Genomic DNA, 56497 nt, shown 5'->3' with positions numbered 1-56497 from the left:
CGTCATCATGGCGGCGATCGAATCGGCCGGCTACAAGCCGGGCGAGGATGTCGCCCTGGCGCTGGATGTCGCCTCGACGGAATTCTTCAAGGACGGCAAATACGTGCTGGCCGGATCGGGCAAGACCCATGATAGCGACGCCTTCGCCGCCTATCTGGAAAGCCTGGTCAACAGCTATCCGATCATCTCGATCGAGGATGGCATGGCCGAGGATGACTGGGAGGGCTGGAAAGCCCTGACCACGCGCCTCGATGGCCGGTGTCAGCTGGTCGGCGATGATCTCTTCGTCACCAATCCGGAACGCCTGGCCCACGGCATTGAAGTCGGCGCCGCCAATTCCATCCTGATCAAGGTCAACCAGATCGGCACGCTGTCGGAAACCCTCGACGCCGTCGATATGGCGCTGCGCTCGGGCTATTCCGCCGTCATGTCGCACCGCTCCGGCGAGACCGAGGATTCGATCATTGCCGATCTCGCCGTCGCCACCAATTGCGGACAGATCAAGACCGGCTCGCTGGCCCGCTCCGACCGCACCGCCAAGTACAACCAGCTGCTGCGCATCGAATCCGAGCTCGGCGATATGGGCGTCTTCGCCGGCGCCAGCGCCATCAGCTAGGCCGTCAGGTCCCGGGGGCATGCATGGATATCCATCGCCATAATGCGAGCGCCTGGAATGCCGAATCCGATAGCGGCGACAGTCCCTGGTGCCAGCCGGTCGGCCCTGATGTGATCGCTGCGGCCCGCCGCGGCGACTGGTCGGTGATCCTGACGCCCAACAAGGCGGTGCCGCGCGACTGGTTCGGCGAACTGGCCGGCGCGCGCGTGCTGTGTCTGGCCGGCTCGGGCGGGCAGCAGGCGCCGGTGCTGGCCGCGGCCGGGGCCGATGTCACCGTTCTGGATATCGCCTCGGCGCAATTGGCCAAGGACAGGCTGGTGGCCGATCGCGACGGGCTGGAGATGACCCTGGTTGAAGCCGACATGACCCGCCTGGGTGAGCATGTCAGCGGCCCGTTCGACCTGATCTTCCACCCGGTCTCGAATCTCTTCATTGCCGATCTCGCGCCGGTCTGGCGCCAATGCGCCGCGGTGCTCAAGCCGGGCGGGCGCATGCTCTCCGGTTTCGTCAATCCCGACTTCTGGCTGTTCGACCATGATGCGATTGACGCCGGCGCGCCGCTGCAGGTGCAATACCGTGTGCCTTTCGATGCGGCGCGCGATCTGCCGGAGGCGTTGGTGCGGGCGCGCATCGAGCAGCGTGAAGCGCTCGAATTCAGCCATAGCCTGCAGGCCCAGATTGGCGGGCAGATCGAGGCCGGGCTGATGATTGCCGGCTTCTACGAGGATGACTGGTCCGACGAGGCGACGCCGCTCAATGCTTTCATGCCGACCAGTTTTGCCACCCTGGCGCTCAAGCCAGCGGCGGAACCGAGTTAGGCATTTCGCCCGTCCGTCCGATCGGCTAGTCTGTTGGCCGGGATTGGCATCGGGGGCGATGATGGGGTTTTTCGGCAAGCTGTTTGTGATGGCGTCGGCGGCGCTGGGCCTGTTCGTGTCCGGGCTGGATCTGCTGGAACGCTTCGATGTCGATGTGAACGGCTGGCTGCGCGGCATCCCGCCGGTCATCTCCACCATGCCGGAGACCTATGGCGACTGGATTGACCGCTTCGCCAGCGAGCGCCTGGCCGAATCGGACCGGGCTCAGCTGCAGGCGACCCCGCGGCTGCCGGCGAGCGATGGCGTCACCCGTGAAGCCCCGGCGGCGATGGCCCCGCGCAGCATGGCCGTCGAGGGCAGTTCGACGGCGACCCTGATCTCCGCCGGGTTTGCGGTGGTGATGGCGCTGATCCTCGGCTTGATGTCGCGCGGGCTGTTCCGGCGCGACTGAGTACCGGGCAGGGGGTGTGGCCCGGTTTGGGGCCGGCCGCTCGGCGCCCTGATTGCCGCAAATGCGACGCGGTTATTACCGGTCCCTGAATCCCCGATTCATGCTTCCTAAAGTCTGACCGTGTTCAATCATCACCAGTGAGACAGGCCGCAAAGGCCGACATTCAGGGTGTGTGGCATTGGACGCGATCAAGCGTATTCTTCCCAGCTTCTTTCTTGCCGTCGCGATTGCCTATTTTGGCTATCACGCACTGACGGGCGAGCAGGGCGTGCTCAACTGGATCGTGGTCAAGAACGACCTCCACGCCGCCGAGATCGAACTCGCTGAAACCCGCCTCGAACGCGAAGCGCTGGAGACCACCGCGGCCCGCCTGCGCTCTGACAGTCTCGACCTCGATTATGTCGAGGAACGCGCCCGCACGATCCTGAACGTCGCCCATCCGCGCGACTTCATCGTCGAGATCACCACCGACGACGGGCGCTGACTGGATTTTATCCGGCTAGCTTTCTCTATTCCCAAACAATTCCGTCATCCTGACGCAAGTCAGGACCCCGATAGACCGGGCTCCGCGCTTGTGGTCTCGAGGTCCCGACCTTCGTCGGGATGACGCAATGCTTGCGGGAGGCTTGTGGCCCACCGCATCGGGCGTTTTCGCCGCAATGGCGAAGGCTACGGCCACCGCTTGCCCCTGATGGCCGGTTTCTGTTACACGGCGGTAGCGAAACAGGGGAACGCGACGGATATAGTTCGCGTGTGAACAAATGGCTGCGAAGCGCAAATCCACCACTGCTACCGTCAAGGCCGCCGGCAAGGACCAGCTGCTGCAATACTATTCCGAAATGCTGATGATGCGGCGTTTCGAGGAGAAGGCCGGCCAGCTCTACGGCATGGGTCTGATTGCCGGCTTCTGCCATTTGTATATCGGCCAGGAAGCGGTCGTGGTCGGTGTCCAGGCCGCGCTCGAAGAGGGCGACCAGGTCATCACCGGCTATCGCGACCATGCCCACATGCTCGCCAAGGGCATGGACCCCAATGGCGTCATGGCCGAGCTCACAGGGCGCGCCGGCGGCTATTCGCGCGGCAAGGGCGGCTCGATGCACATGTTCTCGCGCGAGAAGGATTTTTACGGCGGCCACGGCATTGTCGGCGCCCAGGTCTCGCTCGGCACCGGCCTGGCCTTCGCCGACCGCTACAAGGATAATGGCAAGATCTCCGTCGCCTATTTCGGCGATGGCGCCGCCAATCAGGGCCAGGTCTATGAGAGCTTCAACATGGCCCAGCTCTGGCATCTGCCAGTGGTCTATGTGATCGAGAATAATCAATACGCCATGGGCACCTCCGTTGGCCGGGCCTCCTCGGAAACCCATCTGCACAAGCGCGGCGCCTCTTTCGGCATTCCCGGGATTGAAGTCGACGGCATGGATGTCGAGGCCGTACGCGCGGCCGCGACCATGGCCGCCAAGCATGCGCGCTCGGGCGAGGGCCCCTTCATTCTGGAAATGAAGACCTATCGCTATCGCGGCCACTCGATGTCGGACCCGGCCAAATACCGCTCGCGCGAGGAAGTCGACGATATCCGCTCGCACCATGACCCGATCGATCTGATCAAGAAGCGTCTGATCGAGGGCGGCCATGCATCCGAGGACGACCTCAAGGCGATCGACAAGGAGGTGAAGGCCGTGGTCAACGCCGCCGCCGAATTCGCCAAGACCTCGCCGGAACCCGATCCGGCCGAGCTTTACACCGACGTTCTGCTGGAGGCATGAGCATGACCCCGCAAGTCAAGCATTTCCTCGAAAACTGGCACACCGCCGTGCGCAATCGCGACCGCGACCTGCTGGCCTCGATCATTGCCGAGGGCTGCGAATTGCACTCGCCGGTGGTCTGGAAGCCGTCGGCCGACAAGCACTACCTGCTGCATATCCTGATGGGCGTGATTTCGATCGTCGAGGATTTCGACTACCGCAAGCAATGGGTCGACGGCAATATGCTGATCCTCGAATTCACCGGCACGGTCGATGGCAAGGGCCTGCTCGGCATCGACCGCATCACGGTGGATGATGAGGGCCGGATGTGCCGCATCGAGGTGTTGATCCGTCCGCTCAACACGCTGATCGAATTTGCCACGCGCATGCGTGAACACGCGCTGCGCTACCAGCCGGAAGCCGCCAATAGCTGAGCGGCCTGCCCGCCGTGACCACTGACAGGAATTGACCGATGTCGATTGAAATCCTCATGCCCGCCCTTTCGCCGACCATGGAAGAGGGCACGCTGGCCAAGTGGAATATCAAGGAGGGTGACAGCGTCACCTCCGGCATGGTGATTGCCGAAATCGAGACTGACAAGGCGACGATGGAAGTCGAAGCCGTCGAGGAGGGTGTGGTCGCCAAGCTGCTCGTTGCCGAAGGCACCGAGAATGTGAAGGTCAATGCCGTCATCGCGATACTGGCCGAAGAGGGCGAGGATGCGAGCGCTGTCGAGGCGGCGCCTGCGGCCCCCTCCGACAGCTCCGCTGACACCTCCCCGGCAAGCCAGGGAGAAAGTGCTGCCGAGAAGCCAGCTTCTGCCCCCACGAGTGGGGGAAGTGGCCGCGAAGCGGGCGATGGGGGCGCGTCCGCGCAGCTCCACGACCCGGAGATTCCTGAAGGCACCAAGATGATCTCCACCACCGTGCGCGACGCCCTGCGTGACGCCATGGCCGAGGAAATGCGCCGCGATGACACCGTCTTCGTGATGGGTGAGGAAGTCGCCGAATACCAGGGCGCCTACAAGGTCACGCGCGGCCTGCTCGACGAATTCGGCGCCCGCCGCGTCGTCGACACGCCGATCACCGAGCACGGCTTTGCCGGCCTGGGCGTCGGCGCCGCCTTCAACGGACTTCGCCCCGTGGTTGAATTCATGACCTTCAATTTCGCCATGCAGGCGATTGACCACATCATCAATTCCGCCGCCAAGACGCTCTACATGTCCGGCGGCCAGATGGGTTGCCCGATCGTCTTCCGCGGCCCCAATGGCGCCGCCAGCCGCGTCGGCGCCCAGCACAGCCATGATTATTCGTCCTGGTATGCCAATGTACCCGGCCTGAAAGTCGTCGCGCCCTATGATGCCGCCGATGCCAAGGGCCTGCTGAAGGCCGCGATCCGCGATCCCAACCCGGTCGTCTTCCTCGAGCATGAGCTGGTCTATGGCGAAAGCTTCGATGTGCCGGACGTCGAGGACTGGATCGTCCCCATCGGCAAGGCCAAGGTCCGCCGCGAGGGCACGGACGTGACGATTACCGCTCACAGCCGGATGGTCGGCTACGCGCTGCAGGCGGCCGAGATCCTGGCCGGCGAGGGTATCTCCGCCGAAGTGATCGATCTGCGCACCTTGCGTCCGCTCGACACCGATACCGTGGTCGCCAGCGTCAAGAAGACCAATCGCATCGTCTGCGCCGAAGAGGGCTGGGGCAGGATGGGCGTCGGCGCGGAGATCGCCGCCGTCGTCACCGCCGAAGCCTTCGACTATCTCGATGCCCCGCCCGCGCGCGTCTACCAGAAAGACGTGCCGCTGCCCTATGCCGGCAATCTCGAAAAGCTCTCCCTGCCGGGTGTCGAGGATATCCTGCAGGCGGTGAGGGCCGTCTGCTACACGGAGTAGGGATGATGTCCGAAGCTCAATCCAAACGCCCCCGCCACGGCGGCTGCCATTGCGGTGCGGTGCGCTTTGCGGCCATCCTGCCGGACAATGTCGTGGCGCTGTCGTGCAATTGCTCGATCTGCGCCAAGACGGGCTTTATCCATGTCATCACGCCGGGCGCGGATTTCCGCATCATGCACGGCGAGGACATGCTGACCGAATACCGTTTCAACACCGGCACGGCGAAGCATTATTTCTGCCGCCAGTGCGGGGTGGAAGCCTTCAATGTGCCGCGTTCGCATCCCGATGACTGGTCGGTCAATCTGCGCTGTTTTGACAAGGATGCCGGGATTCTGCCCCGCTTCCAGGAATTCGACGGCGCCAATTGGGAAGCCAGTATCGCGAATATCAATCCGGAACGGGCCCCTGACGGGGCCAATGACGCCTGAGGCGAGGACTTATCATGTCGATCGAAATCACCATGCCCGCCCTGTCCCCGACGATGGAAGAGGGCATTCTCGCCAAATGGCATGTCAAAGAGGGCGACAAGATCGAGAGCGGCATGGTCTTGGCCGAGATCGAGACCGACAAGGCGACGATGGAAGTCGAGGCCGTCGATGAGGGCGTGATCGGCAAGATCCTGGTCGATGAGGGCACGGAAGGGGTCAAGGTCAATGCCGTGATCGCGATCCTGCTCGAGGAGGGCGAGGACAAGAGCGCGCTGGACAAGGCGCCCGCTGCTGCGCCTGCCGCCAAAGCCCCCTCCGCCAGCTCCGCTGACACCTCCCCGGCAAGCCAGGGAGGAAAGCCTGCCGAGAAGCCGATTTCTTCCCCCAATTCCGGGGGAAGTGGCGGCAAAGCCGCCGATGGGGGCGAGCGCCTCAAGGCCTCCCCGCTCGCCAAACGAATCGCCGCCGACAAAGGCCTCGACCTCTCGGCCATCAAGGGCTCCGGCCCGCATGGCCGCATCGTCAAGCGCGATGTCGAAAATGCCCAGCCCGGCGCCGCCAAACCCGCCGCTGCACCCGCTGCCGCACCGGTCGAGATCGATCATGACGCACCGCTCGCCCGCTATGGCATCGCCGCCGACCGCTATGACGTCATCAAGGCCGATGGCATCACCAAGATCGCTGCCAAGCGCCTGTCCGAGAGCTTCCGCGACATTCCGCACTTCCCGCTCAATGTCGATTGCCGCATCGACGCGCTGCTTGATTTCCGCAAGCGCATCAATGAGGCGGCCGGCGAGGGCGTGAAGGTCTCGGTCAATGATATCCTGATCAAGGCCGCCGGTCTGGCGCTCAAGAAAGTGCCCGCGGCGAACGCCTCCTGGATCGAGGACGGCCGCATCGCCTTGCACAAGCACGCCGATGTCTCGATGGCCGTGGCGATCGAGGGCGGGCTGATCACGCCGATCATTTTCGACGCCGACACCAAGGGCCTGGTCCAGATTTCCACCGAGAGCAAGGATCTCGCGGCGCGCGCCCGGACCCGCAAGCTCAAGCCGGAGGAGTTCCAGGGCGGCACTTTCTCGCTGTCCAATCTGGGCATGTTCGGCATCCAGTCCTTCTCCTCCATCATCAACCCGCCCCAGGGCATGATCCTCTCGGTCGGCGCCGGCGAACAGCGCCCGGTGGTGAAGGATGGCGCGCTGGCGATTGCCACCGTGATGACCGTGACGCTGACCTGCGATCACCGCGTTGTCGACGGCGCAACCGGCGCGAAATGGATTGCGGCGTTCAGGACCTTTGTCGAAGATCCGATGACGATGTTGATGTAATTTGGGGGAACTTCCCCAATAAAACTAATGCGTTGTCATCCCTGACGGATGCCCCGCGAAGGCGGGGCGCAGATCAGGGACCTACCCGCGACGCCAGCTGGAATTGCGGGTAGGTCCCCGCTCTGCGTCCGGCTCAAGGCCGGACATTCGGCGGGGATGACAAGGTTTTTGGGAGGTAAGGAAGAAACGATGACCCAATCCGCCCAACTCGGCGAAATCCGCCATGTCGATCTGGTCCAGCCCAACCAGGCCAATCATCTGGGCAGTTATTTCGGCGGCGCCGCCATGGCGCAGATGGACAAGATCGCCTCGCTCGTCGCGGCGCGGCATGCGCGGCGGCCCTTCGTCACCGCCTCGTGTGACCGGATCGATTTTCGCGCGCCGGTCTTTGTCGGCAATCTGATCGAGCTCACGGGCCGCGTAAATCTCGTCGGGCGCACCTCGCTAGTCGTTGATGTCGAGCTGTCCGCCGAGGATATGGTGACCGGTGAGCGGCATATTTGCACGCAAGGCGGCTTCACCATGGTCGCCCAGGATCGCAAGACCAATCCGGCGCGCCTGCCGCCAGCCCCCGACCGGCTGATCGATTTCACACCCTCACCGGCCGGTTCGGCACGGGTGCTCGAACTGGTTTTCCCCGGTGATACCAATACGCTGGGCCAATTGCTCGGCGGCAATGCGATGTCGCTGATGGGCAAGGCAGCGCAGATCGCCGCGTCGCGCCATACCCGCAGCCAGGTCGGCATGGCGGCGTCGAACAAGATCGACTTCATCGCCTCGACGCTCGAGGGCGAATTGCTTGATGTCACAGGTCAGGTGATTTCGGTCGGACGCACCTCGATGCGCGTCGCCGTGCGCGCCGATGCGGAAAACCTGATGACTGGCGAGCGCCGCCTCGTCGGCGAAGCGGAATACGTCATGGTGGCGCTGGACGAAACGGGCCGCCCAACGCCGGCGAAACCGCTCGGCTAGACCGGTGCGATCGGCAGGACCTTCGCCTGCAGCGCCGGCGCGAGGCCGAGATCATTGCAGCGGTGCCAGCCGGCGATTGAAAGGCGCGGGGCCAAGGCCGGCGTGACCTCGTGCGGGACCTCTTCGCTCAGGAAGACGGCAAAGGTGCCGAATTCCGGCGCGATATCGGTGATCACGCTGTCGTCCGCCTCGTCATAGAGGCGCAACAGCCCGCCATCGGCACTCTGCCAGCCCGGATTGAGGTAGAGCACCGAGGACAGGATGCGATTGCGCGCGCCGCGAAAACTGTCGAGATGCTTGCGATAGAAGCCGCCCGGCTCGTAGACCGCGTAGTGCGCTTCAAAGGCAAACAGGCCCAGCGCCAGGCGCTGGTTGAGGTCAAGCCGCAGGGTTTCCGCGAAATCGAGCCAGCCGCGCTGGGCCGGGCTGTTGCCGTCGAGCCAGCGTGTCTTGTCACGCCGGATTTCGCGCACCAGTTCGTGATCGGCGGCGCGGCCGATCCCGGCGCCGCTGAGCTCGTCCTCCTGCCACAGGGTCAGGGCTTCATCGCGCAGGGCCGTGAGCAGATCGGTGTCTGCGATGGCCTGTTGCGACCAGCCCTGACGGGTCAGGTCGTCGCACAGGCGCTCCGGGTCGAAGGCCGGGATGCCGGGCGGTGGCGCAATCTGCAGGGTCAAGTTTGAGGTGTCCGATCGAGTGAGCGCGGCGATTAGGCCCAGGTCGGGCGGTGGTCAATCGAAATCGCACGCAGCGCCCGGCTTGCCTGACCCGGCCCGAGGCGGGATTGTAACGCAAGCTGACAAGAATCGGAGTGGCAGATGCCGGTAGAATCGATTTCCCTGGTGGCCAAACACGCCCAGTTCGATGATATCTGGGCGCCCAAACGCGTGGCGAAACTGGACAATTACGATGTCAAACTCGCCAAGGGGAATGGCAGTTTCGACTGGCACGCCCATCTCGATGCCGATGAGCTTTTTCTGGTCACGCGCGGCAATCTGCGGATCGAGATCGATGGCCAGGACCCGGTCATTCTCGGCCCTGGAGAACTGTGTGTCATCCCGAAGGGCGTGCGTCACCATCCGGTCTGCCTCACCGACGAGGTTCATATCATGCTGCTGGAACAGGCCGGGATCGTGAATACCGGTGACAATACCGACAGCGACCTGACCCAGACGATCGAGGATATCTAGCGCCGTCCGGGCTTGATCGGGTGAGGGCGCGCGCGCAAACTGCGGGCCGATCACGGGAGATATCAGCATGGACGACGCTTCGGGGCCGCAGGCCAAATTCCGCGCCATGGAAGAGGGCACCGCCGAGGACTGGGCCGCGATTGCCGGCGCCTTCGGGCCTTTTGCCGCCGCACTGCCCGACCGGGTACTGGCCCATCTGCGCCTGCTCGACGGCGATTATGGCGGCTTCCCGATCGATCGTTTGCAGCACTCGCTCCAGACCGCGACCCGCGCCCATCGCGATGGGCGCGACGAGGAATATGTTGTCATGGCGCTGTTGCACGATATCGGCGATACGCTCGGCAGCTATAATCACCCCGATATCGCGGCGGCCATCCTGGCGCCCTTCCTGTCGGAAGAAAACCACTGGATCGTCGCCAAGCACGGGATATTCCAGGGCTATTATTTCTTCCACCATCTCGGGCTCGACCGGGACATGCGCGAGCAATTCCGCGATCACAAATATTTCGCGGCCTGCCAGGAATTTTGCGAGAAGTACGACCAGGCCGCCTTCGATCCGGACTATGCCAGCGAACCGCTCGACTTCTTCGAGCCGATGCTGCGCCGGGTGATGGCGGCGCCGAAACGCTCCATCTACGCCGAAGCGCTGGAATAGTCAGCCGAGATTGATCGCCGCGCGGTCAAATGATACGTCGCACACTTGGAAACACCCGGTGTTTCGCAAGCGAATAAAAGAGGCCCGCGCATGACCACCAACAGTTTCGACCTCATCGTGATCGGCAGCGGCCCTGGCGGCTATGTCGCGGCCATTCGCGCGGCCCAGCTGGGGCTGCAAACCGCGATCGTCGAGCGCTCCGAACTTGGCGGGATCTGTCTCAACTGGGGCTGTATCCCGACCAAGGCGCTGTTGCGGACCTCGGAAGTCTATCACCTGATGCACAATGCCGAGGCCTTCGGCCTGAAGGCGGAGAAGATCAGCTTCGATATCGAGGCCATCGTCAAGCGTTCGCGCGGTGTTGCCGGTCGGCTCTCCGGCGGTATCGCGATGTTGATGAAGAAGAACAAGATCACCGTCATCAAGGGCGAGGCGAAGCTCGACAAGGGCAAGGACGCCCCGACCGTGGTTGTCGGTTCGGATCGCTACAGTGCCAAACACGTTATCCTCGCCACCGGTGCCCGCGCCCGCACGGTTCCCGCCGCCGGTCTCGAGCCCGATGGCGACCAGATCTGGACCTATCGCGAGGCGATGGTGCCGACCGCGATGCCGAAATCCCTGCTGGTCATCGGCTCCGGCGCCATCGGGATCGAATTCGCCAGCTTTTATCGCACCATGGGTGCCGAGGTGACCGTGGTCGAGATGATGGACCGTGTCGTCCCTGTCGAGGACGCCGAAATTTCCGCCTTCGCCGCCAAGGCCTTCAAGAAACAGGGCATGAATCTGATGCTCTCTTCCCAGGTCGAAAAGCTCGAGAAGGCCGCGAAAAGCGTCAAGGTCTCGGTCAAGGATGCCAAGGGCGCGATCACCGTGGTTGAGGTCGAGAAGGTGATTCTCGCCATCGGCATCGCCGCGAATATTGAAAATCTTGGCCTGGAGACGCTGGGCGTGAAGATCGATCGTGGCCATGTCGTCAATGACGGTTTTGGCCGCACCAATGTCAAAGGCCTCTACGCCATCGGCGATGTCGCCGGACCGCCCTGGCTGGCGCACAAGGCCAGCCATGAAGGCGTTGTCTGTGTCGAGAAGATCGCGGGCAATGATGTCCACGCTTTCGACACCTCAAACATTCCCGGCTGCACCTATTGCCATCCCCAGATTGCCTCTGTCGGCCTGACCGAGGCGAAGGCGAAAGAGGCAGGCCATGAGGTCAAGATCGGCCGCTTCCCCTTTGTCGGCAATGGCAAGGCGATCGCGCTCGGCGACGACCAGGGCCTGGTCAAGACCGTGTTCGACGCCAGGACCGGCGAATTGCTCGGCGCCCACATGATCGGATCGGAAGTCACCGAGCTGATCCAGGGCTATGTCGTGGCACGCCAGCTCGAGACCACCGAGGCCGAGCTGATGCACACCGTCTTCCCGCACCCGACCCTGTCGGAAATGATGCACGAGAGCGTGCTCGACGCCTATGGCAGGGCGCTGCACATCTAGCGGGACGCGGCGCAGGACAGTCCCTGCATCCAATCGCCCGTTTGCAGGCATCATGGTGTCAGAGATGACGCGACCGGTGTCGCACGGGAGAGATGACCATGACCAAACTGATCCTGCTGGCCAGTTGTGCCGTGGCCGTGACGGCCTGCACCAATTCCACCTATGGACCGGCCGAGAGCCGTTCGACGGAAAGTGCCGGGCTGGTGGCGTCGCGAACTGTCGACGTGACCGGCGATGCCGAATTTTCCGGCATGCTGGTGCGCGCCAACGGCCATGTCGGGCGCGACCTGGAACTGGCCGGTGCCTCGGTGAGGTCGAATGCCGTGGTCGGAGGCGACCTTGCTGCGGCCGGCGCTTCGGTACGCTTCACCGGTTCCGTTGAAGGCAATACCGAGATCGCCGCCGCGCGGGCCTGGATTGATGCCGAGCTCAATGGCGATGTCGAGATTGCCGGAGCCCGTGTCACCCTTGATGGCCGTGTCGGCGGCCGCCTCGACCTTCACGGCGCGCGCATGCACCTGAAGGGGGATTATGTTGGCCCGGTTGAAGTGATCGGCGAGGGCCGCGAGGATGAAGATCGTATCCGTAATGGTCGCGCCATTCTGGCCGGAAATTTTGACGGCGGGGGCGTAGTCTGCGCGACCCATGTCGAAGTGCGGCCCGGCGCCCGCTTTGGCGGCGAAATGCGCATTATCGCCAGCGAGCGCCCCGAGGGTGCGGTTACCGGATACAGCTATGAGCCGCTCGACGGCCGCGATTGCGACAGGGTGACGATCTGAGCCCGGGGAATATCTGAGCCCCGGCACTATCCGGGATCGGGCAGGGCGGGAGGCCTGTGGCGCTCCCGCCCGCCATTCATTCTGCGGTTTCGGGGACAGGCGTGGCTTCCCCTTCGCCCATCAATTCGGCCGCCATGCGCTGGACCCGGCCATAATCCGTCTTGCCGGTGCCCAGCACCGGGACCTCGGCGACATGGATGATCTTGCGCGGAATCGACAGCTCGTTGATGCCGTGATTGCGCGCAAAGGCGATCAGGTCGGCGCGATCAGCCTTGGCGTATTCGGTCAGCAGGATGATCTGCTCGCCCTTGCGCTTGTCAGGCAGGGCGGCGGCGGCGTGCATGCTGTCGGGCCAGAGCGAGGTGGCGCAGTTCTCCACCACGGCCAGTGAGACCATTTCCCCGCCGAGCTTGGCGAAGCGCTTGATCCGGCCGCGAATGCGCAGGAAACCGCCATCATCGACCGAGACGATGTCACCGGTGTCGTGCCAGCCATCGACCGGTGCCTCGAGCACCAGCGGCGCGGACGGCCGGATATAGCCCTTCATGATGTTCGGGCCGCGAATATGCAATTGCCCGCCATCATTGATGCCCTCGACCGGAATCAGCCTGGCTTCGCAGCCGCCCATCAACTGGCCGACCGTGCCGGGGCGGTTATTGTCGGGCTGGTTGACCGCCAGAACCGGGGCCGCCTCGGTCAGGCCATAGCCTTCGACGATCTCGACATTGAATTTCCGCCGCAGCGTGGATCGTGTCTCGTCCTTGACCCGTTCGGCGCCGCAAACGGCGAAGCGCAGGGAGTTCAATTCGCCATTTGCCGCAGCGCGCGCATACTGATTGATGAAGGTGTCGGTCGCGAACAGAATGGTGGAGCCGGTTTCCGCAATCCGCTTGACGATGGTTTTCGCCTGGAGCGGCGTCGGGTGGCAGATTGTCGGCACGCCCAGACCCAGCGGAACCAGCACGCCACCGGTCAGCCCGAAGCAGTGGAAGGTCGGCAGCGGATTGAACACCTTGTCGGTGGGCAGGATCCGGACATGGTCACGGACCTGTTCGACATTGGCGAGCAGATTGGCATGGCTCAGGACCACGCCCTTGGGGTCGCCTTCGGTGCCGGAGGTGAAGAGGTAGACGCCGGCAGCATCGGGTGAGGGGCGGGCCCGCACCGCCCAGGGGGCCACCATGCCGATGGCGGCGGCGATCTTGTCGCCCAGGGTCAGGTTTTCGCGAACATCCTCAAGATGGATGATCTCATGGTCCTCAGCAAGCATCGCCTCGAGTTCATGCAACTCGCCCAGCTCGATGAAACGCTTCGCCGTCACGATGCGCTTGCACTTGCACGCCTTGCAGGCGGCCTTCAGGGCGCGATCGCCAGCGGTGAAGTTGAGCATCGCCGGGATGCGGCCATAGGCCGAGATGGCGTAGAAGGAGATAATCGAACCGACCCCGGTCGGCAGCAATATGCCGACGGCCTCGCCGGGCTCGGTGCCCTTTTTGAGCGCATGCCCGAGGGCGAAGGCGGCCTTGATGATGTCGTCATAGCTCAATTCGCGGCCATCGGCGTCGATGGCAGCGATTCGCTTGCCGCCAAACCGGCCACGCGCCTGCAAAAGAGCGGAAAAGACCGATCTGCGGATACGGCGCAGGTCGAATTCAGCTCCGCGATAATGGGTGTTCGCCGAAAATTCCGCCGGCTCAAGCTCGGCGGCATCGGCGGCTGTTGTATCAGCCATGCAAGTCCTCCCGGGCGCGTCCCTTATTGGTGACGCTGATTATTACGGGCGATCTTACTACCGCGAGCGCGAGAGGGAAACGGTTTGGCCATGAAGGGCCTGGAGCGGGCCGCGCCATTTGTTGAAAGACGGAAATAATTTATCGATAAACAAAAAATGTTCTTGATATCGTTTTTCGATAATGTATGGTCGACATCAACGTTGGGGAGCGTGAATTTCACCGCTGTCGCATGACAGGGTAGCAGTTTTGGAGGCGGAAATGCGCAAGGCATTGGCAATAACGGTGGCGATGGCCGCAGCACTGGCGACCGCGGGTTGCGTCATCGTCGTGGACGGGAGCGAGGGCGAGGTCAAGCTGCGACATGGCGACCGGACACAGGATGGCTATGTCGTTCTTGACCGCGATGGCGACTACAGCCGTATCGGCGGCAATATCAATCTGCGTGGGCGGCTCGGTGGCGATCTCAGCCTGGTCGCCGGCGATGTCGAGGCCGACCGGTTGATGGTTGGCGGCGATGTCTCGGTTGCCGGCGGCGATATCGATTTCAGCGGCCAGGTGGGCGGCGAAGCCTCGATCGCCGGCGGTGATATTGACTGGATGGCCGATGTCGACGGCGAACTGAGCCTTGCCGCCGGTTCGCTTGATGTCAGCGGTCGCATCGCGGGCCCGGCTTCGATTGCTGCTGCAAGCCTGACGAGCGCAGCGCAGTTCAATGACGGGCTCACCGCCAATGGCAATGCCATCCATCTCGGCGGCAGCGTTTCCGGCCCCCTGCGTATCGTATCGGTCGGAGAGATTCGCTCCCGGCGCAATTATGATGACAATGACGGCCGCGTCGAACTCACCGGCACGATCCATGATGGCGGCGATATCTGCAGCCGCTCGGTCGTCGTGACATCGACGGCCCGAATCAGCGGCACCCTGAGAGTCTGGGCCGAAACATCGCCTGACGTCGCACCTGGCGCCGGGGCGGGTAATCTTGTCTTCGTGCCCCGCAATGGCCGCGATTGCGAGGATGTCGATCCCGTTTTTGACCGGTCCTGATCCGGTATGGAACACGCGTGCATGAAACCATCAACCATCCAACTGACCGCCGGGGGGCGCTGGGAGAGTCGTGATGAATATGTTTAAACGGATAATGGCCGCGGGGCTGGCCTTTCTCGCAATGACTGCGGCGGGTTACGCTCAGGTCATTGGCGGTGAGGTCACCATCAATGGCAGCAGCGATGACATTCATTTTCTTGGCGGCGAACTGAATATTCGCGGCGAAGTCGATGGCGATATCTTTGCCGTCTCCGGCGATGGCCAGATCGATGCGACGGTCCATGGCGATGTCGAATTCTTCGGTGGTGATATTGACCTGAACGGGGTTGTCGATGGCAGCGTCGAGATCGCCGGCGGTGACGTCAATATCGCGGCGATGGTCGGTGGCGATCTCAACGCGGCTGGCGGTGATGTCAGCATTGAGGGCGAGACCGGCGGCGAGCTGAATGCAGCCGGCGGCAGTGTTCACATCGCGGCGATTGTCGGCGGCGACCTGCGCGCGGCCGGCGGCGAGGTGGTTATCGAGGCATCGACCGTGGTCTCCGGCGAAAGCCGTGTGGCCGCCGGCTCGGTCGAGATATTGGGCACGCTGAACGGCGATGCCGATATTGAAGGCGGCCATGTGGTCCTGAACGGCGCATTCGGAGGCGATGTTGAAGTGACCGCCGAGGAAGTCACTGTCCTGTCCTCGGCCCGGATTGTCGGCCTGCTCACCGTTCGCAGTCCGGTCGAGCCGGATATTGCGGAAGGCGCCAGCATCGGCGCTGTCGATTACCAATACGAGATGTTCAATTTCGGCGCCAAGCACTGGGACGATATCGATATTGATTTCGACGGCCCCTGGGGTGTCATCGGTGCACCATTCCGCTTCATGGGCGGCATCTTCTCCGGCAGCGCCTTCCTGCTTGGATTGCTGGCGGTCCTGGTTGCGCCGCGGGGCGTTTCGGGTGTGGCTGCGGCCTTCCGTCGCCGGCCGCTGAGCTCCGGCGTCATCGGCTTCATCAGCCTGGCGATGTCCCCGATCGTGTTCGTCATGGTGACGATCCTGCTGGCGCTGACCATCGTTGGAGCCTTGCTGATCCCGCTCCTGTGGTTGCTTTACTTCCCGATCCTGTTCCTGGCCTTCGCCTTTGGTGGCATCGCCGTGGGCGATATGATCTTCAACCGCAAGGACGGCGGGCTGGGACTGGGCATGCGCGCACTCTCCCTCCTGCTGGTGATGGCGGTCGTGTTCGCGCTCGGCGTTATCCCGGGACTGGGCGCAACGGTTGGCGTCCTGCTGCTCTGCATCGGTCTTGGCGCGTGGATCCTCGCACTCGGTCATAACCGCGGCGGCAACGGTCCCGTGACCGCCGATCCCGCGGCCAATCATCACAACACCGCAAGCGAGGGGTGACCTAGGGCCGGGCTCGCGGTAATTCTGTCCTCAACAAGTCAGGCCCGTTGGCCGAGGATAGATGATGCGCACCTTCCAACTAATCGCCCTGGCTGCGGCGGCCGCGACTCTCAATGTCGCGGCCGCCCAGCCTGTTCAGCAAACCGTCAGTGACTGGCACGATGCCTTCCGCCAGTTCGAAGGCGAGGATTGGCCGAGCCCCAATGGCGAACGCCGCGCCACCGGAGCCCCCGGGCCGGATTACTGGCAGCAACAGGTCGATTACGACATCCGCATCCATCTCGACGAGCGCGAGAAAACGCTGAGCGGGTCGGCCAGCATCAGCTACACCAATAATGCGCCGGATACGCTCGACTTCCTCTGGTTCCAGCTCGACCAGAATCGCTTCCGCCCCGATTCCATCTCAGTGATGACCGAGACGGTGGACGGCGGCGGGCGCGCGTCGGGCCGCGTCGGTGCCACGCAGCCAGACGGCATCAGTGCCTATGCGGTGCGCCGCCGCCACCAGATCGCCGAGGATGGTTACGGCTATAATATCCAGTCCGTGACCGACACCGCCGGCAATGCGCTGGCTTTCACCATTGTCGATACGCTGATGCGGATCGATCTCGACGATGCGCTGGAGACCGGGGATGCGGTGATCCTGAACATCGAATGGGATTACCGCCTGATAGAAGCCAGCACGGTCGGTGGCCGCTCCGGCTGGGAGTGTTTCGAGGAAACCGAAACCACGGGCGGCGACTGCATCTTCCAGGTGGCGCAATTCTTCCCGCGCGCCGCCGCTTTCAGCGATTATGAGGGCTGGCACAACAAGGCCTTCCTCGGTCGCGGCGAGTTCACGCTTGAATTCGGCGATTATGATGTCGCCATCACCGTGCCGCAGGACTTCCTGGTCGCTGCCACGGGCGAATTGCAGAATCCCGAGGATGTGCTCACCCAGGCCCAGCGCGACCGTCTTGAAGAAGCCCGCACGGCCAGCGATCCGGTCTTCATCCAGACCCCGGCTGAAGCGCGCGCCAATGAACGCCGCGGCACACGCTCCGAAGCGACCTGGCATTTCCGGGCCGAGAATGTCCGCGACTTTGCCTGGGCCGGCTCGCGCAAATTCATCTGGGACGCGATGGGCGTGCAGCAGGACGGTGAGGGCGATTCACCCGACAGCGTGATGGCGATGTCCTTCTATCCCAATGAATCGGAACCGCTCTGGTCGACCTATTCGACCCGGGTGATTGCGCATACACTGGACGTCTATTCATCCTTCTCCTTCCCCTATCCCTATCCGGTGGCGCAATCGATTGCCGGGCCGCAGGGCGGGATGGAATATCCGATGATCACCTTCAATGGCGGCCGTTTCACCGGTCGCCCGGTGGTCGATGAGGACGGCAATCTGACCTATTCGCGCTACCAGAAGCGCGGCCTGATCGATGTCATCATTCACGAAATCGGCCACATCTACTTCCCGATGACCGTCAACTCCGATGAACGCCAATGGACCTGGATGGATGAGGGGATCAATACCTTCCTGCAATACCAGGCCGAACAGCAATGGGAGGCGGGCTTTGAGTCCCGTCGCGGCGATCCACGCCTGATCGCCGACTATATGGCGTCATCGGTGCAGATGCCGATCATGACCCAGGCCGATTCCATCATGGCTGTGGGTGACAATGCCTATGGCAAGCCGGCCACGGCGCTGGTGGTGTTGCGCGAGACGATTCTTGGCCGTGATCTGTTCGATGAGGCCTTCCGCACCTATGCCCGTCGCTGGCGCTTCAAGCGTCCAACGCCCTATGATTTCTTCCGCACCATGGAAGAGGTTTCAGGCATCGATCTCGACTGGTTCTGGCGCGGATGGTTCTACTCGACCGAGCATGTCGACATCTCGCTCGACCGCGTAACAGAGGGCACGTTCGATACCCAGGATCCCGTCGTCGAGAATGCACGCGAGCGCGCCGAGCTTGCGGCGCAGCCAGAGGCCCTGACGCCGCTGCGTGATCGTGAGGCCGGGATCACCACCTATGCCAGCCGCAATCCGGAGGTGGTCGAATTCTACTCCGCCAATGATGCCCAGACCGTCACCGCGCGCCAGCGTGAGGCCTATGCCAGCTATCGCGGTGACCTCGAGGCCTGGGAAGCTGAAATCCTCGCCAGCGGGGAGCGTGTCTATTATCTCGACTTCACCAACCAGGGCGGCGTCGTGATGCCGATCATCCTGGAATTCACCTTCGCCGACGGGGCCACCGAGATTGTGCGCATCCCGGCCGAGGTCTGGCGTTACGACCCGCGCCATGTCACCTGGACCTATCTGACGTCGCGTGAAGTCGTCTCCGTTGAGCTCGACCCGCTTCAGGAAACAGCTGACTCCGACCGGTCGGACAATTATTTCCCGTCGCGCATCGAGCCAACCCGGCTTGAGCTCTACCGCACCGGCGCGCGCGAATCGAACATGATGGCTGACCAGGATCAGCGCGTGACCCGCGATTCGATCCGGGCGCGTCCGGAGTAGGGATGCGCGTCTTGGTCCGCACGATCGCCACCGCCTTGGCGGCGGTCGGTCTGATTGCAGCTCCGGCAGCGGCTCACCGGGTGCATGCCGGTGTCACGGAAGTGGTGATTTCGGCCGCAACCGGAGAGCTGCAGATCACGCACCGTGTCTATGGTCATGATTTGATTGAGGCGCTGGGCATCGAACCGGTCGATGAGGAGGCCTGGCTGACCTCCGCTGAAGGTCTTGCGGCCGTGGGGAATTATGCGCAAACCCATTTCCGTATCGGGGAGGGCGATGGCCGTCTGATGGAGCCGGTCTATGTCGGCGCCGAGCTGGATGGCGAAATCATCTGGATCTATTTCACGGCAGCTGTACCGCAGGACCGATCAGCCTTCCTGGTCGATAATGATCTGCTGGCCAATAGTTTCGAAGACCAGGTCATGATGACGAATATCACCATCGACAGCCTCGTGAGGACTGCGATGCAGGGACCGGGGCGCCGCGAGCCCGTCCGGGTACGCTTCCCGTCTGCAGACCAGCCAGACTAGGCCGCCAGGTCGAAGCCGTCGACCTCGCCGACCACGACGCGATTCCGTCCCGTGGCCTTGGCCTGGTATAATGATTGGTCGGCGGCCCGGTAGAGGGCGCCAAAGTCCAGTTCAGGACTGGACGCGGCCATTGCGGCACCGACAGACACGGTGATCGGCAGGCGGAGTTCGCCAACCAGGGGGCGATCAATCTCGATCGCGAGCCGGAGGCGGTTGGCCGCTGTCACGAGCTCGGCGGCATCGTCGACATCGAATAGGACCGCGAACTCCTCACCACCGACGCGGGCAACGAAATCCTTCGGCCGCACGGCACGCGCGGCGACCCAGCCGAGATGGCGCAACACGTCATCACCGCCATCATGGCCATGTTTATCGTTGACCAGCTTGAAGTGGTCGATGTCGAAGATCGCCAGCGCCATCAGCCGATCGTGCTTGCGCGTCGAACGCAGGCGCTGGCTGACCTCACGCTCGAAAGCCCGGCGGTTGGGGAGGTCTGTCAAAGTGTCGTTCAGCGCCATCCGCTCGAGCTGCGCCTGGGAATAGGCCGTGCTCAAGAGCAGATAGCCGAAAATCATCGTCGACTTGCAGGCAATCAGCGTCAGCATCACCGCCGGCAGGACCGGGCTCTCGCTGTAGAGGCCGGTCAGCATCGGCTGGGTCAGAAACTGCCAGAGACCGAGGCCGCCCAGAAGCAGGATCATGCTGATGACCGCCGCTGCGAGCACGACAACGCCCATCGGACCGTCACGCTTGGCGATGGGGCCAAGCCGGGTCAGGATCAGGGCATTGCAGGTCAGTTGAACCAGACCCACCAGGATTAATCGCAGGGAAATTGACGGTCCGATCAGCGTGAACCAGGCCAGGCCGAGCACGATCGCTCCGGCAAGCCCGGCATATATCACCGGTGGCAGAGGCCGCTCAGCGAAGCTCGCCGTGCCGTAGACCAGCAATACCGTGCCGCCCAATGCGAGGTAATTGACCAGCAGGATGAGGGGCATCGATATGTCCGGCTGTGAGTTCGCGACCGCCGCCAGCACAATGGCGAGCGTCTGCGAGCAAAGACCGATCGTCCACCATTTCGCCCCGGGGCTGGCGCGGTGCATCCGCCAGTTCACCAGGTGCATGACGCATCCGATGATCAGGATCAGGATCAGGGCAATTGAGAGCGACTTGGTATCGAGCATTCTTTACCATCGCACGCAAACCTGAATCCCGCGTAACCAGCGGACACTTTCTCCGGGGCAAGTTATTGAGAGACATGATACATCCATAAGTTACCTGTCGCGTGCGCCCTGGTCTTGTAGGCAGCGGTGGCGCGGAATTACCGCCGGGAGACGGTGCCGGGAACCGCACGCCGCGGTCAATGATCCCGACCGGCGAGTCCCTGACGGTATGCCACCGCCATCAAACCGCTGCCCCGGCTTGATCCACCACGCGCTCCGGCATACATCCCGTTCATGGCCAATCTGATCGACAACACAGCCTCGTCTGCCGCCGCTGCTACAGCCTCCGAGACCCGCGCCGCCCGGCACCCGGAAAAGCAGAAGCGCGCCGATACACCCGTCCTGCGCAAACCGGACTGGATCCGGGTGCGTGCGCCGCTCGGCAAGGTGTTTGCCGAGACCCAGAAAATCGTCACCGAAGGCGCACTCGTCACCGTGTGCCAGGAGGCGGGCTGCCCCAATATCGGTGAGTGCTGGGAGCAGAAGCACGCCACCTTCATGATCCTGGGCGATACCTGCACCCGCGCCTGTTCCTTCTGCAATGTGAAAACCGGCCTGCCGGGCCCGGTTGATACGGACGAGCCGCGCCGTGTTGCCGAGGCTGTGGCCCAGATGGGTCTGAAGCATGTCGTCATCACCTCGGTTGATCGCGATGATCTCGCCGATGGTGGCGCGCAGCATTTCGTCGAAGTGATCGAGGCGATCCGCGAGGCGGCACCGGGCACGACGATCGAGATCCTCACCCCCGATTTCCTGCGCAAGACGGGCGCCGCAGAAACCGTGATCGATGCGCGTCCCGACGTGTTCAACCACAATCTGGAAACCGTGCCGCGCCTCTATCTGTCGATCCGTCCCGGCGCGCGCTATTTCCATTCGCTGCGGCTGCTGGAACGCGTCAAGGATCGCGATCCGGAGCAATTCACCAAGTCCGGCATCATGGTCGGTCTCGGTGAGAGCAAGGAGGAGGTCATGCAGGTGATGGACGACATGCGTTCCGCCGGCATCGATTTTCTCACCATCGGCCAGTATCTGCAGCCGACCCGCAAGCACGCCGCCGTCCAGCGTTTCGTGACGCCGGAAGAGTTCAAGGCCTATGAGACGATTGCCCGCGCCAAGGGCTTCCTGATGGTCTCGGCGACACCGCTGACGCGCTCGAGCCACCATGCCGGCGAGGATTTTGCCCGGCTGCGCGCCGCGCGGGAAGCCTCTCTGGGCCGCGTGTGACCGTCAATCTGACCGAGACCTTGCGGCTGTTTCACGCCGCCGATGATCTGTTCGATCTTGTCTCGGATGTTCGCCGCTATCCCGATTTCATCCATCAGATCACCGCCATGCGCGTGCTGAAGGAAAGCAAGACCGGTTCCGTCACCGAGCTGACGGCCGAGGCGCGCATCCGCTACAAATTCGTCACCGAGCGCTTCACCAGCGCGGTGAAGGCGGACGCGGCCGCGCGCACGATCGATGTCGGCTTCGTCGCCGGCCCGTTCCGGGTGCTGGAGAATAACTGGCGCTTTTATCCATTGTCCGACGGCTCGACCTTGGTGCGGTTTCACATCAAGGCCGCGTTCCGCAATATGGTGTTGCAGATGCTGCTCGACAGCCAGCGCGAACGCGCCGCCCACATTCTGGTCAAGCGCTTCTCCGACGAGGCGGCACGGCGCTATGCCTCAGTCGGCGATCCCGATCTCGATCTGGGCGATGAGATCGACGCCCTCACTCAATAGATCCAGCGCGGTTTCAACCGAGGCCAGACGCACCTGCGTACGGCCACGATCCCCAAAGCGCTGGCACAACACGCGGGTGGGGTGATCGCGCACTGCCAGACCAAAATAGACCAGGCCGGCCGGCTTGTGCGGCGTGCCACCGGGGCCGGCGACGCCTGTTATGGATACGGTGATATCGGCGTTGGACTTGAACAGACATTGCTGCGCCATGCGTCGGGCCACCTCGGCGGAGACGGCGCCATTGGCCGCGATGACGGCCGTAGGGATGCCGAGCAGTTCGCATTTGGCCTCGTTGGAATAGGTCACAAAGCCGCGCTCGAACACATCCGAGGCGCCGGCGATGTCGGTGATCAGCCCGGACAACAGGCCGCCGGTACAGCTCTCGGCCGTCGCCGCCAGCACGCCGGCGGTGCGGGCGTCGTCGAGGAATTGCGTCGCCTTTTGAACAAGTTGGTTGGGGAACATCATGTCATCCTTGCTGTAATGATGGCCTGGGCGGCGAGGCCTTCGCCGCGGCCGGTGAAGCCGAGCTTTTCTGTCGTCGTCGCCTTGATATTGACGCGCCGGAGCTCGAGCCCGAGCAATTCGGCGACCCGCGCCCGCATGGCGTCGCGGTGTGGACCAACCTTCGGGCGCTCGCCGATCAGGGTGATGTCGGCGTGGAGAACACTGCCGCCGGCCTGCTGCAGCAGATCAAGCGCATGAAGCACGAAACGGTCCGAGGCCGCGCCTTTCCAGCGCTGATCACTGGGACTGAAATGCTGGCCGATATCGCCTGCGCCGGCCGCGCCGAGAATGGCATCGGTCAGGGCGTGCAGGCCGACATCGGCGTCGGAATGCCCGACCAGACCCAGCCCGTCGCGGATCTCGATGCCGCACAGCATCATGGCCTCCGCCGCCTCCAGCCGGTGAACATCAAAGCCCTGGCCGGTCACGGTGATCGCGGTCGGGGCGTTCAGCATCGCTTCGGCGCGGGCGAAATCATCAGGTGTGGTCAATTTGAAATTCCCTGCTTCACCGCGAACGGTATGGACATCCATGCCGGCGCGCACGGCGACGGCCGCGTCATCGGGCAGGGCGGTCTCGCCCAGCGCCCGATAGGCCTGCATCAGTTCCGCCATGCGAAAAGCCTGCGGTGTCTGGGCCGCAGCGACCTCGTCTCGATTGATGACCCTGACGAGGCGTCCCGTGGCGTCGAGCTGCATCAAGGCATCGACGCTGGCCAGAGCCGGCAGCACAGCCGCGTGGTCCTTCAATGCATCGGCGAGGGCGGTGATCAGAGCGGCACTGAGAAAGGGCCGTGCGGCGTCATGGATCATCACCGCATCGACGCCGGCGTGTTCGAGGGCCTGCAGCCCGGCCCGTACCGAGGCGGTGCGGGTTGCCCCGCCGGTCACGGTCTCAACGCCTCCCGCAAGAAGCGGTGCAAGGGCTTCAAATCGCTCCGAATCCTCCGCGCCGATCACTACGATGACCGATCCGATCAGCGGATGCGCCAGGAAGACGTCCAGCGTCCGGGCCAGCACCGGCCGGCCCCCGATTTCGCGATATTGCTTGGGCACATCGCCACCGGCGCGTGTCCCGCGGCCGCCCGCAACAATAATGGCACCGATTTTCATATGCAGGCCTCGTCCATTGCCGCAGCGCAGCAAGATCGCTAGCTTGCCCGGCTTACGCTGCAACCGGTTGAATTGTCCAGACGCATGAGTTTCTCCATCGGCCCCCATGAGATCGTGATTCCGGCGGTGCTGGCACCCATGTCAGGCGTCACCGATTTGCCGTTCCGCCGCCAGGCCCAGCGTTTTGGCGCCGGCATGGTGGTGTCGGAAATGGTCGCCAGCGATGCGCTGGCACGCGGCCGGGTGGATATGGTGCGCAAGGCTGCCGCCGATGCCAGCCTCGCCCCGCGCGTGATCCAGCTCGCCGGCCGCCAGGCGGAATGGATGGCCGAAGGCGCGCGGATCGCCGAAGCCGCCGGTGCCGATATCGTCGACATCAATATGGGCTGTCCGGCGCGCCAGGTGACGAAGGGCCTGTCAGGCTCGGCCCTGATGCGCGATCTCGACCATGCGATGACGCTGATCGAGGCGACGCTGGCCGCGGTAAGCATTCCGGTAACGCTGAAAATGCGCCTCGGCTGGGATCATGACTGCCTCAACGCCCCGGAACTGGCACGGCGCGCGGTCGATGCCGGTATCGCCATGATCACCGTTCATGGCCGCACGCGGCAGCAATTCTATACCGGCAGTGCCGACTGGGCCGCCGTTCGCGCCGTGCGTGAGGCAGTCGATGTGCCACTGCTGGTCAATGGCGATATCGCAACGCTGGACCAGGCGCGCGAGGCCCTGGCGCTGTCGGGTGCCGATGGCGTGATGATCGGCCGTGCGGCCCAGGGACGGCCCTGGCTGGTGGGTGAAATCGGTGCCGGCCTGCTGACGGGCACGATGCCGGTCACGCCCTGGAATGAGCGGATCGCCGCCTTGATCGAACAGGCCGGGGCCGCCAATGCCTTTTATGGTGAAGCGCTGGGTATCCGCATGATGCGCAAGCATTTCGCGTCCTTCCTGGAGCTGGACGGCGCGCACCTGCCGCCCGCAACCCTGCTGGGCGTCCGCGATGTGTTGTGCCGGTCGAAAGATCCGGTCGCGATCTGTGCGGCGCTGGAACGCCTGCTCGATTACCAGCCGGGCCGGCGGATCGCAGCATGACAGGGACGGGCCGCAGCGAGGCCGATTGGGCCCTGGGTGCCGCAGAACAGTCGGCAATCCCGATTCTCGTTTTCACTGCCGATTGCCGGCTGGCCTGGGCCAATCTGCAGGCACAGGAATGGTTCGGCCTGTCGCTGCGCACCTTGCAGCGCACCGATCTGCGCCAGGCTTTCCCGCGCGGCGCCCGCCTGCTGGACTTCATTGAACAAGCCGCGAACAACCGGCGGACCGTCGTTGCGCTCGGTGAAGCGGTCGGTGCCGGTGAGATCAGCGACCTTCACGCGCGCTGGTCCGAAGAGCTTGAAACGGTGACGCTCTCCATCCTGCCGCATTGCGACACGGGTCCGCAGGCCTCGCAGGCGGCGGCGCTCGGCTTTGGTCGCATGCTGGCGCACGAGCTGAAGAACCCGCTCGCCAGTGTGCGCGGTGCCGCGCAGCTGATCGCCCGTGAAACCGATCTGGAAACCGCCGGCGAGCTGGCGCGCGTGATTGTCCAGGATGTCGACCGTATCACCCGTCTGGCGGACCACTGGAGCGGCGTCGGCGATATCCAGCTCGGCACCCGGTCGGCCGTCAACCTCAACCGGCTGGCGATCAGTGCGATTGAAAGCATCACCCGCGCCAATCCGGCCGCGGCCGACATTATACAGGAACGCTTTGACCCGTCGCTTCCGGACTCTTTCGGGGATCCCGACCTGTTGCACCAGACCGTGGTCAACCTGTTGCAGAATGCCCTCGATGCCATGCCCGACCGGGAGGGAGCCAAAATCACGGTTTCAACCCGCTTTGATGCCGGTCCGCGCAGCCGCACCGGCGATGTCGCGACACCGCTTTTGCTATCGGTGATGGATAATGGCGAGGGGATTCCCGCCACTCTGGGCAGCGGGATATTCACGCCCTTCGTGACGACCAAGCCGGCGGGCGAGGGCCTGGGCCTCGCATTTTCCGCGCGGATCATGGCCCTGCATGACGGGCAGCTTGATTATGAGAGCGTGCCCGGACGAACCGTTTTCAATCTGAGACTGCCCATCCTCAAGGGAGAGGTGAAATGAGTGCGCGCATCCTGTTGCTGGAAGACGATGAAAGCCTGAAGCTGATTCTGTCGCGGGCCCTCAGTTCGGCAGGTTATCAGGTGCGCGCCACCGCCTCGATCGATGCCGTGCTCAACTGGGTCAAGGCCGGCGAGGGTGACCTCCTGCTGGCCGACGTCCTGCTCGACGGCACCAGCTTTCTTGAAAGCCTTGGCCTGGTCAAACGCCTGCGCGCGGACATGCCGGTGATCGTCATGAGCGCTCAGACCACCGCGAGCACCGCAATCGGGGCCGAGAAGGGCGGTGTATTTGAATACCTGCCCAAACCCTTCGATCTCGATGTCATGCTGGCGGCCGTCAGCGCTGCACTGGCCGAGACGCGCCTGCGCCACAATGAGGGTGGCTCGCGTGAACCGACTGGCTTTATCGGCCAGTCCGCGGCGATGCAGACGACATTCAAGGCGATCGCCCGCGCGGCGACCAGCCGGGCGCACGTGACGATCCGCGGCGAGGCCGGGACCGGCAAGCGCCAGGCGGCGAGCGCGCTGCTACGGGCGCGCGGGATCCGGACCGAGGATGTGGTCCTGATCACCCCGTCGCACCGCACCGAGGATATCTTCGCATCGACGAGCGCCGCATCGGAACTGCTGTGGCTGCGCCTCGATGAGTGGAGTCCGCACCAACAGCGCGCGGCGCGCGATGCGCTCGATACCGGCCGCGGACGCGTGATTGCCACCGTCTCCACACCCGGCAGCCGGGCACCCGACACCCGCCTGCTGGAGCGCCTGTCCGAATGCGTCGTGACCGTGCCGCCGCTCCGTGACCGCCGCAGCGACATTCCCGTCCTGTGCGATGCCTTTCTCAACGAGTTCGCGGCGCGCGACAGCCAGAGCGCGCTGCAATTATCGCCGTCTGCCCGGCAATTGCTCGAAGCGGCGGCCTGGCCGGGCAATGTCGTCGAGCTGCGCTCGGTGTTGTCGCGGCTTGCCCTGGCAACGCGGGGGCGGCTGGCGGGACCGGAGGACATCGCGCGGGCGATGCTGACCGATAGCGCTGACAGGCCTGACGCCCTGGCGTCGCATGCCTCCAATCTCGCCAGCGCTGCCCTCGGCGAGCCTGATTCGCGGCAGGTCGCGGTTGATGCCCTGGACCGCGCCCTGTTTGAGCAAGCGCTGACGCGCGCAGAGGGCAACCGATCGAAAGCCGCTGAAATGCTGGGCGTAAACCGGAATACGCTGGCGCGGCGGCTCGCTGAGCTGGGTGAAACTTCTTGAGGTTGTGGCGGCTGCGGCACGGGTGTTGATTTCATGCAACATGCGGGCAATGATGCGGCAACCAGACAAGGGAAATGCGGTTGAGCCCGTCGCAATCAGGACCATTGATCAAGAACGTCTCGCCGCGCTCGGCCGCGCTGTTCGGCATTGGATTCGTTCTCTCGTTGACGGTGGTCGTGCTGACCTCGATCGCGATTCTCGGCGACGGGGCCGTGCTGGAGCCGGGCGACCGGCTGACGCTGGCGATCCTGATCGGCAATCTCCTGCTTCTGATTGCCCTGGCCTCGGTGGTGTTGATCCGTCTGAGGCGGCGCATGCGTGGGCGGCGATTTGGCGAACCGGCACCGCGCCTGCACCTGCGTTTCGTTGGCCTGTTCTCGCTGGCAGCGACCGCGCCGGCGATCTTTGCCGCAATGTTCCTCGGCCTGATCCTGACGCGCGGCGTTGAATACTGGTTCGGCGAGCAGGTCAGCAGTTTCGTCGACACCGCCTCGCGCACGGCCCAGGACGTCTATTACCAGGAAGCCAATGTGACTAGGTCGCGGCTGACGGCACTGGCCAATGCGATCGACAATGAGGAAGCCGCGACGCTCTTCACCAGCAGCCGCATCCAGTACAACACGATTTTCGCCAGCTATGTCGCCCGCTCGCAATTGGCGGCCGCCTATATTGTTGATGCCCGCGGCGCGCGCATGGCGGAAGCGGAATTTCGTCCCAACGAGGTCTATATCCCGCCGACACCGGACCTCTATGAAGGCGCCGAAGAGGGCGGGGTCGGCGTGACCGGACCGCTTTTCGCGACCCGGGCCGGCATCGAAAGCAGCGCTGACGCGATGCGGATGCTGTTCCAGCTCGAGAATTACGAAGGCGCCTATCTCTACGTCTCGCGCGAGATGGACATGAGTCTTTGGCGCGACATCCTCAATGCCAGCGATTCGCTGCGCACGGTGCGCGAGCATGAGGGCGAGGCCCGCGTCGTCTTCTTCCTGCTCTATGCCGAGGTCGTGGTGCTGATCGTGATCGGCTCGCTCTGGCTGGCGCTCTCCGCCGCGACGCGGGTTGTGACGCCGATCTCCAGGCTCGTGGCCGCAGCCGAGCGGGTGCGACGCGGCGATCTCGATGCCCGGGTGCAGATGGGGCGCGAGGATGACGAGATTTCCGCTCTTGGCCGCGCTTTCAACCGGATGACCCGGCAATTGCGCACCCAGCGCCGCGAACTGATCGCCTCGCACGCGGAATCCGAGCAAAGGCGGGCCTTCACCGAGGCAGTCCTGGCCGGGGTGAGCGCCGGCGTGCTCGGGATCGACCATGAAAACCGGGTGCGTCTGATCAACCGTTCGGCCGTCAGCCATCTGGGGCCGGAGACCGATGATCTGGTCGGCGCCCGGATCGAGGATATTGCGCCGGAACTCAGCGAGATCGTCGCCCAGGCCCGTCGCCGCCCCGGCTATGTCGCCGAGGCTCAGATCGACCTCAAGACCGCCGACGAACAGATCCGCTACCTCTCGGCACGGGCGACGATGGACGAGGAAGCCGGCCTCATCATCACCTTTGACGATGTCACGCGCCTGGTAACCGCCCAGCGCAATGCCGCCTGGCGTGAGGTTGCGCGGCGGATCGCGCACGAAATCAAGAATCCGCTGACCCCGATCCAGCTTTCGGCCGAGCGGATCAAGCGCAAATACCGCAAGGAAATCGTCACCGATCTCGAGACCTTCGACCGTTGCACCGACACCATTATCCGCCAGGTCAGCGATATCGGCCGCATGGTGGATGAATTCTCCTCCTTTGCCCGCATGCCGGAGCCGAAGGTCGAGCCGGTGGAAATGGGTGAGCTGACCCAGGCGGCCAGCTTTGCCCAACGCGTCGCCACGCCATCGGTCGAGACCAGTTTCAAGCGGCCCGATCGTCCGGTCTACGCCCTGTGCGATGCCCGCCTGTCCAGCCAGGCGATGGTCAATATCCTCAAGAATGCGGGCGAAAGCGTAATTGCGCGCATGGAGGCCGATGAGGGTGCAGGCGAACCCGGCCGCATTCGCGTTGAATTGAGTGAAGAAGACGGCTTTGCCGTGATCGAGGTCAGCGACAATGGCCTGGGATGGCCAACAGCCAATCGCGAGCGGCTGACCGAACCCTATATGACGACGCGGGAAAAAGGCACGGGCCTTGGCCTCGCGATCGTCAAGCGCGTCATGGAAGATCACAAGGGCCGGCTTGAACTCGGTCTGCCGGAGACGGGGCAGGGCGCTGTCGTGCGCCTGATCTTCCCGCTGGCAGACGATTCCGACCCCGAATTATATTCTCAGAAGGAGGCCTGACCGATGGCACGTGACATCCTGATTGTGGATGACGAGGCGGATATCCGCGAGTTGATCGGCGGTTTGCTTGAGGACGAGGGCTATGAGACCCGCGGTGCGGCGGATTCCGATGGTGCGATGCGCGAGTTTCAGGCGCGTCAGCCCTCGCTGATCATTCTCGATGTCTGGCTGCAGGGCAGCCGGCTGGACGGGCTGGAATTGCTCGACGAGTTCCGCGCGATTGATCCCGACCTGCCGATCGTCGTGATCTCGGGCCATGGCACGATCGAGACCGCCGTCGCGGCCATCCGCAAGGGTGCCTATGACTTCATCGAGAAGCCGTTCAAGAGCGACAAGCTTCTTCTGACCTTGTCGCGGGCATTGGAGACCAGCCGGCTGCGCACCGAGAATGCGCAATTGCGCGCCCGCAGCGACGTCCAGAACGCCCTGATCGGCAATTCCACCGGCATCGTCCAGATGCGCCAGCTGATCGATCGCGTCGGCCCGACCAATAGCCGTGTCCTGATCAAGGGGCCATCGGGCGCCGGCAAGGAATTGGTCGCGCGGCTGATCCATGAGAAATCACCCCGCGCCAGTTCCGACTTCGTCGCCGTCAGCGCCCCTGGCATGTCCCCCGACGAGTTCGAGGAAGAATTGTTCGGACGCGAGAATACCGACGGGGCGATCAAGCGTGTCGGCCTGCTCGAACGGGCCCATGGCGGCACGCTGTTCCTCGACGAAATCGCCGACATGCCGCGCGAGACCCAGTCAAAGCTTCTGCGCCTGCTGGTCGAACAGCGCTTCCGGCGTATTGGCGGCACGGCCGATGTCGAGGTCAATGTCCGGGTGATCTCCAGTTCCTCACAGGAATTGCGCACCCGGATCGAGGAAGGGAAATTCCGCGAGGACCTCTATCACCGGCTTGCCGTCGTGCCGGTTGTCGTGCCGCCGCTGGCCGAGCGGCGCGAGGATATTCCCGAGCTGGTCGAGCATTTCGTGAGCCGCCTGACGCATTCCGCCGGCCTGCCGCGCCGGGAATTTGGTCCCGACGTCATGGCTGCACTGCAGGCGCATGGCTGGCCCGGCAATGTCCGGCAATTGCGCAATAATATCGAGCGCTTGCTGATCCTGGCGACCGGATCGCAATCGGCGCCGATCACGCTCGATTCCCTGCCATCGGAAGTGGTGACGCGCGATACGGCCGAAGCCGGCTTCGACGCCGAGAAAATGATTGCTCTGTCGCTGCGCGAGGCCAGGGAGAATTTCGAGCGTGAGTATCTGCGGGCCCAGATCGACCGTTTCGGCGGCAATATCTCGCGCACGGCAGCCTTCATTGGCATGGAACGATCGGCCTTGCATCGCAAGCTGAAATCCCTCAGCGTGTCCGGCAATCCACGCGAATCTGCGCCAGGCGGCCAGTCGGACAAGTCATCATGAAAGCGATTGTTTGCGGGGCAGGGCAAGTCGGGGTCGGGATTGCCCGGGCGCTGGCGCGTGAAGGCAATTCCGTCACCGTCGTCGACTGGTCGACCTCGCTGGTCGACAATGTCGTCACCGAACTGGATGTGCGCGGCGTCGTCGGCCATGGCTCCCACCCCGACGTGCTCGAACGCGCCGGGGCCGCGGAAGCGGACCTGCTCGTCGCCGTCACCCATTCCGACGAAACCAATATGGTCGCCTGCCAGGTGGCACACTCGCTGTTCAAGACCCCGATGCGGATCGCGCGGGTCCGGGCCCAGAATTATCTCGACCCGGCCTGGGGTGATCTGTTCAGCACCGGCAATCTGCCGGTTGATGTGGTCATTTCGCCGGAGCTGGAAGTGGGTCGCGCCATTCTCCAGCGGGTCGAGACGCCGGGCGCATTCAACACCGCAGTGTTCTCCGGCGGGCGGGTGCAATTGCTCGGCCTGCGGCTTGACGAGAGCTCACCAGTAGCCGGTTCGACCACCGAGCAATTGATGGAGCTGTTCCCGGATCTGCGCGTCGCCGTGGTCGGCGTGCAGCGCGAACGCACCCTGTTCATTCCCAAGCGTACCGATCCCTTGCTGGCGGGCGATGATGTCTATGTCGTCACCGAGAGCGCCCACGCCAAACGCGTGCTGGATATCTTCGGCCGAAGCGCCGAGAAGATCCGCCGGGTCGTGGTCGTCGGCGCCGGCAATATCGGGGTCTATGTCGCACGCGCCCTCGAGCGTGCCGGCGGTATCAAGGTGCGCCTGATCGAGGCCAGCAAGGAGCACGCGGAAGCCGCGGCCGGACGTCTCAAGAAAACGGTGGTGCTGCATGGCGACGGGCTCGATGCGCGATTGATGCGCGAGGCTGGTGTGCCCGATGCCGAGCTGGTCGTCTGTGTCACCAATGACGACAAGGTCAATATGCTCTCCGCGGTGATGGCCAAGCGGGAAGGGGCCAAGCGCGCCCTCAGCCTCATCAATGAGCGCGCCTTTGAATCCCTGCGGCAGCCCCTGGGGATCGACGTGTTGATCGATCCGCGTGCGACCACGGTCTCGATCATCCTGCAACACATTCGCCGCGGCCGGATCACCGGGCTGCAGACCCTTGGCGGCGGCCTCGCCGAGGCGCTTGAGGGTATCGCGCTCTCGACCTCGCCGCTGGTCGGAAAATCCCTCGACGAACTGGAATTGCCCGACGGTGTGGCGCTGGGCGCCGTCGTGCGTGGCGACCGGGTCTTGCTGCCTTGCGATGAGGGGCGGATCCGGGAAAATGACCGGGTCCTGCTGTTCTGCAACACGGCGCTGATCCCCAAGGTCGAACACCTGTTCCGCGTCAGCCTCGAGTATTTTTAAGCGCCATGGCCTTGGCTGCACTCCTCCGGCCACTCGCCGCACTCTGGGTCGCCCTTGGCCTCGTCGCTGCCCTTGTTGGCCTGGCGGCATTCGGGCTGGGCGAGCGGCATCTGGCGCCCCTGTTCGGCGTGACGATGGCCGTCGGGCTGGCACCCGGTTCGCTGATCCTGGCGGCGACACGCAGCATGCCGGTCGGGGCGAGCGCGCTTGATGCCCTGGTCCTTGGCCTGCTGGCCTGGATCACCATTCCGCTGCTTGCCGCCGTGCCCTTTTATCTGTCTGGCTATTTCGACGCCGTCGATTCCCTGTTCGAGGCCTATTCCTCGGTCACCACGACCGGAGCGATCCTGCTGCCGCCCGAGGATCTGCCGCGCTCGCTGGTGCTGTGGCGGGCCGTGCTGTCCTGGCTCGGCGGATTCGCAACGGTATTGCTCGCGATCGCGGTTTTCGCGGCCCTCGACCGGGATATCCCGGCGATCCGCCGTTCGACCCTGCTGACGGTCCAGGCCGATGATGTCCTGTCGCATCTGCGCCTGGCTGCGACGCGCATCTTCCTGGTCTATGCCGTGCTGACTGCCATCATCTGGATGTCGCTGATCCTGACGGGGAACACGGCCTATGAGGCGATCACGCTCGCCTTCGGCTCCATCTCGACGGGCGGATATGCGCCGTTTTCCGGCGGGCTCGATCAACATCTCAATTCTGCATCCGTCCTGTTGATCATGCTCGGTTGCCTGATCGGCGCGGTGAATTTCTCGCTCTATTGGGACGCGCTGCGCGACCGCACGGCCTGGCTCGATATCGACCTGGCCGGTCTCGCGATCATGGTCAGTGTCCTCGCCGCCTTCTTCATTATCGCCAGCCCGGGGCAGTTATTCCAGGACATCGCCCGGGCGGTATTCGTCGTTACTACGGCCGGCTATGGATATGGCAGCGCGGAAATGCCGGTTCTGGTCGCCGCCATTTTCATGGCCATGATCGGAGGCGCGGCCGGATCGACGACCGGTGGCATCAAGATTTCGCGCATCATGCTGCTCTGGCGCCGGATGGGGGTCGAACTCGCGACGCTGGCCGATCCGTCGATCATGCAGCCGATGAGTTTCAGGGACCGGCCGGCCCCCGACCGGGCCCTGATCGCAATCTGGTCATATGTCCTAGCCTTCCTGTTTGCGCTCGGGATCGGAACCGTGCTGCTGACCCTGGCCGGGCTGGATTTCGAGCACGGTTTCATCGCAATGGCGGCGGCGCTGGCCAATATCGGACCGCTCTACCAGGAGGCGGAGATCGGTTGGGACTGGGAGGCGATGAGTGATGCGGCCAAGCTCGTCCTCATTCCGGCCATGATTTTGGGGCGTCTGGAAGTGCTGGCTGCCCTGGCGGCCGTGTGGGCCTTGTTTATCAGGAAGTAAGCCATTGACGCGTTTTGCCTATGTGAACGGGCGCTATCAGCCCCATGCCGACGCCATGATCCATATCGAGGACCGCGGCTTTCAGTTCGCGGACGCCATTTACGAGGTCTGGAGCGTGCGCGCCGGTGAGCTGATGGATGCGGACGGCCATTTTGCCCGGCTCGACCGCTCACTGCGCGAATTGCGGATCGTCAATCCGAAGACCGAAGCGGGCTATCGGCTCGTCATCGCGGAACTCCTGCGCCGCAATCGCGTCCGTGACGGGCTTGTCTATCTGCAGATCTCCCGGGGCCGCGCCCGGCGCGATCATGCCTTTCCGTCCGGACCGGTCCGTCCAACCGTGGTGATGACCACCAAACGCCTCGACCATGCTGCAGCGCAGCGCCGGGCCGATGCGGGCGTCGCGGTCATCAGCCTGCCCGACCAGCGATGGGCGCGGCGCGATATCAAGACCGTCAATCTCCTGCCCAATGTGCTGGCGAAACAGGCCGCCCATGAAGCCGGTGCCGCCGAGGCCTGGCTCGTGGATGCGGGCGGGCAGGTGACCGAGGGGGCGTCGACCAATGCCTGGATCGTTACCGCCGACGGCGTGCTGGTCACGCGTCAGACCGACCACGACATCCTGCACGGGATCACACGGGCGAGGATTATCCAGCGTGCGCAGGCGTTGGGCTATAAGCTCGAAGAGCGCGCCTTCACTGTTGCGGAGGCGCAATCGGCCCGTGAGGCCTTCATGACCTCTGCCACCTCCTTCGTGACGCCGATCATCCGGATTGATGACCGCCCCGTGGGCAATGGCGCCCCCGGTTCAGTCGCCACGGCGCTTCGCTCGGCGTATCTTGAATTGATTTGAGCGGTTTGCGCCCCATCAGGACGCAGCGAAACGGTTGCGGCTCAGGCCGTGCGCTGTATACGCTGACACTCGAATCGCTATTATGGTGCAGCGCACTCGGAGCAATCATGTCTCAAGATAAAAAACAAAACCTTCAGGACGTCTTCCTCAATTCGGTGCGCAAGACGAAGACACCGCTCACAATCTTCCTCATCAATGGCGTCAAGCTGCAGGGCGTGGTAACCTGGTTCGACAATTTTTGCGTCCTGCTTCGCCGGGACGGGTTGTCGCAACTGGTCTATAAACACGCCATTTCGACCATCATGCCCGCCCAGCCGGTTTCCCTGTTTGAAGCCGAGCGGACCGATGATGACGAGGCAGAGCCCGAGAGCTTCACCGATTGATCGAACGCGAGGCGCCACCCACCCGCGCCATTATCATTCATCCCGTGACACGGGATCGCCTGGCGCGCGCTGACGCGCGCCTCGAGGAAGCCTGCGGCCTGGCCGAGGCTCTCGACCTGATTGTCGCTGAAGCCTTCGTCACGCCGCTGCGCAAGATCGAGTCCGCCCGCTATTTCGGTTCCGGCAAGGTCGAGGAGCTGCGCGAGCGGATTGTCGCCGGCGAGGCGACGGTCGCTGTGGTCGATGCCAGCCTGTCGCCGGTCCAGCAACGCAATCTCGAGAAATCCTGGAATGTGAAAGTGATCGACCGTACCGGCCTGATCCTGGAGATTTTCGGTCAGCGGGCGCGCACCAAGGAGGGCGGGCTGCAGGTCGAACTGGCGCGTCTCTCCTATGAACGCTCGCGCCTGGTTCGCACCTGGACCCACCTGGAGCGCCAGCGCGGTGGTGGCGGCGTCATGTCTGGTCCCGGCGAGACCCAGATCGAAACCGATCGCCGCATCATTGACGACAAGATGGTCAAGCTGCGCCGCGCGCTCGATGAAGTGCGCCGCACCCGCAATCTGCACCGCTCCAAGCGCCAGGAAGTGCCGATCCCGGTCGTCGCCCTGGTCGGCTATACCAATACCGGCAAATCGACCCTGTTCAATCGCCTGACCGGCGCCGACGTTCTGGCGCGTGATATGCCGTTTGCCACGCTGGACCCGACGGTGAGGGCGGTCGAATTGCCGCGCGGCACCAAGGTTTTGCTGTCTGACACCGTGGGTTTCATCACCGATCTGCCGACCGAGCTGATCGCCGCTTTCCGCGCCACGCTGGAAGAGGTCCGCGAAGCGGATCTGCTGATCCATGTCATCGATGCCTCCGACCCGGATCGCGACGGACGTATCGGTGATGTCGAGGAGGTCCTCGACGAAATCGAGGCGGGACCGGACCATGACCAGCGCATGATCGAGGCCTGGAACAAGATCGACCGCCTGGATGACGAGGCACTCGAGGATGTGACGATCACGCTTGATATCGCCAATACCAAGGCGGGCATGCCGGTCAAGCTGGGCATTTCCGCGATTGCCGGCACCGGGCTCGAGACCCTGCTTGAAGCGATCGAGACCGCGCTGGCCGCCGATTCCGAGATTCTGCAATTGCTGCTCGCCCCGCACCAGGCGAAAGCCCTGGCCTGGCTGCACCAGCATGGCGAAGTCGTCAGCGATGAAATGAATGGCGAAACCGGCGAGACGACAATGCGCGTACGCCTGTCTCCGTCTGATGCCGGCCGTTTCCGCTCGCTGTTTCCCGAGCTGGCCGGTTTCCTGCCGCCGCTGGAAGTCGAGGACTACTAGAGACTAGGCGGAAACGGGCCTTTTGGCCTTGTCGATCCCCTTTGCCTCGTTCCACAGCGCTTCCATTTCCTCGAGCGAGGCATCCTCCGGCCGCCGGCCCGCGGCGGCGAGCTTGCCTTCGATATAGCCGAAACGGCGCTCGAACTTGGCGTTGGCGCTACGCGTTGCGGCTTCGACATTTACATTGAGTTTCCGGCCCAAATTAGTGCAAACAAACATTAAATCGCCGACCTCCTCGGCGATGTGTTCGCCATCTCCGGAGAGAATGGCCTCACGCACTTCGGCGACTTCCTCGGCGAGCTTGTCGAACACCTGTTCGGCATCGGGCCAGTCAAATCCGACCCGGGCGGCGCGGGCCTGCAGCTTCTGGGCGCGTTTGACGGCCGGCAAGGCGAGGGGGATGTCGGCGAGCACGCCATCGCCCTTGCGGCTGGCGGCGCGTTCGCGCGCCTTCTGCGCCTCCCACTCCACCGTCTGCGCCGCACTGTCGCGCTGCACCGCATCGCCAAACACATGCGGATGGCGCCGGATCATCTTGTCATTGATGGCGGCGGCGACATCGTCAAACCCGAACAGGCCGGCCTCCTGCGCCATGCGGGCGTGGAACACGACCTGGAGCAAAAGATCGCCCAGCTCGTCCTTGAGCTCGTCATACTGTTCGCGCTCGATGGCATCAGCGACCTCATAGGCCTCCTCGACCGTGTAGGCGGCGATCGACTTGAAGTCCTGTTCCAGATCCCAGGGACAACCGGTCTCGCGGTCGCGCAGGCAGGCCATGATCGCAATCAGGCGGTTGATCGGGGTGAGGGCGGCGTCTGGGGCTTGCGGCATGGCAGGGCGACTCGGTTTGCTGGGTGTTGCGCCAGCCTAGCCCGGATCGGGGCGAATGTTCGATGCTCGATGGGCGTGATGTCCGGGGATGAACTGGAATTCGCGTCCGGGATACTTCAAGCTCCAAAAAAATTAAGACGCTGCATACCGTAGAATCTGAATTCAAAGAACGCCATAAGGTGCCGAAATTATTCGTGTTCTATTTTCTCTGTTTTGCCTGGCTCGGTCTCATTCCGGTGATCGATATGCTGGCAGGCGGCGGCACAGACCGGGATCGCCGGGACCTCAAGCGTGGCCAACATGGCCAGGCTGGCCCGTGTGGAGCCAGGCCTGTGGCTGCTCCTGCTGGGCTCGGCCGCCTCGATCATTGCGAGCCGGGGCATGATGCGCAGTGGCGGCAGTCTGTGGCCGGCGATCCTGGCGCACGGACTCTGCAATGACGCGTTCGGCCTGGCCGGACGCGTGCCGGTGGTCGAGGCGCTGACGCCGGGACATCAGTTTACGCACGGTGCGGCCATGATGCTCGCTGCAGGCCTGGCCTTAGCTTTGGATCGCAAGCTGATGTTTTCAAGTAAGAAGCCGGAATAGGGTCGGCGTCACCTGGCTCAGATACCCGGATCAATATAGCGCATAATAAATATTATGAGAAAGATTGGATGTCGATATTGAGCCGGGCAACGCGTTTCCGCTTCAACGCTCCTCAATGCTGATTGCGCCATCTTCCGCGAGAATCCGCAATCCGTCATTGGCGCAACGGACGCTCTCGGGCAAATCGGCGCTCAGCGCATCATGATCGAGCGTGATGTGGAGATTGGTCAGCACGGCGCTGTGAGCACCGACCCGGCCGATTTCGCGCAAGGCATCGCTGACGTCGAAATGTGTCGGATGCGGTTCGAGCCGCAAGGCATCGACGACCCAGCAGCCGACATCCGTCAACACCGCGGCGCTGTCGTCCGGCAGTCCATTGATATCGGCCGAATACGCCAGCGCGCCGAAGCGGAAGCCAACGGAGCGGATGGCGCCGTGCTCCTGGTCGAAACCGGTCACCGAAACCGGCCCGCCGGCGCCGTCAATCACCAGCGCCTCACCCATTGCCGGCAGAGCCTGCTGATCGAGAATCGCCGGATATGGCGAGCCCGGCGGTGCGGTGAAGGCATAGCCAAACCGCGTCGTCAGGGTCTTGGCGGTTGCCGCGTCCATCCAGACCGGGATGCGTTGGCGCTGCAGCAGTGCAAAGGCGCGCAAATCATCCAGCCCGTGGGTCTGGTCGGCGTGATCATGGGTGATCAGAACAGCATCGATCCGTGGCACCCGCGCTGCCAGCATCTGTTCGCGAAAGTCCGGTGATGTGTCGATGACGATCCGCGTCACCGCCTCGCCGGCCTGCAGGGCGTCGAGATCGGCGGCATGTTCAACCAGGGCCGAACAGCGCAGGCGCCGATTCTTCGGATTGGCCGGATCGCACAGGCCCCAATCGCCATTGGCGCGTGGCACACCGCCCGAGGAGCCGCAGCCCAGAATGGTCAGCCGCGTCACACTCATGGCCGCGGCACCCGGTCAAACAGATCGAAGAAATTCTCGCTCGTGCGGCTGGCACACTCGGCCAGGCTCCAGCCTTTCACCGTTGCCAGACCGGCAGCGACATCCGGCAGAAAGGCCGGTTCGCAGCGCTGGCCGCGATGCGGGACCGGCGCCAGATACGGGCAATCGGTTTCGACGATCACCTTGTCGTCCGGCACATCATCGCGGAAGACGGCGCGGACATCATCGGCCTTCCTGAAGGTGATAATGCCGGAGGCGGCAAACCAGCTGCCAAGCTTCGCGGCACGCCGGGCCAGCATCGAACCGCCGGTATAACAGTGCAGAAGGGCACGGAAGGCCCCCTTCCCCATTTCGTCCTCGAGCAGGTCCGCCATCGCCTCATCGGCGTCGCGGCAATGCAGGATCAAGGGCAGATCGGAACGCCGGGCCGCCTCGATATGGGCAGCCAGACTGGCGAACTGATCCTCGCGCGGGCTGTAATTATAGTGGAAATCCAGCCCGGTCTCGCCAATCCCGACGACTTTGGGATGGGCGGCGATCTCGAGCAATTCATCGGCGGTGATGTCGGGCCGGTCCTTGGCGTGATGCGGATGGGCGCCGATCGAGCAATAGATATCGTCATGGCGCTCGGCAATCGCTGAAACCGCCGGGAAATCAGCCAATTGACAGCAAATCGTCACCATGCGGACGACACCGGCCGCGCGGGCGCGCTCGATAACGCCATCAAGGTCCTCGGCGAATTGCTCGCCATGCAGATTGACATGACTGTCGACAAACATCGGACGGCTCACGCGTTTTGCTGCCGGGCGGCGTCGCGGACATAGCCCAGCGCCGCCAGCGCACTCTGTTTCGGATCGAGATAAAGCCCGTCAGCCTCGCCGGCGAGCGTATTGACCTCGCGCCAGGCATTGAGCCAGGGCGTCGGATCGATCTGGTTTTCGGCCTGTTTGCGGGCCGCGTCGTGGATCGCATTGGACAGCGCCGTGTAGAAGACCGAACGCAGCCCTTCACTGCCCTTGCGCGCCACCCGGTCAGCCAGGGCGCGGACTTCACTGTCGCTGGCCGAATTGCCGCGCGCGACGACCTGCTTGATCTGGCTGGCGAGTTCGACCCCGCCGGACGCACACAGCGCCAGCGCCCGACCGGGGGCTCCGCCAGCCAGACGCGAGGCTGCGAGGGCCGAGGCCTCATCGCTGGCCGCGCGCTGGTCGATCAGCCATTGCGCCGTGGCCTCGATCTCCGGCGGCCGCAGCACCAGGGTGCGGCAGCGCGAACGGATCGTGGCGGGCAAGCGTCCCGGTGAATGCGCGACCAGCAGCAGAACGCCCTTCTGCGGCGGTTCTTCCAGCGTTTTCAGCAAGGCATTGGCGCCGTTATTGTTCATTTCGTCGACGCTATCGACGAGGCAGACGCGCCAGCCATCATTGGCGCTGGCACTTTTCTCGAAGAAATGTGGAGCCTTGCGCGCTTCGTCGACGGTAATCTCGCCGCGCCAGCGCTTGCGCTTGTCATCCCAGGGCCGCCGCAGCAGCAAGAGGTCGGGACAGGCGCTGGCCTCGAGCAATTGGCACACCGGATCGGTCGGGCTGGCGCCGAGCGGGCCGTATTCCGGTGCCGGCGCCGCGCCGAGGATCCGCCGCGCCGCGCGCCAGGCAAAACTGGCCTTGCCGACACCGCGTGGACCGGTGATCAGCCAGGCGTGATGCATGCGCCCGCCGGTCAGCGCCGTTGCGAGGCTGGTTTCCGCGGTCTCGTGCCCGAACAGGTCGTAACGCTCCCGCGGCGCCAGGCAGCCGGGCTGGACATCCGGACCGAGCTCGGGATCCGTGCTCACAGCAGCCGCGCCCCGAGATGGCCATCGATCGCCGCGACCGCATGACTGAACACGGTTTCGGCCGGTTCGCCGCCGTCCAGGACGATGCAGCGTTCCGGATCATCCTCGGCGATGTCGAGGAAAGCCCGGCGCAATCGGCCGTGAAAGCCCGGATCGAAACGCTCGAACCGGGTCGCATCCTCGCCGCGGGCGATGGTGCGCTCGATGCCGAGCTGGGGATTGATATCGAGGATCAGGGTCAGATCCGGCTTGAAATTGCCCAGCGCCGCCTGGTGCAGCAGCTTGATGCGCTCGATCGGCACGCCGCCGGCCGCGCCCTGATAGGCCGTGGTGGAATCGGCAAAACGGTCAGACAGTACCCAGGCGCCGCGTTGCAGCGCCGGCGCGATCAGGCGTTCGACATGATCGACGCGCGCGGCATACATCAAAAGCGCCTCGGTCATCGGCGACCAGCGGTCGATGGCGCCGGTGAGCAGGATCTCGCGGAGCAATTCAGCCCCCGGGGTTCCGCCCGGTTCGCGGGTGACAATGACATCGAGGCCGCGGGCACGCAGCTTTTCAGCCAGGGCCTGGATCAGCGTTGTCTTGCCCGCGCCCTCGCCGCCTTCCAGCGTGATGAAATGGCCGCGCATCTCAGCTGCCGCCGCGGATCATGTGTGCCAGCGCCGCGCCGATCCGGCCCATCATGCCCTTGCGGCCGACAGTTTCAGAGGCGTAGAGCGGATAGTCCTCGGCCTCATAGCCCGGCGCCTCGACGACGAGACGGCCGATCTCCTGGCCGGCTTCGATCGGGGCCATCAACGGGCCTTCATAGACGACGCTGACCGTCATGTTGCGGCGGGCGCGGCGATGCAGCGCGACCTGGATGTCCTCGCCGACCTGCAGGCCCACCGTATCGGCATCGCCCATGAACACCGCAGCGCGCGGATCAAGTACGGTATCGGCGGCGAACAGGTCATAGACGGCAAAATCCGACATCGCGGCGCGCATCATGCGCTCGGCTTCAGCCGTGCGGTCGCGATTGGAGGTCATGCCGTTGAAGACGATGATGCGGCGTTCGCCATTGCGCTCGGCCGTGCCGACCAGACCGTAGCCAGCGGCTTCGGTGTGACCGGTTTTCAGGCCATCGGCGCCGGCGAAATTGCCCAGCAGCGGATTGCGATTGTATTGGCGGATGCCGTTATAGGTGAATTCGCGCTCGGCCCACATGCTGTAATATTGCGGGTGATCGCGGATCAGGATCCGGGCCAGACGCGCTAGGTCGAGGGCGCTGATATAGTGGTCAGGATCGGGCCAGCCGGTGGCATTGGCGAAATTGGCACTGGTCAGTCCCAGCTCGTGCGCCCGCGCCGTCATCGCGTCCGCGAAGGCCGCCTCGCTGCCGGACAGGGCTTCGGCCAACACGATACAGGCATCACCGCCGGATTGGATGATGACGCCGCGCAGCAGATCCTCGACGCTGGCACGGCTGCCCAGTTCGAGAAACATGGTCGAGGAGCCGGACGCTGCACCTCCGGTGCGCCAGGCATGTTCGGACACCGGCAGTTCATCATCCATGGAGAGCGTGCCGGCCTCGATGGCCTCGAGCACCATCAGCACCGTCATCATCTTGCTCATCGAGGATGGCGCCATTGGCGTCTCGGCATCCTTGGCGAACAGGACCTGTCCGGTGTCGTAATCCATGATCACCGCATGGGTGGCCTCGGTCTCGTATCTGTCCTGGGCCTGTGCCGGCGCCGCGGCCAGAACGGGTGCCAGCACGAGGGCGGCGATGGAGGCGAAAGTCGAAATGAGTGCGCGCACGTCTGAACGCTCCTGTCGGGAATCGGGAAGTTACCGCGTGGAAGACGCCATACAAGCGCGGCGAGAGTGTGACGTCCAGCACCCAGACCTGAAGATGCGACCGGGAAACTCAGTTATCTGCGTCTGCCGACGCTAATTCAGGGACACGATCCGGGCATCGCGCACGCCATAGCTGGCCAGCCGCGTGCGCGCCTGGTCAGCACTCGGACGGTCACTCCAGCGGCCGACGAAGACACGGTAGAGCGTCTGGCCTCCGGTTTCGACCGCCTGGACCCAGACTTCGCCGGCCTCCGCGATCCGCTCGGCAAAGCGGTTGGCATTGCCCAGATCGGCGAAGGCGCCGGCCTGCACCGTCAGTTCACCGCCCGTCGCCGGCACCCAGGCCGGGGAAAACGGCGCATCGCGGGCGACATCCTCCAGCGCCGGCACCGTGTCGGGTCCGCCGATATCGGCCAGTTGATAGCCCGGGTCCGGGGCCCCGGCAGCCGGATAGGCCGGGCCGAGATAACGCACCCTCACCCGCGCCAGCCCGTTGGCGCGATAGCCCAGCTGGTCGGCGGCGGCGCGGCTGAGATCGATCAGGCGGTCATCGACAAAGGGGCCACGATCATTGATCCGCACCACGACTTGGCGGCCATTTTCAAGATTGGTGACCTCGGCGATGGAGGGAATGGGCAGCGTCGTGTGCGCCGCCGTCATCGCGTTCTGGTCAAACACCTCGCCATTGGCGGTCGGCCGGCCATGAAAGGTCGGGCCATACCAGGAGGCGATGCCGGTGACGTCGTAATCATCATCGCGTTGCGGCACATAGCGCTGGCCGCCAACGGTATAGGCGCGGCCGACCTTCTGGTGGCCAGTATCATCGGCGATCAGGACCGCGGTATCGACCCGGCGCGCCAGTTCAACCGGCGCCACAGCCGTTGCGGCCGGAAGCGGCGGCACCGCATCGCGCGCAAAGCTGCGCGTCGGTTCCGGGCGCGAGGCGCAGCCGGCCAGCAAAAGCAAAGCCAGTGCACTGGCAATCAATGAATGACGCAAGACGGGACCCACCAGGTTCGGCCAACCCAAATTCACCGCCACATTATCGCGCAATAGTGAAAGGAGGGTAAGCCGCTGCAACGCAGATATTGCGCTTGGCCCCCGATGACCGCTATTGGAGCCGACCGGAGAGGTGGCAGAGTGGTCGATTGCGGCGGTCTTGAAAACCGTTGAACCGCGAGGTTCCGGGGGTTCGAATCCCTCCCTCTCCGCCATCCTATCCAGACGCTGCCATCGGTTGAAGCGGCGCCGACAAGCGTTCCGTCTTGCTTGACCGGAAGCTTGTTCCTGATCCATACGTGATCGAGGGAGGCGTTGTAGTGATTGGAAGAATTCAAGCAATTGCACGCAAGAAGGCGCTCGTCGCAGGCGTGAGTGCAATGCTCGTCATCGTCGCCTTTGTCCTGACCAATTATCTGACAGGCAGTACCGACGCTTCCCTGGCGGTCGGCGGTCTGGTGTCATTTTTCGCCAGCGTCCTCCTGCTCGCTCTGAATGAAATAGCACCGACCGGATTCTCGCTGTTGATGGTGGCGAAGAGCAGCCCTTATTCCAAACAGATCGCGCAAGGCGTCAAAGAAGTCGTGTCAAATTCCCGCGACGGATTTTCGGAAGTGGTGCTGATCGAGGACCCCACGGGCAATGATGCCCTCATTCAGGCCATCGAGGAGCAGCTGACTCGTCGCTACTTCGGCACCGTCGCCATCAGGCCACTCGTCGTGGACAACAGGCTGGCCGACTACGTCAAGATTCTTCTGGCGCGGGATATCTTCGTGATCCTGCTCGACCTTGATATTCCCGACCCTGAATTTGGCATCGCAACCAAACGCCTGCCCTATTATGTCGGCTCCGATCACCGGCTTGGCGGCAGTGAAGCCTTCGCGCTCGCATCGGCGCTGCCCGTCTGTGAGAATACCTATTATCTGGCGCTTCTCGGCCCGGAAGGCTCGTCATCAGCCGAGAGCCGCGGCCGCTCGCTGTGTTGGTCACTCATGTGCTCGGGCCGGCATCGAGAGTCCTTTGTGGTCCAGCTGCCCTCCTGGTCACCACAAGCGGCAATGAATGCAATCAAGGCCGCACTGGAACCGGTCCATGCCGACGTCACCGTAGATTGTTCCCGCCTGATTGTGTTCTGCCCGAATGACAATATATGCCAGGCACTCGCGACGCACCTGGACGAGCTGAAGCGATTGGAGGTTTTCCAGCCGCTCGATGAAATCGGTTTCGTGGGATATGACGGCCTGCGCGGCCCGCTCGGCGACTATGCCCTGCAGGGGGTTGCGAACGTGGTGGGGACGGTGGATTCGTGCCCGGAACTGATCGGCCGGGAAGCGGCCCTGGCGGCAATCGCATCCTTTGAACGACGCCTTTCCCGCCAGAAGCGGCAATTCCTGGTTCAGCCCGTGGGGGTAGCGTTTACGTGAGCTCTGAACTTGTCAGCAAACTGACCCTGCTGAACGGGAAGGCCGAGTGGCTGGTCGATTTTGACGGCACGATTGCCGATACAGAGCCCTTGCAGAAGCGCGCCTATGAGGTCGTGCTGAAATCCGGTTACGGTCTCGATCAACCCCTCGATTTCGAGCGTTACCGCGGACATGCCGAAACGCAGATCTATCGCCAGCTTGAGCAGGATTTTGGACTCACAATTGTCGATTCCGAGTTTTTCTGGGCTCGTATCACCAGCTTCTACCAACTCGTCTCCGAGGCCGGCCTGAAACCGTTCGGAGTCATGGAACGGGCGCTGCGTTCGGAGCAACGGCCCGCAAAGGTCAGAATCGTGTCTTCGCAAAAGCGCCACGTTATCGAACACATGCTGGAGTATTGGGGGCTGCGCGCGTGCTTTGACGATATCTTGACGGGCGAACAATTCGCCGGTGGCAAGCTGGAGCTGCTCGACACGCTCCGGGCTGACTGTGCGTCACCAGACGAGGTCTGCTTCTTTGACGATGCGCGCATGCATCTGCTTCATGCCAAACGGCTCGGTTTTTTTGTGGTAGGCATCGAATCGTCAACCGTGCTCACTGATGCCGGTTGCGACTTGGTCCTGCGGAAAGAGGAATTGGCGTGACCCGATCTGCTGTCTTCGCTGGTCTGTGTACGGTGGACCATTTTTTCTACAATGACGCCATGCCGGCCGAGAATGAAAAAACCCGCAGCGTCGGCTATGACTGTGACGCTGGAGGGCCCGCATTCAATGCCGCGGTCACCTATTGCATTCTCGGTGGCTCCGCCAGGTTTGCCGGCAATCTGGGACAGGGTGGCAATTCCGAGATTATCCGCGCCGTTGCGCGAAAATTCGGGCTTGAGGTCCTGGCCCTGTCCAACGATCCGCAACAAAAGCCGGCAACCGCTGCCATCGGGATCAACAACCGGACGGGAAGCCGGACCGTCTGGTCGTTTCAGCCCGAAAGCGTGACGGTGGTCGATGGCCCGGCCGCGATCGATCCGGCCGGCAATAACTGTCTCGTCCTCGATGGGCACGTGATGCCCGTGGCGTTGAGAATGGCGCGCGAGGCGCGCAAGCAGGGCCTTCCCGTTTTGCTCGATGCCGGTAGCTGGAAGCCGGGATTTGAAAGCCTCCTGCCCTTGTGCACCTGCGTGATCGCGTCCTCGGGCTTTCGCTGCCCGGGTGATGAGTCGCCAATCGACTATATTGGCAGTCTGGGCGTGCAGGAAGTCGCCATCTCTCGCAATGAACTCCCGATACACTATCGACTTAATGGTAAAGAGGGGCAGATCCCTGTTGAACCGGTTGTCGCCGTGGATACCCTGGGTGCAGGTGATGTCCTGCATGGAGCCTTTGCCTATTTTCGCTATGGGCGCGGCATGGAATTCTGCGAGGCCCTAACCTTGGCGTCGCGCGTTTCAACACGGAGTGTGCAATTTCGCGGCGCGCGAGATGGTGTTGTTGCCTTTCAGACCGAGCCCGAGGCTGGCATGGTCCCATCGGGCCTTCGCCAGGCGCTGGAATAGCCAGTTAAGGCCCGAACGCCACGGGGTATGCCTTTGATGAGCGCCTGTGTTGCTTTCGTATGGCGTTGATGATCCCCGGGTGTGGGCTTCATTGGCCTCAAATTGGGCCGTGAAATCTGGAAATATGCTGCGAAACCAATCGGATATCGGTTTCATTTCCGGTTTCGATCCTGTTTTCACGATTTTCGCACATCCCGCATCACCTCCGAGCCCGCCAGTATAACCGCGCCCGGCAAGCGGCGGACAAGCCCGGGCTAGAGACCGGCTTTCAGGCGCGGGGTGGCGAAATCGATGAATGCGCGCAGCTTCCTCGGCAGGATTTCCTGGCCGGGATAGACCAGGCTGACGGGCAGCGGATCGGGCGCATGGCCGTCGAGGACTGTCACCAGCCGCCCCGCCGCGACGGCGTCAGCGATCTGGTAGGAGAGCACCCGCGTCAGGCCGACCCCGGCAATGGCCGCATCGATTGCCGCCTCGGCCGTGTTGACCGTCAGCCGCGAGCGGGGCGTGGCAGGGCGTGATGCCGCCCCCTTGCCGAACTTCCACGCCTCCGACAATGGCAAGGCCGAGAAGGTCACGACATCATGGTCGGCGAGGTCCCTCGGGGTTTGCGGACAGCCGCGCCGTTCCAGATAATCCGGGCTCGCGCAGACGACACGGCGGACTGTCCCGACTTTCACGGCAACATCGCTGCTGTCAGGCAGGCTGGCGATGCGCAGGGCCAGGTCTACGTGATCGTCGATCAGGTGCAGCAGTCTGTCTGCGAGGACCAGCCTGACATCCGTTTCCGGGTAAGCCTGCAGGAAGGCCGTGACCACAGGAAGCATTTGCAGGCGTCCGAAGACGATGGGGGCGGTGATCACCAGCCTTCCCTTCACGACTGCGTATTCGCCCGCCGCCGTGCGCTCGGCTTCGGTGAGGTCTTCGAGGATGCGCCGGGTCGCGGCGACATAGGCCTGTCCAACCTCGGTCAGGCTGATGCTGCGCGTTGACCTGACCAGCAGCTGTGTTCCCAGGTGCGTCTCGAGATCGGAAATCTTGCGGCTGACGGTCGACAACGGGATGCCGAGCCGCCGCCCTGCGCCGGACAGGCTGCCCGCCTCGACAACGTTATGGAGGATGGACATCGCCTCGATCCGGTCCATGACACCCTTCCGGTTATTGGGAATATGACTTCCGGAATTACCGGATTATACCGATGAACGCCACCCCCTACCTTTGGAGCGACCAGAATGACTGGTCCACTCGAAAGGAGTTCCCCAATGTCCCGCATCGCAATCCCCGCTACCACCGCCGACACGCCCGCCGCCAGCCAGCCGCTATTGCAGGCTGTCGAAAAACAACTTGGCACGGTGCCGAACATGTTCCGCATGATCGCCAATAGCCCGTCCGCGCTGAAAGGCTATCTCGCCCTCTCGGGCGCACTGGCCGAAGGCAGCCTGCCGGCGCCGACCCGCGAACGTATCGCGCTGGCCGTCGCCGAGTTGAACAAATGTGGCTACTGCCTGGCCGCGCACAGCTATCTCGGCGCGAACATGGCCAAGCTCGACCCGGCCGAGATCCGCGCCAATCGCCGCGGCCACTCAACCGACCCCAAGGCCGATGCTGCGGTGCGCTTTGCCGCCAGCGTCGTGACGGCGCGCGGCCAGGTGAGCGATGACGAGGTCAAGGCGGTCAAGCTTGCCGGCTATTCCGATGCGCAGGTGGTCGAGATCGTGCTGCACGTCGCGGTGAACACGCTGACCAACTACGCCAACGAGGTGGCGCAGACCGTTGTCGATTTTCCCGCAGTAGACGCGCTTGCCGCCTGACGCTCCCGTGGGCTCGCCCCTTGGGCGGGCCCGCCCCATTCCCCATCCCCGGAGACATATGATGCCCCGTCCGCCGCTTCCCCCCTTCACCGCCGCGACCGCCGCGCAAAAGACGCGATTGGCCGAGGATGCCTGGAACAGCCGCGATCCCGCGAGCGTGTCGCTGGGCTATACGCCGGACAGCCGCTGGCGCAACCGGGCCGAGTGCCTGACCGGCCGTGCTGCCATAGAGGCCTTCCTCATCCGCAAGTGGGCGCGCGAACATGAGTATCGCCTGATCAAGGAGGTCTGGACCTTTGCCGGCAACCGGATCGCTGTGAGATTTGCCTATGAATGGAAAGACGCTGACGGCGCCTGGTTTCGCAGCTATGGCAACGAAAACTGGGAATTCGGCGGCGACGGACTGATGTCGCGGCGCATCGCCAGCATCAACGATCTGCCCATCGCAGAGGCGGACCGAAAGTTCCACTGGCCGATCGGGCGCCGCCCTGACGACCACCCCGGCCTGACCGAACTCGGGCTCTAGGGGATTCGACTGGACATGACCTACGCCAGCGACATTGCGTTCACGCCCGCCGTAAAGGCCATTCAGGAGCGCAACGGTTCGCGCCGCGCCTACGCCAAGCTGGAGCGATCGGGCGGCTGGCACACGGACGTCACGCCCGATCTCAAGACGTTCATCGAGGCGCAGACCAGTGTGTTTCTCGCGACCGCCAATGCCGAGAAGCAACCCTACATCCAGCATCGCGGCGGGCCGGCGGGCTTCCTGAAGGTGATCGACGTACAAACGCTTGGCTTCGTCGACTATGCCGGCAACCGGCAGTTCATCTCGTCGGGCAATCTGGCGGACAATCCGAAGGCCTACCTGTTCCTGATCGACTATGCCCACCGTCGCCGGATCAAGATCTGGGGAACCGCAAGGGTCGTCGAGGGGGATGAGGAACTGGTCGCGGATCTCATGCCGCCAGACTACAAGGCGCGCGCCGAACAGGTGATCCTGTTTACAGTGTCTGCCTGGGACGCGAACTGTCCCCAGCATATCCCGCAGCGGTTCGAGGCCTCGAGTGTCGCTGCCACCCTCGCGGCGCGCGATGCGCGGATTGCCGCGCTTGAAGCCGAACTCGCCAGACTGAAAGCGGTTGGCTGAGACCTGACCTGTTCCTCGAAAGCGCGTTCGGCGATGCTGGCGCAGCGCGGTGGGCGGCATCAGCCCGAATTCACCACGGGCCAGGGCGTACCCCGCCCGCTCCCTTGTGAGCGCGCGACCGGGCCTCTATAGCAGGGGCAACAGAACAGTGATGGCGATTCCGCCCGCTGGGAATTCGGGGGGAAATGTGCGCGCTTCTATTGTTTGTCTGGCCATGGCCGGGGTTCTTGCTGGTGGCGCTGCTGCAGCGCAGACGCCATCCGATCAGGTGTTCAGCGGCGAGCTGACGGATACCGCCCCGCAGCTGACCTTCGATCTGAGCCTTGAGGCCGGACAGATCGTCACTCTGCACACGGCGTCGACAACGCGCCTCGATACGGTGCTGACGCTGCTCGGCCCCGACGGGGACGTGCTCGCCTTCAATGATGACCAGGAACCGGGCGTCCTCACCTCGCGCCTGGTGCATGTGCCGGCCGGCTCCGGTGTCTACCGGGCCCAGATCGAGGGCTATGGCGGGGCGCTGGGCAGTTTCTCGCTGACGATGAGCTTCGGCCTGGATGTCGGCCTGTCGGATGCGGCGCAGACGCTGACCGAAGAGACGGTCAGCTTCGACATGACGCGCACCGAGGCGCGCTTTGATGCCGATCTTGCCGCCGGCGACATTCTCGTCGCCACCACTTTTGCGCTGAGCGAGGATCTTGATTCCACCCTCACCCTGCTCGATGCCGGCGGTACCGTGCTGGCGCAGAATGATGACCGCGGCGATGGCACGCTCAATTCCCGGATCGCCTATCTGATCGAGGATGCCGGGCGCTACCAGCTGGTTGTGGGCACCTATGGCGGTAATGGCGAAGGCGATCTGGCGTTTTCGCTGGCGACCGATCCGGAGGCCGAACTCCCGTTTGACTTCACCGCCATCGAGGGCAGGCAGATCGCCCTGCATGAGGGCGAACTCGGCGATGACCAGCCCTCCATCAGCTTCCCGGTGACGCTGGAAGCGGGACAGACCCTGCTCGCCCTGGCCGACACGGTGAGCGGCGATCTCGACCCCGTACTGCGCCTGACCGGTCCGGATGGTTATCCGGTGGCAATGAATGATGATCGCGGCGATGGCTCGCTCAATTCCGCCTTCGCCTTCACGGCCCCGCAAACGGCCAGCTATCAGCTGGAACTGTCCCGCTATCGCAGCGGCGCCAGCAGCGGCGCGTTTGAACTCGCCCTGTCGCTGGTCGATGCCTCGGTGGTCGATGTGCTGCGGGACCTGCTGGAAAACTCGGTTGAACTGAGTGGTCCGGAATTGTTGATCCAGACTGAAGATTTCCGGGTCTACTACACGCTGGAAGGCGTCGATGCCTCCAGCACGCCCTATGCCGAACTGGTCGCTGACACCCTGCAGGACGTGCTCGAGGCCCAGGTCGGCCGTCTGGGCTGGGCCGAGCCCGTACGCGATGATGACGGACGTTACCGTGCCTATATCGCCGATGCCGACGGTTCGATGGGCGTCACCCAGCCGGTCCAGATCGTGTTCGACAATCCCAATACCTCCGATGTCCGCGAAGCGGCAGCCGCGCGCACCCTGTTCATCATCGACAATGATTTCATCGGCATGGGCAAGACGGCACCGGTAGAAAGCCTGATGCGCGCCACGGCGACGCATGAGTTCAACCATGTCGTCCAGTTCGGCTATGACGCCGAGGAAGGCCTGGACTGGCTCTATGAAGCCACGGCCTCATGGATCGAGACGACCACGGTCGGGGCCGACCAGGACGCCACTGACTATACCGAGACCGATTTCGAGACGCCGCAATTGTGCTGGACCACCACGGTGGAAGGCCATGATTACGGCCAATGGACACTGCTTCAGTCGATGGCGGACAGCTATGGCGAGAGCTTCATCGTCCGCGTCTGGGAAAACAGCGTCGAGCTCGATGGTTTCGAGACCCTGCAGGCCGCGCTCGACGAGGTCGACAGTTCCATCCCCGATGTCATCCAGCGCTGGCGCGCCCAGAATTACGCCCGCGCCTATGATCTCGCCGAACTCTTCCCGATCGCCGTGCACCGCCAGCATACCGTCGAGCGCGAAGGCCGCTGGACTCTGAAGGGCGGGCTGGAACAGCTCGGCGCCAATTATCTCGGCTTCGAGCTCGAGGGCCGCTACGCCATCACGCTCAATGGCGATGCGGGGCTGGAAGTCCTCGCCCTGGGCCAGCGCAATGGCCAGATCGAGGTCATCCCGCTGGGCCGTGGCGGTGTCATCGATACGACCGGCTTCGAGTCGATGGCGCTGATGGTGTTCAATCGCACCATGCCGGAAGCCCCGGGCCAGTGCAGCGGTGTCGGCTATACCATCGAGGTAGCGCCTTCGACCCGGCGCCCGGCCCGCACCGCTTATCGGTTCAGCGATGCGCATCTTGTCCCGACCGCGGCGGCCGTTGATGCGACAGCCGAGGCCGTGGTCGATCAGCCCTGATGCCGACGCGCCGGGCTGCTAGGTCTGCCCGGCGCCGGACGGCAGATCGCCGGCGTGGATCTGCCGCACACCGGTCTTGCCACAACTGACCCGGCGCGCGGTCTCGATGACCTGGCCGTGGGTGGCCAGCTCCGGATTGGGGATCCAGGGCGTGCCGGCGAGCCGGGCCGGCGGCGTGCGCACGAAGACCGACCAGTCGTCAAACATGCGACCGTCGATCTCCGAATAGCCGGTCAGGACGAGATCATTGTGATGCGGGTTGCGCTCGATCCGTTTCAGGGTCGGATAGAGCAGGCTGCGCGGTCCCTCGAGCACCTGGACGAAATGCGGCCCGTCCACCAGCAGCACCCCGGTCAGTCCATGCCGGGGATTATTGCGCAGACCGGCCTCGAGAATATGCAATAATTCGCGATCCTCCTCGTCCCGGTCCGAGACCTGTCCTGCACGCCGGCTAAAGAAGGCAAATCGGCAAAGCAGCATCGCGTCCCCCTATCCAGCCCGCGCTTCAGACATGAATTGCTCGACACGCGCGTTGAGCTGACTCATTTCCTCGCGCACCGAGGCCGAGGAATCGGTGACTTGCCGCGCCGCCTCGCCGGCCTGGCGGACGCTGGATTCCAGGGCGTTGGTGGCCCGCGAGCTCTCCTGGTTGCCGGCGGCCGCCTCGGTGGTATTGCGCACGATCTCGCGCGTCACCACTGATTGTTCCTCGACCGCTGCGGTGATGGTGACGGCCGCAGAATTGACCGAATTGATCGTTTCGTGGATGGCGCTGATGACCGAACTGGCCCGCGAGGTGGCGGCCTGCACATCGGCGATCTGGCGGGCGATCTCGTCGGTGGCCTTGGCGGTCTGGCCGGCCAGGGCCTTCACCTCGCTGGCCACGACCGCGAACCCCTTGCCGGCTTCGCCGGCACGGGCGGATTCGATGGTCGCATTGAGCGCCAGGAGATTGGTCTGTTCGGCGATTTCCTGGATCAGGCTGACGACACTGCCAATCTCGGCGGCAGCCGCGTTGAGTTGCTCCATCGTATCGCCGGCCTCGGTGACCTGTTCAACGGCCTCTGTCGTGATGGCCGAGGTGCGCGAGACCTGGTCGGCGATCTCGCGAGAGGATGCCTCCATCTCGCCGGCCGCCACCGAGACCGATTTGACGTTCGCCGCAGCTTCCTCGGCGCCGGCCGCGGCAGTCGAGGCCTGCCCGAGCGTGCTTTCCACCACTTGCGAGACCAGTGCGGCGGCCTCGTCAAGCGCGCGGGAGGTATCCGTCAGCCGGCCGATCACCCCGGAGACGCCCTGCTCGAAGGTGTCGGCGACCTGCAGCCGGCCTTTGCGGGCCTTGGCTTCGGCCTCTTCCAGATAGATCGAGATCGCGAGTTCCATGTCCAGGAAGACGGCGCGGACCAGGGCGTCGATACAGGCTTCCGCCTGGCTGGTATCCGGCTTGCCAAACCCGGCCCTTCCTGCCCGGGTACCGTGACGCGCCGCCGACACCAGCAGTTCCGACGCCACGGTGGCATAACCGGCTATGTAATAGCGCGGCTCCAGCCCGATATCGCTGTGGACACGCCCGATGCGGCGAACGGTGTCGAAATAGGTCTCGTTGTATTCGCCGCTGAGGATATTGTTCCAGTGATCAACCTGTTTCACCTTCGCGTGCTCGCGATGCTGGTCATCGCGGAACAGGTGCGCGACTTCCGGCGCCCGTGAAACGGTCGCGTAGAAGCGGCTCAGGCCGCGGTCAATGCTGGCGCCGAGCGGGCCGCGCAATTCGCGCAAGCGCTCACGCACCCCGGCATCAATTCCCATGAACTCAAGCCGCGACTCGCCGGTCTTGTCTGTCATCAAACCCTCCCTCGTTTACAGCAGCTGCGGGATGAATTCCCGCTATCCGTGTAATTGGCTGGAGTGTGACGGCGGAGACGGTTAACAAGCGTTAACCGGCCAAACATCGATGAGATAAAGATATTTCAACTTACCGGTCAGTCACTTGGCCGCATGCGCACGATGCACCGCCCAGCGCCGCGCCGAGTTTGTACTGGCTTTCCAAGGTGATGCGCCCGCCCCACTGACATTCGGTCCGGGCAAATTCAGTCTCGCTGATCGCGATGGTGACCGTGTGCCACATATACCGGTCCGGGCCGGTCCCGACCGGAGTGTGGATCGAGCGCATTGCGCCCGGTTTCGCTGGCGGCTGGCAGTGCCAGATATGGCCGGCGGCACCGGCCACCGCGCCATCCTGCTTGAGCGCGGACAGGGTCCGCACGCCCTCCATGAAAGATGTCAGCGCGGGATGCACGAGCGGCTCATGCTCCCGGCAGGGACGAAAGGGCGAAAGCCCGGACTTGTTGCCCTCGCTGGAAGCGAGCAGCTTGAAAGGGCTTTCGCCCTCGATCAGGCACAACATGTGTGGCGACAGGCGCACGGTGAGCATCACCTGGTCCAGCAGCGAAATCTGCTCGGGTGCGCCGAGCAGGCCTTCAATCCGTCGCAGCACATCGCCGCGGGGACGAATCTGCTCGGCTTCAAGTCTCGACAAGTATCCCTGACTGATTTGCAGTATTTCGGCCAGCGTCTGCTGCTTCATTCCAGCCTGTAATCGAAGTTTTCTAAGCTTTGCGCCCCAACCTTCCCTCATATGTCATCACCTTCACTCTTGCCCTCTCCCCAGGCTGGCGGAATGTAGGTCAAACGCAAATTGCGCACGAAGCTTTTAGGCAGGAATGTGAAATAAAGAAATTTCAATATCAGACTGAATTACTTGGTTAATGTGGATTTTTATCCGGGTTCGCCGGTGCGGTTTCGCCCCGGCCAGCGCCATCTCCGGCCGGATAGCGACTGTCGCTCAGTCCGCCAGACCACCCCGGGCCGCGCGCCAGGCCGAAAGCACGCTTTCGCGCACCTCATCCGGCTGCACGTCAACCGCCCGTCCAAGCGCCTGCAGATCGGCGCGGGCAGCGTGCAGCTGGTCCACCAGTGACATCACCAGGGCGAGCGCCTCATCGGCGAGCTCATGGGTTTCAGCCAGTTCGCACACCAGCTCCAGCCGCGCCCGGTCGATAGCCGAGAAGCGCGGCCCGTCGCCGGCCTGCAACGGCATGACAATCCCGATCTCGACATAGGCTTCAAGCCGGTCCGGTGTCAGCATTGCGATCGCGGCCACGGTTTCCTCGGCGGTCAGCGGCTCGGTCATGACATCATCTCCTTGCGCGGATCATGGCTGTGGGTTTCGCGCCAGCTCTCCATGAAGTCCTTGAGGGCATCGTCGATCTTCGGCGGCGTGACAATCCGCAGCTCGACGCGCTGATCACCGCGTGGCTTCTTGCCCCCGGGCTGAACCCCGCGGCCGCGCAGGCGCAGGATCTGGCCGCTGCTGGCGCCGGCGGGAATGGTCAGGCTGACGGGGCCGTCAATGGTTGGCGTCTGCACCTTGCCGCCCAGCACCGCCTCGTCGATCGTGATCGGCAAGGTCAGCACGATGTCATTGCCTTCGCGGCGATAGATCTTGTGCGGCCGCACGCTCAGCGTCACCAGGGCGTCGCCATTGGGCCCCTCGCCCATGCCCTCGCCACCCTTGCCGCGCAGGCGGATGGTCTGGCCATCGGCGGTGCCGGTCGGGATTTTCACGTCCAGGCTCTGCCCGTCCGGCAGGGTGATGCGCTTTTGCGCCCCCTTGGCCGCTTCGAGAAAGTCGAGTTCGAGCTGGTAGCGCCGGTCCGGACCGGGGGCATTGAAGGCCCAGTCACCGCGATCATGGGACTGACCGCCGCGGCCACGCTGGCGCAGGATTTCCTCGAAAATGCTGGCGGTATCGAAATCCTCAAACCCGCCGGCACCCTGGCGCGAGGCGCCATCGGCGCCGGAATAATCGCGATAGAATTTGCGCTCCGGCGCCCGCTCGGCGCCGCTGGCATCGATCTCGCCCCGGTCATAGCGGGCGCGTTGGGCCGGATCCTTCAGCAGGTCATGGGCCTCGGTGGCCTCGATGAAGCGGGACTGGGCATCGGGATCGTCGGGATTGAGGTCGGGATGACTGGTCCGGACGATCTTGCGATAGGCTTTCTTGATCTCGTCGGCCGTGGCAGTCTTGGCAACGCCCAGCACTTCATAGGGATCACGGGACATACGCACCTCAAGGCAGGAATGAGCCCGCCATTGTCACCGATTGAGACCGCCGCACAAGCGGGGGGCGACCAATTGCCTCGCTTGCGCCGCTGCCGGCCAGATAGCAGATCAGGGGCAAGATGGATGGCCCGCCGCTCCCGGCCAGGCCCCTTTCGACCAAGAAGGATCGACACCATGAGCTATACGATCAACCGCGTCTTCGCCGGCGCCGATTTCGCAGACATCGATGCCCGCACCCGCAAGGCGCTGGCAGACAAGGGTTTTGGCGTCCTCACCGAGATTGACGTCCAGACGGTGATGA

57 protein-coding genes and 1 tRNA gene (2 of these 58 cut by a window edge) are annotated in these 56497 nt (G+C 63.7%); 40 read left to right on the top strand and 18 right to left on the bottom strand.

Translation table 11 applies throughout. The features are described 5' to 3' along the window. The 10 genes from eno to ACN0YL_RS08680 all read left to right on the top strand — a co-directional run. A protein-coding gene (gene eno, locus ACN0YL_RS08725) for a phosphopyruvate hydratase (protein WP_417492177.1) crosses the window boundary here: on the top strand, positions 1–616 show its final stretch. It extends 656 nt beyond the left edge of the window; the window shows 616 of its 1272 coding nt (coding positions 657–1272); its start codon lies beyond the left edge, outside the window; the stop codon is at positions 614–616. A gap of 23 nt (positions 617–639) precedes the next feature. Next, the gene (locus tag ACN0YL_RS08720; protein WP_417497715.1) at positions 640–1434 is read left to right on the top strand and encodes a class I SAM-dependent methyltransferase; all 795 of its coding nucleotides are present in this window, start codon (positions 640–642) and stop codon (positions 1432–1434) included. A 58-nt stretch (positions 1435–1492) separates the two neighbouring features. Further along, positions 1493–1885, top strand: coding sequence for a hypothetical protein (locus ACN0YL_RS08715; protein ID WP_417497714.1), 393 nt, complete (start codon positions 1493–1495; stop codon positions 1883–1885). Between the two features lie 178 nt (positions 1886–2063). Beyond that, a complete protein-coding gene (locus ACN0YL_RS08710) occupies positions 2064–2369 on the top strand; it encodes an FtsB family cell division protein (RefSeq protein WP_417497713.1) in 306 nt (101 codons plus the stop codon). A gap of 277 nt (positions 2370–2646) precedes the next feature. Next, positions 2647–3651 (top strand): pyruvate dehydrogenase (acetyl-transferring) E1 component subunit alpha, encoded by a 1005-nt coding sequence (gene pdhA / locus ACN0YL_RS08705; protein ID WP_417497712.1) that lies wholly within the window; start codon positions 2647–2649, stop codon positions 3649–3651. Between the two features lie 2 nt (positions 3652–3653). Beyond that, entirely contained in the window at positions 3654–4064 is a 411-nt protein-coding gene (locus ACN0YL_RS08700; protein WP_417492172.1) for a nuclear transport factor 2 family protein, read from the top strand. 38 nt (positions 4065–4102) lie between these two features. Continuing rightward, entirely contained in the window at positions 4103–5524 is a 1422-nt protein-coding gene (locus ACN0YL_RS08695; protein ID WP_417492171.1) for a pyruvate dehydrogenase complex E1 component subunit beta, read from the top strand. A gap of 5 nt (positions 5525–5529) precedes the next feature. Beyond that, a complete protein-coding gene (locus ACN0YL_RS08690; RefSeq protein WP_417497711.1) occupies positions 5530–5952 on the top strand; it encodes a GFA family protein in 423 nt (140 codons plus the stop codon). A 14-nt stretch (positions 5953–5966) separates the two neighbouring features. Beyond that, positions 5967–7280: a pyruvate dehydrogenase complex dihydrolipoamide acetyltransferase gene (locus tag ACN0YL_RS08685; RefSeq protein WP_417492169.1), complete on the top strand. Its 1314-nt coding sequence runs from the start codon at positions 5967–5969 to the stop codon at positions 7278–7280. 189 nt (positions 7281–7469) lie between these two features. Then, complete coding sequence (locus ACN0YL_RS08680) at positions 7470–8252, top strand: acyl-CoA thioesterase (RefSeq protein WP_417492168.1); 783 nt, start codon at positions 7470–7472, stop codon at positions 8250–8252. On the opposite strand, the gene ACN0YL_RS08675 is transcribed toward ACN0YL_RS08680, so the two are convergent. Then, positions 8249–8929: a 2OG-Fe(II) oxygenase gene (locus ACN0YL_RS08675; RefSeq protein WP_417492167.1), complete on the bottom strand. Its 681-nt coding sequence runs from the start codon at positions 8927–8929 to the stop codon at positions 8249–8251. The genes ACN0YL_RS08680 and ACN0YL_RS08675 overlap by 4 nt on opposite strands. A gap of 141 nt (positions 8930–9070) precedes the next feature. Here ACN0YL_RS08675 and ACN0YL_RS08670 point away from each other — a divergent pair, with 141 nt between their 5' ends. The 4 genes from ACN0YL_RS08670 to ACN0YL_RS08655 all read left to right on the top strand — a co-directional run bounded on the left by ACN0YL_RS08670 (position 9071) and on the right by ACN0YL_RS08655 (position 12367). Further along, positions 9071–9442: a cupin domain-containing protein gene (locus ACN0YL_RS08670; RefSeq protein WP_417492166.1), complete on the top strand. Its 372-nt coding sequence runs from the start codon at positions 9071–9073 to the stop codon at positions 9440–9442. A gap of 67 nt (positions 9443–9509) precedes the next feature. Beyond that, the gene (locus ACN0YL_RS08665) at positions 9510–10097 is read left to right on the top strand and encodes an HD domain-containing protein (protein ID WP_417492165.1); all 588 of its coding nucleotides are present in this window, start codon (positions 9510–9512) and stop codon (positions 10095–10097) included. 90 nt (positions 10098–10187) lie between these two features. Next, positions 10188–11588, top strand: coding sequence for a dihydrolipoyl dehydrogenase (lpdA, locus tag ACN0YL_RS08660; protein WP_417497710.1), 1401 nt, complete (start codon positions 10188–10190; stop codon positions 11586–11588). A gap of 98 nt (positions 11589–11686) precedes the next feature. Beyond that, positions 11687–12367 (top strand): hypothetical protein, encoded by a 681-nt coding sequence (locus tag ACN0YL_RS08655; RefSeq protein ID WP_417497709.1) that lies wholly within the window; start codon positions 11687–11689, stop codon positions 12365–12367. 76 nt (positions 12368–12443) lie between these two features. On the opposite strand, the gene ACN0YL_RS08650 is transcribed toward ACN0YL_RS08655, so the two are convergent. Continuing rightward, entirely contained in the window at positions 12444–14099 is a 1656-nt protein-coding gene (locus ACN0YL_RS08650; RefSeq protein WP_417497708.1) for an AMP-binding protein, read from the bottom strand. Positions 14100–14358: 259 nt separating this feature from the next. Between ACN0YL_RS08650 and ACN0YL_RS08645 the strand changes: the two genes are divergently transcribed. From ACN0YL_RS08645 to ACN0YL_RS08630, 4 genes are all read left to right on the top strand, one after another. Next, entirely contained in the window at positions 14359–15144 is a 786-nt protein-coding gene (locus ACN0YL_RS08645) for a hypothetical protein (RefSeq protein WP_417497707.1), read from the top strand. A 73-nt stretch (positions 15145–15217) separates the two neighbouring features. After that, positions 15218–16540, top strand: coding sequence for a hypothetical protein (locus ACN0YL_RS08640; RefSeq protein WP_417497706.1), 1323 nt, complete (start codon positions 15218–15220; stop codon positions 16538–16540). 64 nt (positions 16541–16604) lie between these two features. After that, the gene (locus ACN0YL_RS08635) at positions 16605–19043 is read left to right on the top strand and encodes a M1 family metallopeptidase (protein ID WP_417497782.1); all 2439 of its coding nucleotides are present in this window, start codon (positions 16605–16607) and stop codon (positions 19041–19043) included. Between the two features lie 2 nt (positions 19044–19045). Beyond that, on the top strand, positions 19046–19573 hold the full coding sequence (locus tag ACN0YL_RS08630) for a DUF6702 family protein (protein WP_417492159.1): 528 nt from the start codon (positions 19046–19048) through the stop codon (positions 19571–19573). Here ACN0YL_RS08630 and ACN0YL_RS08625 read toward each other — a convergent pair. Continuing rightward, entirely contained in the window at positions 19570–20757 is a 1188-nt protein-coding gene (locus ACN0YL_RS08625; RefSeq protein WP_417497705.1) for a GGDEF domain-containing protein, read from the bottom strand. The two genes, ACN0YL_RS08630 and ACN0YL_RS08625, sit on opposite strands and share 4 nt — an antisense overlap. A 273-nt stretch (positions 20758–21030) precedes the next feature. Between ACN0YL_RS08625 and lipA the strand changes: the two genes are divergently transcribed. Both lipA and ACN0YL_RS08615 read left to right on the top strand, forming a co-directional pair. Beyond that, positions 21031–22020 carry a lipoyl synthase gene (lipA, locus tag ACN0YL_RS08620; protein WP_417497704.1) on the top strand — a complete coding sequence of 330 codons (990 nt, stop codon included), beginning with the start codon at positions 21031–21033 and terminating at the stop codon, positions 22018–22020. Beyond that, a complete protein-coding gene (locus ACN0YL_RS08615; protein ID WP_417497703.1) occupies positions 22017–22520 on the top strand; it encodes a type II toxin-antitoxin system RatA family toxin in 504 nt (167 codons plus the stop codon). The genes lipA and ACN0YL_RS08615 overlap by 4 nt, the downstream gene beginning before the upstream one ends. Here ACN0YL_RS08615 and ACN0YL_RS08610 read toward each other — a convergent pair. Further along, entirely contained in the window at positions 22464–22988 is a 525-nt protein-coding gene (locus ACN0YL_RS08610; RefSeq protein ID WP_417497702.1) for a CinA family protein, read from the bottom strand. The two genes, ACN0YL_RS08615 and ACN0YL_RS08610, sit on opposite strands and share 57 nt — an antisense overlap. Continuing rightward, a complete protein-coding gene (locus ACN0YL_RS08605; protein WP_417497701.1) occupies positions 22985–24139 on the bottom strand; it encodes a bifunctional 2-C-methyl-D-erythritol 4-phosphate cytidylyltransferase/2-C-methyl-D-erythritol 2,4-cyclodiphosphate synthase in 1155 nt (384 codons plus the stop codon). The genes ACN0YL_RS08610 and ACN0YL_RS08605 overlap by 4 nt, the downstream gene beginning before the upstream one ends. A gap of 84 nt (positions 24140–24223) precedes the next feature. On the opposite strand from ACN0YL_RS08605, the gene dusB reads away from it, so the two are divergent. From dusB to hflX, 10 genes are all read left to right on the top strand, one after another. Further along, complete coding sequence (gene dusB, locus ACN0YL_RS08600; RefSeq protein WP_417492153.1) at positions 24224–25228, top strand: tRNA dihydrouridine synthase DusB; 1005 nt, start codon at positions 24224–24226, stop codon at positions 25226–25228. Beyond that, complete coding sequence (locus ACN0YL_RS08595) at positions 25225–26280, top strand: two-component system sensor histidine kinase NtrB (protein WP_417492152.1); 1056 nt, start codon at positions 25225–25227, stop codon at positions 26278–26280. Before dusB ends, ACN0YL_RS08595 begins: the two co-directional genes overlap by 4 nt. Beyond that, complete coding sequence (locus ACN0YL_RS08590) at positions 26277–27533, top strand: sigma-54-dependent transcriptional regulator (protein WP_417468187.1); 1257 nt, start codon at positions 26277–26279, stop codon at positions 27531–27533. The genes ACN0YL_RS08595 and ACN0YL_RS08590 overlap by 4 nt, the downstream gene beginning before the upstream one ends. Positions 27534–27637: 104 nt before the next feature. Next, positions 27638–29851: an ATP-binding protein gene (locus tag ACN0YL_RS08585; RefSeq protein WP_417468185.1), complete on the top strand. Its 2214-nt coding sequence runs from the start codon at positions 27638–27640 to the stop codon at positions 29849–29851. Positions 29852–29854: 3 nt separating this feature from the next. Then, positions 29855–31267, top strand: a complete 1413-nt coding sequence (locus ACN0YL_RS08580) for a sigma-54-dependent transcriptional regulator (protein ID WP_417497700.1) — start codon at positions 29855–29857, stop codon at positions 31265–31267. Then, positions 31264–32637, top strand: a complete 1374-nt coding sequence (gene trkA, locus ACN0YL_RS08575; RefSeq protein WP_417468182.1) for a Trk system potassium transporter TrkA — start codon at positions 31264–31266, stop codon at positions 32635–32637. Before ACN0YL_RS08580 ends, trkA begins: the two co-directional genes overlap by 4 nt. An 11-nt stretch (positions 32638–32648) precedes the next feature. After that, positions 32649–34046, top strand: coding sequence for a potassium transporter TrkG (locus ACN0YL_RS08570; protein ID WP_417497699.1), 1398 nt, complete (start codon positions 32649–32651; stop codon positions 34044–34046). 4 nt (positions 34047–34050) lie between these two features. Further along, entirely contained in the window at positions 34051–34899 is an 849-nt protein-coding gene (locus tag ACN0YL_RS08565) for a D-amino-acid transaminase (protein WP_417497698.1), read from the top strand. A gap of 107 nt (positions 34900–35006) precedes the next feature. Continuing rightward, entirely contained in the window at positions 35007–35282 is a 276-nt protein-coding gene (gene hfq / locus ACN0YL_RS08560) for an RNA chaperone Hfq (protein WP_339745168.1), read from the top strand. Further along, positions 35279–36622 carry a GTPase HflX gene (gene hflX, locus ACN0YL_RS08555; RefSeq protein ID WP_417492147.1) on the top strand — a complete coding sequence of 448 codons (1344 nt, stop codon included), beginning with the start codon at positions 35279–35281 and terminating at the stop codon, positions 36620–36622. The genes hfq and hflX overlap by 4 nt, the downstream gene beginning before the upstream one ends. 3 nt (positions 36623–36625) lie before the next feature. Here the strand turns inward: hflX and mazG are convergent, their stop codons facing one another. Then, complete coding sequence (gene mazG / locus ACN0YL_RS08550) at positions 36626–37453, bottom strand: nucleoside triphosphate pyrophosphohydrolase (RefSeq protein ID WP_417497697.1); 828 nt, start codon at positions 37451–37453, stop codon at positions 36626–36628. 291 nt (positions 37454–37744) lie between these two features. On the opposite strand from mazG, the gene ACN0YL_RS08545 reads away from it, so the two are divergent. Continuing rightward, positions 37745–38041, top strand: coding sequence for a hypothetical protein (locus ACN0YL_RS08545; protein WP_417497696.1), 297 nt, complete (start codon positions 37745–37747; stop codon positions 38039–38041). Positions 38042–38143: 102 nt separating this feature from the next. Here ACN0YL_RS08545 and ACN0YL_RS08540 read toward each other — a convergent pair whose 3' ends face one another. The 6 genes from ACN0YL_RS08540 to ACN0YL_RS08515 all read right to left on the bottom strand — a co-directional run bounded on the left by ACN0YL_RS08540 (position 38144) and on the right by ACN0YL_RS08515 (position 43670). Then, positions 38144–38995 (bottom strand): MBL fold metallo-hydrolase, encoded by an 852-nt coding sequence (locus tag ACN0YL_RS08540; RefSeq protein WP_417497695.1) that lies wholly within the window; start codon positions 38993–38995, stop codon positions 38144–38146. After that, positions 38992–39774, bottom strand: coding sequence for a TatD family hydrolase (locus ACN0YL_RS08535; RefSeq protein ID WP_417491783.1), 783 nt, complete (start codon positions 39772–39774; stop codon positions 38992–38994). The genes ACN0YL_RS08540 and ACN0YL_RS08535 overlap by 4 nt, the downstream gene beginning before the upstream one ends. A gap of 8 nt (positions 39775–39782) precedes the next feature. Continuing rightward, complete coding sequence (locus ACN0YL_RS08530; RefSeq protein ID WP_417497694.1) at positions 39783–40829, bottom strand: DNA polymerase III subunit delta'; 1047 nt, start codon at positions 40827–40829, stop codon at positions 39783–39785. Next, complete coding sequence (tmk, locus tag ACN0YL_RS08525; RefSeq protein ID WP_417497693.1) at positions 40826–41461, bottom strand: dTMP kinase; 636 nt, start codon at positions 41459–41461, stop codon at positions 40826–40828. The genes ACN0YL_RS08530 and tmk overlap by 4 nt, the downstream gene beginning before the upstream one ends. Before the next feature lies 1 nt (position 41462). After that, positions 41463–42632 (bottom strand): D-alanyl-D-alanine carboxypeptidase family protein, encoded by a 1170-nt coding sequence (locus tag ACN0YL_RS08520; RefSeq protein ID WP_417497692.1) that lies wholly within the window; start codon positions 42630–42632, stop codon positions 41463–41465. A gap of 132 nt (positions 42633–42764) precedes the next feature. Continuing rightward, positions 42765–43670 carry a septal ring lytic transglycosylase RlpA family protein gene (locus ACN0YL_RS08515; protein WP_417497691.1) on the bottom strand — a complete coding sequence of 302 codons (906 nt, stop codon included), beginning with the start codon at positions 43668–43670 and terminating at the stop codon, positions 42765–42767. A gap of 127 nt (positions 43671–43797) precedes the next feature. Between ACN0YL_RS08515 and ACN0YL_RS08510 the strand changes: the two genes are divergently transcribed. The 4 genes from ACN0YL_RS08510 (at position 43798) to ACN0YL_RS08495 (ending at position 46643) form a co-directional block, all read left to right on the top strand. Beyond that, positions 43798–43885, top strand: a tRNA-Ser gene (locus tag ACN0YL_RS08510). A 105-nt stretch (positions 43886–43990) separates the two neighbouring features. Then, positions 43991–45094, top strand: coding sequence for a hypothetical protein (locus ACN0YL_RS08505; RefSeq protein WP_417497690.1), 1104 nt, complete (start codon positions 43991–43993; stop codon positions 45092–45094). Then, entirely contained in the window at positions 45091–45738 is a 648-nt protein-coding gene (locus ACN0YL_RS08500) for an HAD family hydrolase (protein WP_417497689.1), read from the top strand. The genes ACN0YL_RS08505 and ACN0YL_RS08500 overlap by 4 nt, the downstream gene beginning before the upstream one ends. Further along, the gene (locus ACN0YL_RS08495) at positions 45735–46643 is read left to right on the top strand and encodes a PfkB family carbohydrate kinase (protein WP_417497688.1); all 909 of its coding nucleotides are present in this window, start codon (positions 45735–45737) and stop codon (positions 46641–46643) included. Before ACN0YL_RS08500 ends, ACN0YL_RS08495 begins: the two co-directional genes overlap by 4 nt. 254 nt (positions 46644–46897) lie before the next feature. On the opposite strand, the gene ACN0YL_RS08490 is transcribed toward ACN0YL_RS08495, so the two are convergent. Further along, complete coding sequence (locus tag ACN0YL_RS08490) at positions 46898–47788, bottom strand: LysR family transcriptional regulator (RefSeq protein WP_417497687.1); 891 nt, start codon at positions 47786–47788, stop codon at positions 46898–46900. 117 nt (positions 47789–47905) lie between these two features. Between ACN0YL_RS08490 and ACN0YL_RS08485 the strand changes: the two genes are divergently transcribed. The 4 genes from ACN0YL_RS08485 (at position 47906) to ACN0YL_RS08470 (ending at position 52071) form a co-directional block, all read left to right on the top strand. Beyond that, positions 47906–48454 carry a carboxymuconolactone decarboxylase family protein gene (locus ACN0YL_RS08485; protein WP_417497686.1) on the top strand — a complete coding sequence of 183 codons (549 nt, stop codon included), beginning with the start codon at positions 47906–47908 and terminating at the stop codon, positions 48452–48454. A 61-nt stretch (positions 48455–48515) separates the two neighbouring features. Beyond that, complete coding sequence (locus ACN0YL_RS08480; protein ID WP_417497685.1) at positions 48516–48980, top strand: DUF1348 family protein; 465 nt, start codon at positions 48516–48518, stop codon at positions 48978–48980. A gap of 15 nt (positions 48981–48995) precedes the next feature. Further along, positions 48996–49601, top strand: coding sequence for a pyridoxamine 5'-phosphate oxidase family protein (locus ACN0YL_RS08475; RefSeq protein ID WP_417497684.1), 606 nt, complete (start codon positions 48996–48998; stop codon positions 49599–49601). A gap of 214 nt (positions 49602–49815) precedes the next feature. Continuing rightward, positions 49816–52071: a DUF6055 domain-containing protein gene (locus ACN0YL_RS08470; RefSeq protein ID WP_417497683.1), complete on the top strand. Its 2256-nt coding sequence runs from the start codon at positions 49816–49818 to the stop codon at positions 52069–52071. An 18-nt stretch (positions 52072–52089) separates the two neighbouring features. On the opposite strand, the gene ACN0YL_RS08465 is transcribed toward ACN0YL_RS08470, so the two are convergent. The 5 genes from ACN0YL_RS08465 to ACN0YL_RS08445 all read right to left on the bottom strand — a co-directional run bounded on the left by ACN0YL_RS08465 (position 52090) and on the right by ACN0YL_RS08445 (position 56196). Then, positions 52090–52551, bottom strand: a complete 462-nt coding sequence (locus tag ACN0YL_RS08465) for a BLUF domain-containing protein (protein WP_417491600.1) — start codon at positions 52549–52551, stop codon at positions 52090–52092. A 9-nt stretch (positions 52552–52560) separates the two neighbouring features. Then, positions 52561–53916, bottom strand: a complete 1356-nt coding sequence (locus tag ACN0YL_RS08460; protein WP_417497682.1) for a protoglobin domain-containing protein — start codon at positions 53914–53916, stop codon at positions 52561–52563. A 130-nt stretch (positions 53917–54046) separates the two neighbouring features. Then, positions 54047–54709, bottom strand: coding sequence for a helix-turn-helix domain-containing protein (locus tag ACN0YL_RS08455; RefSeq protein WP_417497681.1), 663 nt, complete (start codon positions 54707–54709; stop codon positions 54047–54049). Positions 54710–54916: 207 nt separating this feature from the next. Continuing rightward, a complete protein-coding gene (locus tag ACN0YL_RS08450) occupies positions 54917–55264 on the bottom strand; it encodes a hypothetical protein (RefSeq protein WP_417497680.1) in 348 nt (115 codons plus the stop codon). Further along, on the bottom strand, positions 55261–56196 hold the full coding sequence (locus tag ACN0YL_RS08445; protein ID WP_417497679.1) for a DnaJ C-terminal domain-containing protein: 936 nt from the start codon (positions 56194–56196) through the stop codon (positions 55261–55263). The genes ACN0YL_RS08450 and ACN0YL_RS08445 overlap by 4 nt, the downstream gene beginning before the upstream one ends. A 174-nt stretch (positions 56197–56370) precedes the next feature. Between ACN0YL_RS08445 and ACN0YL_RS08440 the strand changes: the two genes are divergently transcribed. Then, a protein-coding gene (locus tag ACN0YL_RS08440) for a DUF302 domain-containing protein (RefSeq protein ID WP_417497678.1) crosses the window boundary here: on the top strand, positions 56371–56497 show its beginning. 260 nt of this gene lie beyond the right edge of the window; the window shows 127 of its 387 coding nt (coding positions 1–127); it begins with the start codon at positions 56371–56373; the stop codon falls past the right edge of the window.

This window comes from Maricaulis sp. (assembly GCF_048269565.1).
GTDB lineage: Bacteria > Pseudomonadota > Alphaproteobacteria > Caulobacterales > Maricaulaceae > Maricaulis.
Note: the sequence above shows the minus strand (reverse complement) of the source record. Positions and strands in the feature narration are given on the sequence as shown.

Coding starts and splice junctions, on each gene's coding strand:
- ACN0YL_RS08720 (WP_417497715.1), top strand. CDS start 640: ATGGATATCCATCGCCATAATGCGAGCGCCTGGAATGCCGAATCCGAT.
- ACN0YL_RS08715 (WP_417497714.1), top strand. CDS start 1,493: ATGATGGGGTTTTTCGGCAAGCTGTTTGTGATGGCGTCGGCGGCGCTG.
- pdhA (WP_417497712.1), top strand. CDS start 2,647: ATGGCTGCGAAGCGCAAATCCACCACTGCTACCGTCAAGGCCGCCGGC.
- ACN0YL_RS08700 (WP_417492172.1), top strand. CDS start 3,654: ATGACCCCGCAAGTCAAGCATTTCCTCGAAAACTGGCACACCGCCGTG.
- ACN0YL_RS08695 (WP_417492171.1), top strand. CDS start 4,103: ATGTCGATTGAAATCCTCATGCCCGCCCTTTCGCCGACCATGGAAGAG.
- ACN0YL_RS08690 (WP_417497711.1), top strand. CDS start 5,530: ATGTCCGAAGCTCAATCCAAACGCCCCCGCCACGGCGGCTGCCATTGC.
- ACN0YL_RS08685 (WP_417492169.1), top strand. CDS start 5,967: ATGTCGATCGAAATCACCATGCCCGCCCTGTCCCCGACGATGGAAGAG.
- ACN0YL_RS08680 (WP_417492168.1), top strand. CDS start 7,470: ATGACCCAATCCGCCCAACTCGGCGAAATCCGCCATGTCGATCTGGTC.
- ACN0YL_RS08670 (WP_417492166.1), top strand. CDS start 9,071: ATGCCGGTAGAATCGATTTCCCTGGTGGCCAAACACGCCCAGTTCGAT.
- ACN0YL_RS08665 (WP_417492165.1), top strand. CDS start 9,510: ATGGACGACGCTTCGGGGCCGCAGGCCAAATTCCGCGCCATGGAAGAG.
- lpdA (WP_417497710.1), top strand. CDS start 10,188: ATGACCACCAACAGTTTCGACCTCATCGTGATCGGCAGCGGCCCTGGC.
- ACN0YL_RS08655 (WP_417497709.1), top strand. CDS start 11,687: ATGACCAAACTGATCCTGCTGGCCAGTTGTGCCGTGGCCGTGACGGCC.
- ACN0YL_RS08650 (WP_417497708.1), bottom strand. CDS start 14,099: ATGGCTGATACAACAGCCGCCGATGCCGCCGAGCTTGAGCCGGCGGAA.
- ACN0YL_RS08645 (WP_417497707.1), top strand. CDS start 14,359: ATGCGCAAGGCATTGGCAATAACGGTGGCGATGGCCGCAGCACTGGCG.
- ACN0YL_RS08640 (WP_417497706.1), top strand. CDS start 15,218: ATGAATATGTTTAAACGGATAATGGCCGCGGGGCTGGCCTTTCTCGCA.
- ACN0YL_RS08635 (WP_417497782.1), top strand. CDS start 16,605: ATGCGCACCTTCCAACTAATCGCCCTGGCTGCGGCGGCCGCGACTCTC.
- ACN0YL_RS08630 (WP_417492159.1), top strand. CDS start 19,046: ATGCGCGTCTTGGTCCGCACGATCGCCACCGCCTTGGCGGCGGTCGGT.
- ACN0YL_RS08625 (WP_417497705.1), bottom strand. CDS start 20,757: ATGCTCGATACCAAGTCGCTCTCAATTGCCCTGATCCTGATCCTGATC.
- lipA (WP_417497704.1), top strand. CDS start 21,031: ATGGCCAATCTGATCGACAACACAGCCTCGTCTGCCGCCGCTGCTACA.
- ACN0YL_RS08610 (WP_417497702.1), bottom strand. CDS start 22,988: ATGATGTTCCCCAACCAACTTGTTCAAAAGGCGACGCAATTCCTCGAC.
- ACN0YL_RS08605 (WP_417497701.1), bottom strand. CDS start 24,139: ATGAAAATCGGTGCCATTATTGTTGCGGGCGGCCGCGGGACACGCGCC.
- dusB (WP_417492153.1), top strand. CDS start 24,224: ATGAGTTTCTCCATCGGCCCCCATGAGATCGTGATTCCGGCGGTGCTG.
- ACN0YL_RS08595 (WP_417492152.1), top strand. CDS start 25,225: ATGACAGGGACGGGCCGCAGCGAGGCCGATTGGGCCCTGGGTGCCGCA.
- ACN0YL_RS08590 (WP_417468187.1), top strand. CDS start 26,277: ATGAGTGCGCGCATCCTGTTGCTGGAAGACGATGAAAGCCTGAAGCTG.
- ACN0YL_RS08580 (WP_417497700.1), top strand. CDS start 29,855: ATGGCACGTGACATCCTGATTGTGGATGACGAGGCGGATATCCGCGAG.
- trkA (WP_417468182.1), top strand. CDS start 31,264: ATGAAAGCGATTGTTTGCGGGGCAGGGCAAGTCGGGGTCGGGATTGCC.
- hfq (WP_339745168.1), top strand. CDS start 35,007: ATGTCTCAAGATAAAAAACAAAACCTTCAGGACGTCTTCCTCAATTCG.
- mazG (WP_417497697.1), bottom strand. CDS start 37,453: ATGCCGCAAGCCCCAGACGCCGCCCTCACCCCGATCAACCGCCTGATT.
- ACN0YL_RS08540 (WP_417497695.1), bottom strand. CDS start 38,995: ATGAGTGTGACGCGGCTGACCATTCTGGGCTGCGGCTCCTCGGGCGGT.
- ACN0YL_RS08535 (WP_417491783.1), bottom strand. CDS start 39,774: ATGTTTGTCGACAGTCATGTCAATCTGCATGGCGAGCAATTCGCCGAG.
- tmk (WP_417497693.1), bottom strand. CDS start 41,461: ATGCGCGGCCATTTCATCACGCTGGAAGGCGGCGAGGGCGCGGGCAAG.
- ACN0YL_RS08490 (WP_417497687.1), bottom strand. CDS start 47,788: ATGGACCGGATCGAGGCGATGTCCATCCTCCATAACGTTGTCGAGGCG.
- ACN0YL_RS08485 (WP_417497686.1), top strand. CDS start 47,906: ATGTCCCGCATCGCAATCCCCGCTACCACCGCCGACACGCCCGCCGCC.
- ACN0YL_RS08480 (WP_417497685.1), top strand. CDS start 48,516: ATGCCCCGTCCGCCGCTTCCCCCCTTCACCGCCGCGACCGCCGCGCAA.
- ACN0YL_RS08475 (WP_417497684.1), top strand. CDS start 48,996: ATGACCTACGCCAGCGACATTGCGTTCACGCCCGCCGTAAAGGCCATT.
- ACN0YL_RS08470 (WP_417497683.1), top strand. CDS start 49,816: ATGGCCGGGGTTCTTGCTGGTGGCGCTGCTGCAGCGCAGACGCCATCC.
- ACN0YL_RS08465 (WP_417491600.1), bottom strand. CDS start 52,551: ATGCTGCTTTGCCGATTTGCCTTCTTTAGCCGGCGTGCAGGACAGGTC.
- ACN0YL_RS08460 (WP_417497682.1), bottom strand. CDS start 53,916: ATGACAGACAAGACCGGCGAGTCGCGGCTTGAGTTCATGGGAATTGAT.
- ACN0YL_RS08455 (WP_417497681.1), bottom strand. CDS start 54,709: ATGAGGGAAGGTTGGGGCGCAAAGCTTAGAAAACTTCGATTACAGGCT.
- ACN0YL_RS08450 (WP_417497680.1), bottom strand. CDS start 55,264: ATGACCGAGCCGCTGACCGCCGAGGAAACCGTGGCCGCGATCGCAATG.
- ACN0YL_RS08445 (WP_417497679.1), bottom strand. CDS start 56,196: ATGTCCCGTGATCCCTATGAAGTGCTGGGCGTTGCCAAGACTGCCACG.